Source organism: Streptomyces sp. NPDC090119, from assembly GCF_044747085.1.
GTDB lineage: Bacteria > Actinomycetota > Actinomycetes > Streptomycetales > Streptomycetaceae > Streptomyces.
This window is the reverse complement of record NZ_JBIVDK010000001.1, coordinates 227931-284654: the sequence shown is the minus strand read 5'-3', so window position 1 is coordinate 284654 and position 56724 is coordinate 227931. Positions and strand designations below refer to the sequence as shown.

General features: G+C 71.4%; 50 protein-coding genes and 4 pseudogenes (2 of these 54 running past the window's edge). 13 read left to right on the top strand and 41 right to left on the bottom strand.

All coding sequences use genetic code 11. The annotated features are described in order from the left end of the window. From ACIPPM_RS01295 to ACIPPM_RS01270, 6 genes and pseudogenes are all read left to right on the top strand, one after another. On the top strand, positions 1 to 2150 hold the 3' portion of the coding sequence (locus ACIPPM_RS01295; protein ID WP_401441853.1) for a CHAT domain-containing protein. It extends 1126 nt beyond the left edge of the window; only the last 2150 of its 3276 coding nucleotides appear in the window; the start codon falls outside the window, past its left edge; the stop codon is at positions 2148 to 2150. 1 nt (position 2151) lies between these two features. Further along, positions 2152 to 6474, top strand: coding sequence for a Clp protease N-terminal domain-containing protein (locus ACIPPM_RS01290; protein WP_401441852.1), 4323 nt, complete (start codon positions 2152 to 2154; stop codon positions 6472 to 6474). A gap of 84 nt (positions 6475 to 6558) precedes the next feature. Then, positions 6559 to 6902: pseudogene (locus ACIPPM_RS01285) on the top strand (transposase); the annotation flags it as partial. A 137-nt stretch (positions 6903 to 7039) separates the two neighbouring features. Then, a pseudogene (locus ACIPPM_RS01280) lies at positions 7040 to 7259 on the top strand (DUF6233 domain-containing protein); the annotation flags it as partial. A gap of 16 nt (positions 7260 to 7275) precedes the next feature. After that, positions 7276 to 8655 (top strand): hypothetical protein, encoded by a 1380-nt coding sequence (locus ACIPPM_RS01275; RefSeq protein ID WP_401441851.1) that lies wholly within the window; start codon positions 7276 to 7278, stop codon positions 8653 to 8655. A gap of 302 nt (positions 8656 to 8957) precedes the next feature. After that, complete coding sequence (locus ACIPPM_RS01270; RefSeq protein WP_401441850.1) at positions 8958 to 9632, top strand: BTAD domain-containing putative transcriptional regulator; 675 nt, start codon at positions 8958 to 8960, stop codon at positions 9630 to 9632. On the opposite strand, the gene ACIPPM_RS01265 is transcribed toward ACIPPM_RS01270, so the two are convergent. From ACIPPM_RS01265 to ACIPPM_RS01200, 14 genes and pseudogenes are all read right to left on the bottom strand, one after another. Continuing rightward, positions 9531 to 10220, bottom strand: a complete 690-nt coding sequence (locus ACIPPM_RS01265) for a TetR/AcrR family transcriptional regulator (protein WP_401441849.1) — start codon at positions 10218 to 10220, stop codon at positions 9531 to 9533. The genes ACIPPM_RS01270 and ACIPPM_RS01265 overlap by 102 nt on opposite strands. 53 nt (positions 10221 to 10273) lie before the next feature. Beyond that, the gene (locus ACIPPM_RS01260; protein ID WP_401444106.1) at positions 10274 to 11692 is read right to left on the bottom strand and encodes a peptide MFS transporter; all 1419 of its coding nucleotides are present in this window, start codon (positions 11690 to 11692) and stop codon (positions 10274 to 10276) included. Between the two features lie 186 nt (positions 11693 to 11878). Then, the gene (locus tag ACIPPM_RS01255; protein WP_401441848.1) at positions 11879 to 12187 is read right to left on the bottom strand and encodes an antibiotic biosynthesis monooxygenase family protein; all 309 of its coding nucleotides are present in this window, start codon (positions 12185 to 12187) and stop codon (positions 11879 to 11881) included. After that, a complete protein-coding gene (locus tag ACIPPM_RS01250) occupies positions 12184 to 12507 on the bottom strand; it encodes an antibiotic biosynthesis monooxygenase family protein (protein ID WP_401441847.1) in 324 nt (107 codons plus the stop codon). The genes ACIPPM_RS01255 and ACIPPM_RS01250 overlap by 4 nt, the downstream gene beginning before the upstream one ends. 2 nt (positions 12508 to 12509) lie before the next feature. Further along, positions 12510 to 13259: an SDR family NAD(P)-dependent oxidoreductase gene (locus tag ACIPPM_RS01245; RefSeq protein WP_401441846.1), complete on the bottom strand. Its 750-nt coding sequence runs from the start codon at positions 13257 to 13259 to the stop codon at positions 12510 to 12512. Positions 13260 to 13288: 29 nt separating this feature from the next. Continuing rightward, positions 13289 to 14005, bottom strand: a pseudogene (locus ACIPPM_RS01240) (SDR family NAD(P)-dependent oxidoreductase); the annotation flags it as partial. Between the two features lie 45 nt (positions 14006 to 14050). Next, a pseudogene (locus ACIPPM_RS01235) lies at positions 14051 to 14497 on the bottom strand (SRPBCC family protein); the annotation flags it as partial. A 29-nt stretch (positions 14498 to 14526) separates the two neighbouring features. Further along, positions 14527 to 15786 carry a ketosynthase chain-length factor gene (locus ACIPPM_RS01230; RefSeq protein WP_401441845.1) on the bottom strand — a complete coding sequence of 420 codons (1260 nt, stop codon included), beginning with the start codon at positions 15784 to 15786 and terminating at the stop codon, positions 14527 to 14529. Further along, the gene (locus ACIPPM_RS01225) at positions 15783 to 17066 is read right to left on the bottom strand and encodes a beta-ketoacyl-[acyl-carrier-protein] synthase family protein (RefSeq protein WP_401441844.1); all 1284 of its coding nucleotides are present in this window, start codon (positions 17064 to 17066) and stop codon (positions 15783 to 15785) included. The genes ACIPPM_RS01230 and ACIPPM_RS01225 overlap by 4 nt, the downstream gene beginning before the upstream one ends. Then, positions 17063 to 17494 carry a cupin domain-containing protein gene (locus ACIPPM_RS01220; protein WP_401441843.1) on the bottom strand — a complete coding sequence of 144 codons (432 nt, stop codon included), beginning with the start codon at positions 17492 to 17494 and terminating at the stop codon, positions 17063 to 17065. The genes ACIPPM_RS01225 and ACIPPM_RS01220 overlap by 4 nt, the downstream gene beginning before the upstream one ends. Further along, the gene (locus tag ACIPPM_RS01215; protein ID WP_401441842.1) at positions 17491 to 17862 is read right to left on the bottom strand and encodes a TcmI family type II polyketide cyclase; all 372 of its coding nucleotides are present in this window, start codon (positions 17860 to 17862) and stop codon (positions 17491 to 17493) included. Before ACIPPM_RS01215 ends, ACIPPM_RS01220 begins: the two co-directional genes overlap by 4 nt. An 88-nt stretch (positions 17863 to 17950) precedes the next feature. Continuing rightward, positions 17951 to 19828, bottom strand: coding sequence for an asparagine synthase (glutamine-hydrolyzing) (gene asnB / locus ACIPPM_RS01210; protein WP_401441841.1), 1878 nt, complete (start codon positions 19826 to 19828; stop codon positions 17951 to 17953). After that, entirely contained in the window at positions 19825 to 20367 is a 543-nt protein-coding gene (locus ACIPPM_RS01205; RefSeq protein WP_401441840.1) for a hypothetical protein, read from the bottom strand. The genes asnB and ACIPPM_RS01205 overlap by 4 nt, the downstream gene beginning before the upstream one ends. After that, on the bottom strand, positions 20364 to 20816 hold the full coding sequence (locus ACIPPM_RS01200) for an anthrone oxygenase family protein (protein ID WP_401441839.1): 453 nt from the start codon (positions 20814 to 20816) through the stop codon (positions 20364 to 20366). The genes ACIPPM_RS01205 and ACIPPM_RS01200 overlap by 4 nt, the downstream gene beginning before the upstream one ends. A 240-nt stretch (positions 20817 to 21056) precedes the next feature. Between ACIPPM_RS01200 and ACIPPM_RS01195 the strand changes: the two genes are divergently transcribed. Beyond that, complete coding sequence (locus ACIPPM_RS01195) at positions 21057 to 22649, top strand: FAD-dependent monooxygenase (protein ID WP_401441838.1); 1593 nt, start codon at positions 21057 to 21059, stop codon at positions 22647 to 22649. A gap of 82 nt (positions 22650 to 22731) precedes the next feature. On the opposite strand, the gene ACIPPM_RS01190 is transcribed toward ACIPPM_RS01195, so the two are convergent. The 5 genes from ACIPPM_RS01190 to ACIPPM_RS01170 all read right to left on the bottom strand — a co-directional run bounded on the left by ACIPPM_RS01190 (position 22732) and on the right by ACIPPM_RS01170 (position 30037). Beyond that, the gene (locus ACIPPM_RS01190; RefSeq protein WP_401441837.1) at positions 22732 to 24336 is read right to left on the bottom strand and encodes an FAD-dependent monooxygenase; all 1605 of its coding nucleotides are present in this window, start codon (positions 24334 to 24336) and stop codon (positions 22732 to 22734) included. Positions 24337 to 24379: 43 nt separating this feature from the next. Next, the gene (locus ACIPPM_RS01185) at positions 24380 to 25411 is read right to left on the bottom strand and encodes a methyltransferase (protein ID WP_401441836.1); all 1032 of its coding nucleotides are present in this window, start codon (positions 25409 to 25411) and stop codon (positions 24380 to 24382) included. Positions 25412 to 25604: 193 nt separating this feature from the next. Continuing rightward, on the bottom strand, positions 25605 to 27194 hold the full coding sequence (locus tag ACIPPM_RS01180; RefSeq protein WP_401441835.1) for an MDR family MFS transporter: 1590 nt from the start codon (positions 27192 to 27194) through the stop codon (positions 25605 to 25607). Between the two features lie 178 nt (positions 27195 to 27372). Further along, on the bottom strand, positions 27373 to 28350 hold the full coding sequence (locus tag ACIPPM_RS01175; protein WP_401441834.1) for a zinc-binding alcohol dehydrogenase family protein: 978 nt from the start codon (positions 28348 to 28350) through the stop codon (positions 27373 to 27375). Positions 28351 to 28501: 151 nt separating this feature from the next. After that, positions 28502 to 30037, bottom strand: a complete 1536-nt coding sequence (locus tag ACIPPM_RS01170; RefSeq protein WP_401441833.1) for an FAD-dependent monooxygenase — start codon at positions 30035 to 30037, stop codon at positions 28502 to 28504. 115 nt (positions 30038 to 30152) lie between these two features. Here ACIPPM_RS01170 and ACIPPM_RS01165 point away from each other — a divergent pair, with 115 nt between their 5' ends. Then, positions 30153 to 30671, top strand: a complete 519-nt coding sequence (locus tag ACIPPM_RS01165; protein ID WP_401441832.1) for a MarR family winged helix-turn-helix transcriptional regulator — start codon at positions 30153 to 30155, stop codon at positions 30669 to 30671. Positions 30672 to 30690: 19 nt separating this feature from the next. Here the strand turns inward: ACIPPM_RS01165 and ACIPPM_RS01160 are convergent, their stop codons facing one another. From ACIPPM_RS01160 to ACIPPM_RS01100, 13 genes are all read right to left on the bottom strand, one after another. Continuing rightward, positions 30691 to 32301, bottom strand: a complete 1611-nt coding sequence (locus ACIPPM_RS01160; protein ID WP_401441831.1) for an FAD-dependent oxidoreductase — start codon at positions 32299 to 32301, stop codon at positions 30691 to 30693. An 82-nt stretch (positions 32302 to 32383) separates the two neighbouring features. Next, positions 32384 to 33346, bottom strand: a complete 963-nt coding sequence (locus ACIPPM_RS01155; RefSeq protein WP_401441830.1) for a GNAT family N-acetyltransferase — start codon at positions 33344 to 33346, stop codon at positions 32384 to 32386. Positions 33347 to 33517: 171 nt separating this feature from the next. Then, positions 33518 to 33721 carry a ferredoxin gene (locus ACIPPM_RS01150; protein ID WP_401441829.1) on the bottom strand — a complete coding sequence of 68 codons (204 nt, stop codon included), beginning with the start codon at positions 33719 to 33721 and terminating at the stop codon, positions 33518 to 33520. A gap of 6 nt (positions 33722 to 33727) precedes the next feature. Then, positions 33728 to 34978 carry a cytochrome P450 gene (locus tag ACIPPM_RS01145; protein ID WP_401441828.1) on the bottom strand — a complete coding sequence of 417 codons (1251 nt, stop codon included), beginning with the start codon at positions 34976 to 34978 and terminating at the stop codon, positions 33728 to 33730. A gap of 70 nt (positions 34979 to 35048) precedes the next feature. Beyond that, positions 35049 to 35822: an SDR family NAD(P)-dependent oxidoreductase gene (locus ACIPPM_RS01140; RefSeq protein WP_401441827.1), complete on the bottom strand. Its 774-nt coding sequence runs from the start codon at positions 35820 to 35822 to the stop codon at positions 35049 to 35051. After that, positions 35819 to 37252 (bottom strand): FAD-binding oxidoreductase, encoded by a 1434-nt coding sequence (locus tag ACIPPM_RS01135; protein ID WP_401441826.1) that lies wholly within the window; start codon positions 37250 to 37252, stop codon positions 35819 to 35821. Before ACIPPM_RS01135 ends, ACIPPM_RS01140 begins: the two co-directional genes overlap by 4 nt. Before the next feature lie 30 nt (positions 37253 to 37282). Then, complete coding sequence (locus ACIPPM_RS01130; protein WP_401441825.1) at positions 37283 to 37651, bottom strand: hypothetical protein; 369 nt, start codon at positions 37649 to 37651, stop codon at positions 37283 to 37285. A 107-nt stretch (positions 37652 to 37758) separates the two neighbouring features. Beyond that, a complete protein-coding gene (locus ACIPPM_RS01125) occupies positions 37759 to 37977 on the bottom strand; it encodes an acyl-CoA carboxylase subunit epsilon (protein WP_401441824.1) in 219 nt (72 codons plus the stop codon). Beyond that, complete coding sequence (locus ACIPPM_RS01120; RefSeq protein ID WP_401441823.1) at positions 37974 to 39542, bottom strand: acyl-CoA carboxylase subunit beta; 1569 nt, start codon at positions 39540 to 39542, stop codon at positions 37974 to 37976. Before ACIPPM_RS01120 ends, ACIPPM_RS01125 begins: the two co-directional genes overlap by 4 nt. Further along, a complete protein-coding gene (locus ACIPPM_RS01115) occupies positions 39539 to 39766 on the bottom strand; it encodes a DUF6059 family protein (RefSeq protein WP_401441822.1) in 228 nt (75 codons plus the stop codon). The genes ACIPPM_RS01120 and ACIPPM_RS01115 overlap by 4 nt, the downstream gene beginning before the upstream one ends. 101 nt (positions 39767 to 39867) lie before the next feature. Further along, on the bottom strand, positions 39868 to 40743 hold the full coding sequence (locus ACIPPM_RS01110) for a 4'-phosphopantetheinyl transferase family protein (RefSeq protein WP_401441821.1): 876 nt from the start codon (positions 40741 to 40743) through the stop codon (positions 39868 to 39870). A 19-nt stretch (positions 40744 to 40762) separates the two neighbouring features. Continuing rightward, positions 40763 to 42547, bottom strand: a complete 1785-nt coding sequence (locus ACIPPM_RS01105; RefSeq protein ID WP_401441820.1) for an acyl-CoA dehydrogenase — start codon at positions 42545 to 42547, stop codon at positions 40763 to 40765. Then, positions 42544 to 43503 (bottom strand): SRPBCC family protein, encoded by a 960-nt coding sequence (locus tag ACIPPM_RS01100; protein ID WP_401441819.1) that lies wholly within the window; start codon positions 43501 to 43503, stop codon positions 42544 to 42546. The genes ACIPPM_RS01105 and ACIPPM_RS01100 overlap by 4 nt, the downstream gene beginning before the upstream one ends. A gap of 269 nt (positions 43504 to 43772) precedes the next feature. Here ACIPPM_RS01100 and metK point away from each other — a divergent pair, with 269 nt between their 5' ends. Both metK and ACIPPM_RS01090 read left to right on the top strand, forming a co-directional pair. Then, complete coding sequence (metK, locus tag ACIPPM_RS01095) at positions 43773 to 44993, top strand: methionine adenosyltransferase (protein WP_401441818.1); 1221 nt, start codon at positions 43773 to 43775, stop codon at positions 44991 to 44993. 146 nt (positions 44994 to 45139) lie between these two features. Then, positions 45140 to 45307, top strand: a complete 168-nt coding sequence (locus ACIPPM_RS01090; RefSeq protein WP_401441817.1) for a hypothetical protein — start codon at positions 45140 to 45142, stop codon at positions 45305 to 45307. 71 nt (positions 45308 to 45378) lie between these two features. Here the strand turns inward: ACIPPM_RS01090 and ACIPPM_RS01085 are convergent, their stop codons facing one another. From ACIPPM_RS01085 to ACIPPM_RS01050, 8 genes are all read right to left on the bottom strand, one after another. Next, positions 45379 to 45642: a phosphopantetheine-binding protein gene (locus tag ACIPPM_RS01085; protein WP_401441816.1), complete on the bottom strand. Its 264-nt coding sequence runs from the start codon at positions 45640 to 45642 to the stop codon at positions 45379 to 45381. Positions 45643 to 45767: 125 nt separating this feature from the next. Further along, positions 45768 to 46586 (bottom strand): thioesterase II family protein, encoded by an 819-nt coding sequence (locus tag ACIPPM_RS01080; RefSeq protein ID WP_401441815.1) that lies wholly within the window; start codon positions 46584 to 46586, stop codon positions 45768 to 45770. 106 nt (positions 46587 to 46692) lie between these two features. Next, positions 46693 to 47514 carry a BTAD domain-containing putative transcriptional regulator gene (locus ACIPPM_RS01075; protein ID WP_401441814.1) on the bottom strand — a complete coding sequence of 274 codons (822 nt, stop codon included), beginning with the start codon at positions 47512 to 47514 and terminating at the stop codon, positions 46693 to 46695. Between the two features lie 179 nt (positions 47515 to 47693). Continuing rightward, entirely contained in the window at positions 47694 to 48521 is an 828-nt protein-coding gene (locus ACIPPM_RS01070) for a BTAD domain-containing putative transcriptional regulator (protein ID WP_401441813.1), read from the bottom strand. A gap of 116 nt (positions 48522 to 48637) precedes the next feature. Then, a complete protein-coding gene (locus tag ACIPPM_RS01065; protein ID WP_401441812.1) occupies positions 48638 to 49294 on the bottom strand; it encodes a ScbR family autoregulator-binding transcription factor in 657 nt (218 codons plus the stop codon). A gap of 210 nt (positions 49295 to 49504) precedes the next feature. Continuing rightward, positions 49505 to 50170 carry a ScbR family autoregulator-binding transcription factor gene (locus ACIPPM_RS01060; protein WP_401441811.1) on the bottom strand — a complete coding sequence of 222 codons (666 nt, stop codon included), beginning with the start codon at positions 50168 to 50170 and terminating at the stop codon, positions 49505 to 49507. A gap of 130 nt (positions 50171 to 50300) precedes the next feature. Further along, positions 50301 to 51071 carry an SDR family NAD(P)-dependent oxidoreductase gene (locus tag ACIPPM_RS01055; protein WP_401441810.1) on the bottom strand — a complete coding sequence of 257 codons (771 nt, stop codon included), beginning with the start codon at positions 51069 to 51071 and terminating at the stop codon, positions 50301 to 50303. Further along, complete coding sequence (locus ACIPPM_RS01050; RefSeq protein ID WP_401441809.1) at positions 51064 to 51810, bottom strand: HAD family phosphatase; 747 nt, start codon at positions 51808 to 51810, stop codon at positions 51064 to 51066. Before ACIPPM_RS01050 ends, ACIPPM_RS01055 begins: the two co-directional genes overlap by 8 nt. 487 nt (positions 51811 to 52297) lie before the next feature. Between ACIPPM_RS01050 and ACIPPM_RS01045 the strand changes: the two genes are divergently transcribed. Together ACIPPM_RS01045 and ACIPPM_RS01040 are read left to right on the top strand one after the other, a co-directional pair. Further along, positions 52298 to 53206 carry a ScbA/BarX family gamma-butyrolactone biosynthesis protein gene (locus ACIPPM_RS01045; RefSeq protein ID WP_401441808.1) on the top strand — a complete coding sequence of 303 codons (909 nt, stop codon included), beginning with the start codon at positions 52298 to 52300 and terminating at the stop codon, positions 53204 to 53206. 235 nt (positions 53207 to 53441) lie between these two features. Next, positions 53442 to 55496 carry a phosphocholine-specific phospholipase C gene (locus tag ACIPPM_RS01040; RefSeq protein WP_401441807.1) on the top strand — a complete coding sequence of 685 codons (2055 nt, stop codon included), beginning with the start codon at positions 53442 to 53444 and terminating at the stop codon, positions 55494 to 55496. Between the two features lie 100 nt (positions 55497 to 55596). Here the strand turns inward: ACIPPM_RS01040 and ACIPPM_RS01035 are convergent, their stop codons facing one another. After that, positions 55597 to 56358 carry a hypothetical protein gene (locus tag ACIPPM_RS01035; RefSeq protein WP_401441806.1) on the bottom strand — a complete coding sequence of 254 codons (762 nt, stop codon included), beginning with the start codon at positions 56356 to 56358 and terminating at the stop codon, positions 55597 to 55599. 208 nt (positions 56359 to 56566) lie between these two features. Here ACIPPM_RS01035 and ACIPPM_RS01030 point away from each other — a divergent pair, with 208 nt between their 5' ends. Then, positions 56567 to 56724 carry the 5' end (the start) of a DUF5819 family protein gene (locus tag ACIPPM_RS01030; RefSeq protein ID WP_401441805.1) on the top strand. The gene runs 505 nt beyond the window's last position, so only the first 158 of its 663 coding nucleotides appear in the window; the start codon lies at positions 56567 to 56569; the stop codon falls past the right edge of the window.

Sequence of the window (56724 nt, the reverse complement as noted above, 5' to 3'; positions counted from 1 at the left end):
GGATGCGGCGCACCGCTGTGCGCTGTGGGGACGAACTGCTGATGCTCAGCACGGAACTGTGGCTCGCCCGGCTGCTGACGGAAACGGGCAACGACGAGGGCGCCCGTCATTCCCTGCGGGGCGCCCACGCCAATGACGCGCGGTCGGACTTCCTGGTACAACCCGAAGAGGCAGCCCGCATGCGGCTGATGTCTGCGTCCGCGCTGGTCGACCAGGACGAGACCCGCGATGCCGCCCGACGGGACGCGTTGGCCGCCCTGGCCCAGGTCGACGCACGAACCAGGCCGCTCGCCGCCGCGGCCGCGAGACAGGTACTCGCCCGCGCGGACGAAGGGGACGGGCACGAGCGGGCAGCGCTGGCCCAGGCGGTACAGGCGCTGCTTGCCGTGCACGACACCCGCTACCGCGTGGGTACGGCTGAGGGACGCAAGCTATGGGAACAGATGCAGCTCAGCGCCTACGCCACCGCCCTGCGACTGTCCTCGGGGCAGGGCAGCACGGCGAGCCCCGTGGTCGCGGAGATCATCGAGACGGCGCGGGGTGAGGTGCTCCCCCGGCGCATGGACGATACCGAGCTGGCCCGGCACAGCGCGTTGCGGGAAACCGTGCGCGCCGCGCAGCTGAGGGGCACCGGAGGAAGGGGCACGATCGCAACCGAGGATGGCGGGAGGCCGGCCGCCGAGCGGCCCACGAGCGACGACGGCGCCGACCGGCCGGGGGCGGCGGCGCTGGCGGAGATCGGACTGAGCCCGGTGCGCAGGCCGCCGTCGATGGTCGTGGCGGGGTCACGGCGGCTGCCACCCAGGGCCGGAACGGGCGAAGAGCCCCCCGGAGCCGGCACGGAGGAAGCAGACTTCGACCTGGACCGGGCCCTGATCGCGATCGCGGGTCGCTGCTGGTACTGGAGTGCGGTGACCGTACAGGACCGTTACTACTGGACCGTGCGCTCACCATCGGGCGAATGGTCGCACGGCTGGCGACAGTTGGGCCCGGGCACCGAGTCCGCGCTCGCCGACGCAGCGTTGCGCGAGGCGTTGCCGTTGCCACGGGCCGGCGAGGGTCCCGGGGAGTTGCGGCAGCGGGTCACGGGTGGCGCGCTGTCGGCACTGGCGGGCGACGGCTCCGAACTCGCCCTGCTGGGACGCGTGGCCGCGGCCTTCCTGCCCGAGCCCCTGGCGCAGGGTCTGGCCTCCCACACCGGGAGTACGGCCTCCGTCGTCGTGGCGCTCCCGGCCGTACTGGGCCATCTGCCGGTGGCAGCACTGCCGTTGGTGCCCGGTCGTGATCTGCGCGTGGTCGATGTGGCGCGGGTGATCCATGTACCCGCCTGGGCGGTGATCAGCCAGTGCCTGGCCCGTCCCGCGGGTCGGCTCAGGGCGCCCTGCGATCTTCAGCTGGCCGTGCTCAGGCCCGACGCCGCTGGAGAGGAGACGACCGGGGTCACGGCGGCCGACGGCACCGGCGGGGCAGGCGTGGACGGCGGACCGTCGGGGCGGAACAAGTTCGCCCTGCGCCTTCCGGCACCCGCCCGACGGGTGTTGCGCGGACCGGTCACCAAGGAACAGCTCACCCGCGCACTGCGACAGCTGCACGACCTGGACGAGCGTGAGGGGCTGTTGTACCTCTTCGGCCATGTCGGAGTCCGGCCAGGCAATCCGTACCTGAGCGGACTGCGTGTCGCCCCGACCCCCGGGGATGGCACCGAACCGGGCGGCACGGCGATGCTGTCGATGGCCGACATGCTGAGCAGCCGCGACGGCGGTTCCGGCTCGGCGGACGAGGCCGGTGTCGCCTGCCCCGTCCCCCGCAAGGTGCTGGCCGTCGGCTGCGCGAGCCTCGGGCTGGAGCTTCCCTCCTCGCGGAACGGAGCGGACACGGCCCATACCCCGGTCAGCGAGTGGCTGGGTCTCGGCTCCGCGCTTCTGCTGGCCGGCGCCGACCACGTCATCTGCACGCTCTACCCGGTCCTGCACCCCTCGGACCAGTTGGAGGCCGCCGCGCGCCTGCTGACGCGGCGGCTCTGCGCCGGGGTCTCCCCACCGGACGCCCTGCGCGAGATGCAGCTCGCCCACCTTGACCGGTGGCGCAAGGGCAACGGCGGCAGGCCCTTCGTCTGGCAGGCCTTCGCCTACACCGGAACAGGAGTCTGAGGTGCGCTACGTGTGGCTGACCGGCCGCTGGGGCCCGATGGCGGCCGTCCTGGGGTGGTTCGAGGTGCGCCACGGGGAGCCTTGGTACGTCACGGCCTGCCTGGCGGTTGCCGCACTGGCGCGACCAAGGACCTTCTACCTCGGTCTGCCGGCGGCGTGCGCCGCCGCTTACCTGGGGGCCCCGCTCTGGCTGGCGCTCGTCGCCGCGTTCTACCGGCTGCTCTACGAGGTGCCTCTGGAGGGGCTGACCAGCCGCTTCGTGACACCGCCGGTGCGCCCGTTGGCCCTGACGCCGCGCCTGAGGTGCGGCCATGTCCGCAAGGGGGCGACGAAGCGGGCCGACACCGCCATGCGCGAGGGCCGGCCGGCCTCCGCGCTCGACTGCTACCTGCGACTCCTGGCCGATCACCCGACCCCCTACACCGATCCGTGCGTGCGCGTCCTGCTGGCCAGGGCCGCCGAGGCAGCCCTGCGGTGCGGGTGTCCGCAGATCGCCGATGAACTGGCCGTCGGAGCGCTGCATGGCCTTGCGGCGCAGCCAGAGGGAAGTCTCGCGGTCGTCGCCGCACGAGCTGGTGCCCTGCGGGCACAGGCCCTGGGCGAGCTGGGCTGCTGGAAAGAGGCGGCTCTCACATTGCGGCGGGCACAGCGGGTCCCGCACCGGGACGGTCCGGCCGGCGAGCTGGTGCGGACCGCCGCGCTCGGGGTCCACTTCCACGACACCAGACCGGGTGCCACGTGTGACGAGGAGCAGAACACCGCTGCCGGGCTGCTGAACGAACAGCAGCTCAGCCCCGGCAACAGAAGAGTCCTGATCGCCGTGCACATGATCATCGGTGGGCGCCTGCTGAGAGCGGGGCATCCCGCCGAGGCGGTGAAGGCGTTCCTGCAGGCCGAAATCAGGACCGGCGTCGATGAACGGACCTGTGGCGATGACTCGGCTTTCTTGCGGTGGCGCCATCGGATCGGACCACGTTGGCGGGGCGCCGTACGGCTGTGGCTGTCGGCGATCTGTGAGCAGATGCGGGGCCAGATCGCGAACGGGCAGCAGGTCGTCGGCGCCCTCCACGAGGAGTACGAGCACTGCGTGGCCCTCGCTCCGAACTTCGAGGACCCGCTGCTGACCGCGAGACTCACCGCCTACCACCTCGCCCTGGATCCGGACAGCACCGGCGACGAGAGGGCGGCGATCCGTCACCTGATGGAGTACCGGCCGTTCGTCTTCGCCGACCGAGCAGCCCAGGGAAGCTGGGCCGCGCTGCACACGGAGGGAGGCACCGCCGACGACCTGGCCTGGTGGACGCGGACCGGTGACCGGGCCCGACTGCTGGAAGCGGTACGGGACGCGGACGCCTTCTTCACGCGTCTGAACGCGGTGTCTCCGGACGTGTTCGGCGCGATGCACGTCAGGGCCGTCAGGACGACCGACACCTTGTCCGGCCTGCTGGGCGAGCCGGTGCGACGGCGGATGCCTGAGGAACCCTCCGTCACGGCTTCCCCGCGCGTGCCTGTACCCGCCCCGTCGTCCACCGCGGAGAGGATCGAGGCAGCTCTGGCCAGGTCGGCCTGGCGCACGCAGCGGGATCCGCCGAGCACTCTCCTCGCCGACCCCGCCGAATCCACCGCGGCCCCCGCGCGATCCGACCGCCCCGCCCCGTTCTCCAGCCCGCATCCGCCCCTCACACCTACGCCGGCCCCGCTCCCTCAGGGCCGGTTCGGGGCACCGGACTGGCTGCCTGCCGCGGAGACTCTCATGGGCGGACGATCCTGGATGCTGTTGACGGCGGTGGCCGAAGCGCATCTGCTGGGACACAGCCGTGTCGGCGCCGAGCACCTGCTGCTGGCGGTCCTCGACGACCCGCTGTGCGCCGCACTGCTGGAGCCGTTCGGCGTCGATCGGACCTCGCTCCGGAAGGCGGTGGCCGCCGTGCTGGCCACGAACCCGCGCACCCCCACCGTCGCGACGCTGGCCGGGCCCGCCCGCACGGCGCTGCTGGATGCGACAGCGGGAGCCAGGCGGCACAGTGCAGCCGGGCACCATGGAGAGCGAATGGCTCGCCCGCTGCACCTGCTTGTAGCTCTGCTGCGGCAGGAGACCGGAATACCCGTGTCGCTGCTCACCTCCATGGGCGTGGAGCCGCGAGAAATCCTGGCCAGGGCAAGCCTCTGGCTGTACGCGGATCACACGACGGCTGTCGGCCCGCCCGAGCGGTGGGCCCTGGGACTGCCCGACCCGCGTCCGTTCACGGACCGAGCGCGCGCCGTGCTGATCGAGGCAGCGCGTGCGGCCTGTTCCTCCGGCCCCGCTGCACTGCTGGGACTCCGCGAACTCTCGGCCGCCGTCACCACGGAAGGAGTCGCCCCGTACCCGTTCGACATGCCCGACAGGCCGGTGGTTCGGGTGACACGCAGCGGCTGGCACGCGTTGGACCTGGCGGAGTCCCGAGCGCGCGGGCTCGGGCATCCGGGAGTCGATCTCGACGACCTGGCGTGGGCGGTGGAAAGGGTGACGTCCGACCCAGGTCCGGCCACGGCAAGGGGCGACGGCGCCGCTCTCCCCCGCTGGGGCGGTGCGGTGGAGGGGGCGCTGGGCTCGGCTTCGGCGGCCGCCGAAGCCGATGGTTACCCGTACGTAGCCCCCGAGCACCTGGTGGCCGCTCTGGAGGCAGAGCCCCGCCCCTGTCCGATGGTGCCCTTGCCGCTGACGCCCCTGAGTATGCGCGCGCTCGCGGCGGCGCGGGCTCGGGCGGCAGCTCTGAAGCGGCCGGAGTGCGATCTGGACGACCTGCGGCATGGCCTGAGGGCGGCCGGGCTCCGGCCGACGGCTGACGCCGAACCCGCCCCCGCCGACACGCCTCCGCTTCTCACACCCGGCTTCGAGCGCTCCATGCGGTGGGCCCTGGAGCAGCGGGAGAGGGAGAGCAGGGAGGCCGCGACCCGCGCCGACGTGGCGGCACTGCGACGAGCGCTGCGGCGGCGCACCGAGTTGCTGCGCTTCCTCGCCCTGGCCGACCCCCGAACGTTCGAGCCTCAGCTGGTCGAGGCGCTGGCAGCGACCGCGCACCAGCTGGGTGTGGGCCCGGCCCTCGATGCGACGTTACGCCAAGCCGCCGCCCGGGTCCGTGGCGTCCGCGCCCGCACACCCGGCCCCGCAAGTCTGCTCTCGTATGCGCGAGCCTTGGTGGAGATGGGCACCTGCCTCAGTCGGCTGGACAGGGCGGGGGCGGCGGCCCCTTACTTCGCGGAAGCCGCCCAGGCACTGCGGGCGGGCGAGGACGAGGCATCGGACAGCCTGTTGGGCGTAGCCCTGCTCCAGCACGCCAGGTGTGCCGTCGCCGCGACACCCGCGGCTGCCGTGGCGCCCCTGATGGAGGTGGCAGGCCACTATTTGACAGCAGCGGCCGACGGTGAAGGATCCCACGGAGCGGCCCTGCCCGAAGCGGCACTCTTCGTCATAGGAGCGCTCTCCGACCTGAACGAACCCGAGCAGGCGCTGACGGTCGCCACCCGCACCCTGCAGGTCCCCGGCCTCCCCCAGCGAGCCCTGATGGAGGTCCATCTGCGGCGGGCGAATCTGCTCCGGGTGCTGTACGCGGCGGACCTGGGCGTCACCGACGCGACAGCCGCCGTCCTCCTGGCCCCCGACGATCCGTACCCGTTGGTGCGTCGGGGTGAGCTGCTCATGGAACTCCGGCGCTGGGACGAGGCGCTCGCGGACTTCGACCGGGCGGCGGACCTGGCTCCGCTGTATCCCGCCCCGAGGCGTCTCCGGGGGCAAGTACTGCTTCGTAGAGGCGACTTCACCGAAGCGCTCCAGGTCCTGGACGACGCGACGACGAACTTTCCCTACCCCGAGCCCAGCGGCGACGTTCTTTGGGCCCTCGCGGCGGCGCTACGCGCCACGGGCCAGGTGCCGGAGTCCCTGCGCGTCGCACGCGCCGCGTACGCCCAGGCGCCCGAATTCCCCTGGTTCAAGTACCAGTACGCTCTCGCGCTGTACCTGGCGGGGTCGGTCCGGGACAGCGGACTGCATCTGGGCGGAGCGATCAGGAAGGAGACGGAACGGCTGCGGGGGGCTGCTCGCTCCAGCGTCGAGGCAGGCCGACTGGCGGGCAATCTGACGGTCTACTTCGCCGCCCTGGGAGCGGCGCGCCAGTCCCAGAAGTGGCTGCGGACCGCGCTGGCGAGCATCCATCATTCCTGGGCAATAGCCGAGCTGCGAGCCGACCTGAACGAATTGGCCGGCACGATCCCCTCCGCGGCCACCCTGTGTGCGGAACTCATGCGCGCGCTGGACGCCGACGAAGCCGAGCAAGCAACGTGATGAGGGGTGGATGGGATCGGTTCCGCTTCCGGCAACTCAACGACCCCAAGTACCGCGACGAGGTGCCCGCACTGCGGACCAGGGAGCGCCCGCATCCTGATCGAGGTCGGCGACGGCAGCAACTTCCCGACCGCCGGCCACCTCGCCGCCTATGCCGGACTCGCCCCCGCGACCCGGAGCTCGGGCTCATCGATCCGCGGCGAACAGCCGTCCAGACGCGGAAACAACAGCTCAAAGGGGCCTTCTTCCGCTCCGCGTTCGCCGCCCCGGGCGACCCGGCATCGCGGACCCACCACGACAAGAAAATCGCCCAGGGCAAGCACCACACCCAGGCCCTGCTCTGCCTCGCCAGACGCCGGGCCGACGTCCTCTTCGCGATGCTTCGCGACGGCACCTTCTACGAGTCCCGGCCGGCCGCAGCTGCCTGATCCTCGGCAGCCTCGCCGCACACGGGGCAGCCACGCTCGTCAACCGACTCCCGGACAGCTACGTCATCACTCATGACAGCCACACTGCCACCCGAGTAGCTCACCGCCCGCCCGTGGGCCCGACGCCAGAGGCGCGCGGGCTGGAGCGCGGCCGCGGCGTCATCCATGCCGTCGACTGCGAGGAAGCACCCGCCGGGGCGCCCGGTGCCGGCCCTGGGCAACGTGCTGAACGCGGCCGAGCACCCCGGAACTCGGCTGTGTTCTCTGTGTGGTGCGGCGGCCGAACTCGATCCCGTGCTCAGGGGGTTCGAAGATGGCTTCGGCGGTGCGGAAAACGGCAGCAGGGCACCGTCATGATCGTCACACTGGTGGGATGAGCTTGTTCGACGCCGACGCCTACCATCCCGACGACATGATGGTGCACCCTCGCCATCAGGCGATGCAGCCGGTCCTGACTCAGCTCATTCAGCAGCTCCGCGACTGCGAGACGGTGGAGGCCGGGGTCGAGTTCCAACGGGACCTGCTCGAGCGCCTGCTGGAGGTGGAGAAGGACCGTGCCGGGTTCAAACGTGCCGCCAAACGGATGCGCAGCGGGAAGGGGCCGCACCCGGAGGCGCCGGAGCCCCAGTCGGGCCGCGACCTCGCCGAGGTGGCGACCTGGCGGTTCGAGCAGGACGTGTGCGACCGACTGGCCCGCCAGCTGCGCTCGGTGGGTGATGCGCTGGCCTGGCGGGTCTTCGGCTTCCACCGCCCGTTCATCCTCGCTCTGTGCCGCAACCAGTCGCCCGGTCTGATGCACGGCAAGGCTGGGCTGCAAGCGGAACGCGAACATGTCGAAAGGGCCTTCAAGGAGGACGGTGCTTTCGCGCTCCTGCACGACCTGACCAACTGCCTACGCATCGGCGACATCACGGTCTGGGACGGAAAGCACCCGCCCCGCACGGAAGAGATCAAGACCAACTCGAACAACACCAAGAGCGCTCAGCTACGGCGGATCAACCAGGCCCGCCAGGCGGTGCTGGATGGCGGCCCGCTGCCGGGGGACAACGCCTCAGAGCTCCTCTACGACCTGAACCTGCCCCTTCGCACGCACCTGGACGTGCTGCGCGAGGCCCTGGAGCGGGCCGCAACTGAGGGCGTCCACGCCACCGAGGTGCCCGGCAGCCGGGCCCTGTTCGTCATCGACCAGTACGGATGTGCCCAGCAAGGACTGTCCTCCGAGCAGTTCAACGAGCACCTTCAGCAGAACGTCGACAATGCCTTGCAACGCGCAGGGATCGCGGCTGGCCGCGAGGAACACAACATCCACGCCACCAGCCTCGACAGCACGGCTCGCGACCCGCTGCGGGTGCCCTGGGCGAACTACCCGCTGCATCCCGTGGCCTGCGCCCGGCTGATCGGCGACTACACGGTGGCCACCGTGGAGACCTCCGGCCCTCTACTGGCCCGCCTGCTGCAGGTGGCCGGCCTGGACGCACGCTGGGTACGCCCGCCGGGGAAGGCGGACCTGCAGCAGGGCGAGGTCATCATGGAGATCCACCAGCAGGAGCAGCTGCGGGCCGTGGCACTACCGGGGGGCCTGACGATGACGCCGGGCTGGACGCTGCAGATGCGTCGCTCCGAGCTGGACCGCTATCTGATCGAGCTGGTGCGGCCGGGCTCGTGGGTTGCGGGCATCAAGCACGTCCTCGCCGCACGGCAGGCCGGGCGCCCGTGGCCGCACTACCGCAACGAACACGAGATCTGGGTCTAGTTGTTGCTGGCGATGAGGGTGGTGGCACCGCTCGTCGGTGTTGACCTTCGCGTTGGTCGAAGCTCAATGATGGCGAGGTGCCAAATCCGACGGAGATCGGCAGACCGGACCGCTCGGTGTCCTGTTCGACCTGTCGAAGAACACGGATTTCCACGCCGAGTGCTGGGGCTGACCAGCCGGGAGCACGCCTGGTGGGCGTACGGGAAGGTCGGCTCCGAACCACGCACCGGCCGCCCGGCGCCGCGGTGCGTTCAGGACATCGGTACACATGCGGACGCCCCCCGGCCGGGGGGGGGAGTGCGATGAGGCGCTCACCACTCGTCGGACAGATCCTGGTGAGCGTGGCCAGGCCCCTGGCCCGAGCCCGCCGCAACCCCGCCGCGGTGACCGATCTCGGTGCGGCACTCGTAGCCTGGCGCGGACCCGCCTACGCCGATGTGACCGGCTCCGCATGGGCGCAGCGTGAGCGGACCCGGCTGGAGGAACTGAGGTTGGAGGGGGTGGAACTGCGCGCCCACATCCTCCTCGACTCCGGGGAGGACCGGTCTCGTCGCCGAACTGGGTGCAGGAGGCTGCCGCCGCACCCCGTGACAGCGAGGCGGGGTGTGGTGGCGGCTTCAGGGCTTCTCCGGGGCTTCGGGCCGCGACGGGCCACGCTCCACAGGCTCGCGGCGGCCGCAGCTGGGCGGTCGCTTCGGCAGCGGTGCGGTGGGCGTATGTCCGGGGCGCGTCCCGGGGTCGGAGCCGGCGCCGTCGGTGCAGCCCCTCCCCTTGCGCCTCCCCTTGCCTCCATCGGCCCTGCCTTCATGGGCGGGCGGTCCCGCCTTCCAGGGCGGGCGTTCGATGTGGAGGGGGTGTCCGCCGGTCGGCTGTCGCTATCCGTTGCCCCTCGATGTGGCGTGGATGGCGTCGAGGTGCAGTGCCAACTGGAGGTCGTGGTAGTCCTCGCGGGCGGCCACCACGACCAGGACCGGTAGTCCGGCCAGGCGTGGCTCGTCGCGGGCGATACGGGTGCACAGCGCCGCGAGTGCGCGGTCGTCGCGGCGCCGGGTGTCCGGGTCCAGCGACTCCCGCATGGCCTCGGCGGTGAGCGTCCCCATCACCATGTCCCGCAGGAGGACGAAGTGACGGTGGGCCTGCTCCGGGGTCAGCCCGGCTTCGAGGAGCAGCCGCAGGGCGATCAGTGCCACCGCCCGGCCACCGGGTCCGCCGGTGTCGCGATGGCCGAGCCACGCGACCGTGTAGGCATGACGCCTGGCGGTGTCCCGCGTGAGCGCCACCAGTTGCCGAAGATCGGACTCCCAGTCACCGCCGGCGTGGAACTGCCCGGCCACCTCGGTGAGAACCTGGTCCGCCAGGGCGAGCATGAGGTCGTTCTTGTCGGCGAAATGCCGGTAGAGCGCGCTGGCCACCACACCGACGCGGCTGCCCAGGGCGCGGAAGGTGACGGCGCCCGGCCCCTCCTCGGTACTGATCTCCACGGCGGCCTGGATGATCTGCTCACGTGTGAGCGCGCCCTTTCGGCGGCGCCGCCTCCTGATCTGTCCGACCGGGTCCGCACGCACTCCTCGGCCTCTTTCTCCTCGCAGGGATGTCGCGGTCCGCCCACGCGCCCCGGTCAGTCGGGCAGATGGGGACTCAGCCGCTTGGCGGTGCCCGCCACGGCCGCGCAGGCGGCCAGGGCGACGCCCCCCAGCATCAGGAAGTACGCGGGCTGGGGCACGACGGCCGTCAGACGGTAGAACTGCCCCCCGAGGACCACGCCGACCGCGGCGAACATGCCGTTCAGCGCCAGGAACCGGTTGGTGTAGCCGGGTGGGGCGACGGCGGCGGCCAACGCCAGGCCGACCGGGGCGAGCACGATCTCGCCCAGGGAGAGCAACAGGTAGACGGCGACCAGCCAGGCCATCGAGACGTCGCCGGTCGTGGCGAGCAGGGCGGCCAGTGCCATGACGCAGACGCTCGCACCGGCCGCGGCCAGCGCACCGGCGAACTTGGTGGTCGTCGCCGCGCGGAGACGGCCGACGAAGGGCGCCAACAGCAGGATGAACAACGGGTGCACGGACTGCAGCCAGCTCGCCGGGACCGTGAAGCCGAGCACGTCCCGGTCCGTGTGGTGCGCGGCGAAGAGCGACAGGACGGAGCCGCTCTGGGCGAAGATCATCCAGAAAGCCGCCGAGGCGGCCATGAGCCCGGTGAAGGCGGTCAGCCGACGGTGTTCGACCGCGCTGTGACGGCCCAGAGCACGCAGATAGAGAAACGGCAGGCACACCGTGGCCACACCCAGGAGCGCCAGCACCGCGAGCAGCGGAACGACTCCGAGGACGACGACGGTCACGGCGACGGCGCCCAGAACGACCACCGCGCCGACGCGCCGCGCGGCGGTGCGGGCCTCCGCCGGGGTCAGGGGGCGGCTGGGGGCGCTGCCGATGCCGTCGAGCACACGCAGGCCGATCCGGAACTGGGCGAGGCCCGCTGCCATTCCGAACGCGGCCGCGGCGAAGCCCAGGTGCCAGGTGACCTTCTCCGCGAGGGCCCCGGTGACGACCGGGGCGAGCAGCGCCGAGACCTGGATGCACATGTAGAAGCGGGAGAACGCCTGCTCCCGCTTGGCCGTGCCACTGCTCGCGGCGACCATGGCGGCCAGGGACGGCTTGACCAGGCCCGTGCCGACGACGACCAGTGCCAGACCGGTGTACAGCGCGGGGGCGGCCGTGATCGCGAGTACGGCGTGACCGCAGGCGATGAGGCAGCCGCCCGCCAGCACGGCCCGGCGTGCTCCCAGGACCCTGTCCGCGAGCCAGGCCCCGGGCAGGCCGGCCAGGAAGTTCAGGGACATGTAGGTGGCGAAGAGCGCGGTGGCCGTCTGCTGGGACATGCCCAGTCCGCCGTCGGCCGGAGCGGCGGTGAGGTACAGGACGAGGATCGCCGCCATGCCGAAGAAGCTGAAGCGCTCCCACAGGTCCACTCCGAGGAGCGTGAGAAGACCTCTGCGGCCACCGGATGGCGGAGCGGTGTCGCTGGGCGCGGGTGGCACGAAAAGCCCGCTGCCGGTACGGCTCGGGGTCTTCACGGCTGTCTCTCCGTCCTGCCCCGGGTGGTTCGGCCGGAGGCGATGCGGCCCGGGGGCGGGCTTGGGGCCGCGAGGAGCGCGGGGGGCGCGCGGAACGCCCCCCGCCCCGGCGGCGGTGGTGACCTCTCGGGACCGGCGCGGGCGCCGGCCTCAGTAACTGGCGAGGACCTTGTAGACCTCGAACGGGCGGGTCCGTCCGGTGTCGCGGAATGCGCGCAGGGGGGCGGTCTGGTCCTTGTGGGCAGCACCGCCTTCCCAGGTCTCGAAGGCCGTCCAGGTCTCCCAGTGGCTGACCACGACGAAGCTGTCCGGACGGCCGAGTTCGGTCATGAGCTGGTTGCCCAGCAGACCCGGCGTGCCCGCCATGCGGCGGCTGGCCTCGTGGTAGGCCGCGAGGACGTCCTCGTGCTGGTCGGACAGGTGGTAGAGCACCACCTCGACGGCGGGGGCGGTGGTCATGCCGCCGCTCCCGAGAGGCTCGCGACGATCTCCATCGTGGCCATCGAGCCGCCGCTGCGGAACGGGTGCAGCCTGGTGCGGTGGTGCAGGTGCGTGTCACTGGTCTCGAAGGCGCGGAACTGCGGCTCGTCCACCCAGTCGCTGACGATGTAGTAGATGCCGTCCTCGTTCTCGGTGGTGCTCCTGGAGAGCCACTGACCGCGGTTGGCCGGGTGGTCGGTGACCGAGCTGCCGACCTCCTTCCAGACCCGCTCGAAGTCGGCTTCCATGCCGGGCTTGATGTGCATCTTGAGCATCACCCGGAAGGTGGCGTCGGCCATGGTCAGATACCTCCGTCGACGTTGAGGGTCTCGCCGGTGACGTAGGCCGACAGGTCGCTGAGCAGGAACAGCACCGGGGCGGCCAGCTCGTCGACGCGGCCGAGCCGGGCGAGAGCCGTCTTCTGGGAGTACATGGCGCGCAGGCCCTCGGCGCGTTCGGCGGGCATCGAGTCGAAGGCCTCGGTCTCGATGACTCCGGGCGCGACCACGTTGACGCGGATGCCCTTGCCGCCGAGTTCCTTGGCCAGGGAGCGGGTGAGGCCGATCATCGCGGCCTTGGCCGCGGTGTAGTGGGCCCGCAGGGGGATGCCCGCGGCCGCGCCGCGCGAGCCGATGTTGACGACCGAGGCGCCCTCGCCGAGCATCGGCAGCGCCTGCTGGATGACGCGGTAGGTGGCCGTCAGGTTGGTGTCGAGGACACGCGACCACTCCGTCGGGGCCAGCTCCGCGAAGGGGATGTGGCTGATGACACCGGCGTTGTTGACGATGCCGTCGAGCCTGCCGTACTTCTCCTTCGCCGTCTCGACCAGCGCGTCGATCTGCGCGAGGTCGCCGACGTCGGCGCGTACGACGTGGTGGTCCCCGCCGGTCTCCTTGAGCGCTCGGCGCAGGCTCTCGACGTGCTCGCTCTCCTGCACGTAGCAGGTGACGACGTCGGCGCCGGCGCGGGCCGCGGCGAGGACGACGGCCCGGCCGATGCCCCGGGAGCCGCCGGTGACCAGGAACTTCTTGCCCTGCAGTCCGAGTTCCATCTGAAGTCCTTTCGGGGTGTGGGAACGGTTCACACGCAGCCGTCGACGTGGATGTCCTGGCCGGTGATGTAGGAGGCCTGGTCGCTGATGAGGAACAGCACGACCCGGGCGATCTCCTGGGGTGTGCCGAGCCGTCCGAGGGCGGCGAACTTCGAGAAGACGGCGCGCTGTTGAGCGGCTGCCTCGGGCGGCAGCTCGTCCAGGGCCTCGGTGTCGATGCGACCGGGAGAGACGGTGTTCACGCGAATCCCTCGTGGGCCGAGTTCGCGTGCCAGGGACCGGGTCAGGCCGACCAGGCCCTGCTTGACGGCCGTGTAGTGGGCACCCCCGGCCATGCCGATGCGGGCCACGGTGGAGCCCAGGTTGACGATCGAGGCGCCCCTCGCGAGCAGGGGCAGCGCGGCCTGGGTGACCTGGTGGGTGCCGGTGAGGTTGGACTGCACGGCCGCGGCCCACGCGGTGTCGGTGAGGTCGGCGTAGGGGGCGGGGGTGAAGTCGCCGACGTTGTTGACGACCGCGTCCAGACCCCCGAGGAAGTCCCGGGCCCGTTCTGCCAGGAGGCGGGCACCGGCCGGGTCACCGGCGTCGGCCTGCACCAGGTGACCGGCGCCGGGCAGCCCGGCCAGCTCCTTGCCGAGCGTGGTGACGTGGTCGTTGTTCCGCCGGTAGCAGGTGATGACGTCGGCGCCCGCCGCCGCGGCCGCGAGGACGATTCCGCGGCCGATGCCCCGGGAGCCGCCGGTGACCAGGACCCGCTTGCCCGCGAGGTCGGCGAACGGAGCAGACAGGGCGCGGGCCTCGGTCTCGATCTTCCGTTTGATGAGGCTCATCTGGACGAGCGTGTTGCGGTTGATGCGCTCGGTCATGCCCGCGTCGTCGAGCGGGGCTCCTTCCTTCATGTGGAAGTCCTGGGTCCACCGCATCCGGACGCCGTCGTCCGTCTGCGTGTACTGCCAGTGGATGTTCATGTACTCGAACGGGCCGGTCTCCACGCGCTGGGCGCGGACGGTGCGGTTCTCGGCGTCGGTGGTGCGCCGCGACACCCAGCTCCACACCTTGCCGTTCTCGTCGGGGTGCAGGGCGAGCCGGAAGGTGACGGTGGGGCCGTCCTGCTCGATGATCTCGGCGACGGAGTACTCGCTGAACAGTTCGGTCCACGACGCCACGTCGTTGGTGCGCTCCCAGACGAAGTCCATGGGGGCGTCGATGACGATGGAGTTGGTGGTGTTTCCCGCCATCGCTCTCCTACCTTTCGGGTTCGGGGATGTCACGTGAGGGGGCCGGTGCGGTCCCCCGCGCCGAGGACGAGCGCGGAGGTGAAGCCGCCGTGCCCGCGGGCGAGCACCAGGGCGGTGCGCAGTGTGGCGCGCCGGGGGCGCTCGACGACCAGGTCGATGCCCAGGTGGTCGCCGCTTCCGGACCCCGCGGTGTGCGGGATGGTGCCTGCGGTGAGGCTGAGCAGGGCGGTGGCGACGTCCAGCGCCGCACCACCCGCGTACAGCCGGCCGGTGAGGGTCTTGGGGGCGGTCACCGGCACCCGGCCGCGCCCGAACACCGTGTTGATGGCGTCGGCTTCGGCCCGGTCGGCCTCGGGCACACCGGCGGCGTCGGCGAAGACGACGTCGATGTCCTCGGCGGTGACGTCGGCATCGGCGAGGGCCCGGCGAACGACCGAGGTGAGGGCGGGCCGTCGGCCTGAGCCGGGCGCGGGGTCGAAACCGGAGGCGTAGCCGAGGATTCGGCCGTAGTGGCCGATGCCTCGTTCGCGGGCGCCGTCCTCGGTCTCGACGACCAGCATGGCGCCGCCTTCGCCGGGGACGTAGCCGTCGGCCGATTCGTCGAAGGGGAGGTAGGCGCGGGTGGGGTCGTCCACGGTGGACAGGGCGCGGGTGGAGAGCTGGGCGGTCAGTCCGTACGGGCACAGGGAGGCGTCGGTGCCGCCCGACAGCACCAGCCGGGAACCGGTGTCGAGCAGTCTGCGGGACTGGCCGAGGGCGTCCAGGCCGCCGGCCTGCTCGGCGCAGATGACCCCGCAGGGGCCGCGCATGCCCTGCCGGATGGAGACCTGGCCGGTGGTGGCGGCGTAGAACCAGGCGATGGACTGGAAGGCGCCGACCCAGGCGGGTCCGTTCTGGTAGAGCCGCTCCATCTCGCCCTGGCCGAACTCGGTGCCGCCGGAGGAGCTGGCGGTGACCACGGCCATCTCGTACTCGGGCATCCGGGCGGGGTCGGCCTGCGCGTCGGCGAGCGCCGCCTCGGCCGCGGCCAGCGCGAAGTGGGTGAACCGGTCGGTGCGGGAGACGAGGATGCCGGGTATGTGCTCGTCGGCTTCGAATCCCGGCACCTCGCCGGCCACCTTGACCGGGTACGACGTCGGATCGAAGCGGGTGATGCGGCCCAGACCGCTCTTGCCCGCCAGTACCGCGTCCCAGTGCCTGCGCACGTCGAGACCGGTGGGAGCGATGACGCCGAGGCCGGTGACGACCGAGGGGCGGCGCCGCCCCTCGGGTATGCCGAGCGCGCTCATGCCGCTTCCCTTCCGCTGCCGACGGCGGGGCGGCTGAGGATCATGGCGCTCTGGAAGCCGCCGAATCCGCTGCCGACGCTCAGCACGTGGTTCATGCGGTGCTCTCGAGCTGTCACCGGCACGTAGTCGAGGTCGCATTTCGGGTCGGGGACCGACAGGTTGGCCGTCGGGGGCACCACCTGGTGGCGCAGAGCCAGTGCGCAGGCGACGATTTCCAGGGAGCCGATGGCGCCCAGCGAGTGCCCGATCATCGACTTGATGGAACTGACCGGGACGTCGTACGCCCGCGGGCCGAGGCTGCGCTTGAACGCGGCCGTCTCGTGGCGGTCGTTCTGCTTGGTGCCCGAGCCGTGCGCGTTGATGTAGTCGATGTCGCCCGCGTCCAGCCGGGCCCGGTCCAGGGCGACGCGGATGGCCTCGGCCATCTCCCGTCCGTCGGCCTTGAGACCGGTCATGTGGTAGGCGTTGGAGCGGCTGGCGAAACCGGCGACCTCGGCATAGACCTGGGCGCCGCGCCGACGGGCCGCCCCGGCCTCCTCGATCACCATGACGGCGGCGCCCTCGCCGAGGACGAATCCGTCCCGGCGGCCGTCGAAGGGCCGCGACGCGGTGGGGGCGTCGTCCTCGTTGTTGGGAGTGGTGGCCTTGATGGCGTCGAAACAGGCCGAGGTGATGGGCGACAACGGCGCGTCGGTCGCCCCGGCGATGACGATGTCCGCGGTGCCCTCCTCGATCAGCTGGACACCGTGGGCGACCGCGTCGAGCCCGGAGGTGCAGCCGGTGGAGATCAGCGCGACCGGTCCCTCGGCGGACGCCTGCCACGCCACCTCGGCGGCCAGCGTGCTGGGCACCATGTAGCCGTACAGGTGGGGTACTCCGTAGGAGTGGTCGACGAGCCAGTTCCTGCCGCTGTCGGACAGGACGACGTACTCGTCCTCTAGGCCGGTGGTGCAGCCGACGGCGCTGCCGATACTGACTCCGGTGCGGGCGGGATCGCCGGCCGTGAGGTCGATGCCGCTGTCCTCGATCGCCTCGCGGGCGGCGACGACCGCGAACTGGGCGGCCCGGTCCATACGGCGGATCTCCTGCGCGCCGAGGCCGGCGGCGGCCGGGTCGAAGTCGCACTCGGCGGCGACCCGGGACCGGAAGTTCGCCGCGTCGAACAGGGTGATCTCGCGGGTGGCCGTCCGCCCGTTGGACAGCAGGTCCCAGTACGCCTCGCGGCCGACGCCGCCGGGGGCGACGGCGCCGATGCCGGTGATGACGGCGCGGCGGCTCATCGCGGGCCTCCGACATCGGGGTTGGCGCCGCCGTCGTGCAGGGGTGCCTCGGTGTCGACGTGGCCGAGTTCCGGCCGCGGTGCCAGCGGGGAGAGGTGGAAGACCACCTGTGCCGTCTCCTGGCCGGTGTTGACCAGCCGGTGGCGCACGCCGATGGGCACGAGCACGGAGTCGCCCGGCCGCAGGGCCACGGCCTCGTCGTCCAGGGTGATGCTCAGCTCGCCCGCGACGACGTGCAGGAACTCCTCCGAGTACGGGTGCAGGTGTTCGGTGACGTACTCGCCCGCCGCGAGCCGCAGCGTTCCGCCGAAGCCGGAGGCACAGCCGACGGTACGGGGGCTGAGGGTGATGCGGATGTCGCCGCCGCGTTTGCGGTTGGAGGCGACTTCCTCCACGTTCACCTTGGTGGTGGGGGCCGTTGTCGTCATCGGGTACCGCCGAGGGTCGGGCCGGACGGCTTGGTGACGACCGGGCCGTCCTCGGGGGTGTAGGTGTAGAACGGCACGGCCATCGCGTCGCGCGGCTCCCGCCAGTTCGGGTCGTAGGGCGAGATGTACTGCTGCAGGCGGGTGTTGATGTCGTCGTAGAGCGGGTGACTGCGCGCCTTGTACAGGTTCGGGCCGATGTCCTGCTCGGCCTCCACCAGGTGGAAGTACAGGTCGTGGAAGGCGAACAGGGTCCGCCTGGAGACACCCACCATCTGCGGCAGGTCTGTGCTGTCGGAGTCCGCGAAGACCTTGGCGACGCCCTCGGCGTCGGCGAGATTCATCCGCGCCACGATCAAAGTGCGGTGCACGTTGCCCTCCTGGCTGCTTCGGTCGTTCCCACCCTCGCGGGCGGTTCTCGAAGCTGTCTCGAAACGGTCTGGACCGGTGGAGCGGGGGTCAGAGCTTGAGGTCGATGCGGTATTCGGTCAGCCAGGTCTCGAGCTGCAGCACCATTTCCATGCCGGCTCGTTCGACCCAGGCGAAGGCGCCCTTGGGCGAGTTGGCGGAGCCGGCCGCCTGGGCGACCGCGGCGGTGTCCAGCAGGCTCGCCACGGCGGCGCCGCGGTCGGTGGCCAGCTCGGTGAACCGCCGGCGGACGAAGTCGCCGTAGGCGGCTTCCTGCGTGGTCGGGTAGGCGCTCTTCCTGCGGTGCAGCACCGCCTCGGGGAGCAGGTCCGCGACCGCGGAGCGCAGCAGGCTCTTCTCCACGTCGTCCACGCGCTTGAGCGCGGCCGGCACGTTGTAGACGTACTCCACCAGGGCCCGGTCGCAGAACGGCGGCCGAAGCTGCACGCCGTGGGCCATGCTCATGCGGTCGGCGCGGTCGAGGTGGGTGGGGGCCCAGCGCGTGAGCGCGAGGTAGGTGACCTCGCGGGCCCGGCGCTCGGCGGGGAGTTCTCCGTCGACGTGCGGGACCTCGGTGAGGGCGTCGCGGTAGTGCTGGTCGGCGTAGCCGATGAAGTCGAGGTCCTTGCGCAGCTGCCGGTCGATCATGGACGTGCCCAGTCCCCCGGCGGCCGCGTCGTGGCCGCGTTCGAAGGAGACCCATGGGAACGTGTGGGAGTTGCTGTGCCGGGGGTCGTAGGCCCAGAAGTAGCCGTTGAAGACCTCGTCGGCGGTCTCCCCGGAGAGCACGGCGGTGACTCCGGCCTCGCGCAGCCGGGCGAAGAACCGGATGAGGGAGACGTCCATGTCCCCGAGTGGCGAGGGGGCGTCCTGGCTGCGCAGGGACGAGGCGTGCACAGCCGGGTCGGTCAGTGCCCCCGTGTCCAGCAGGATCTCGCTGTGCCGGGAGCCGATGTGTTCGGAGGCCAGCGCCGCGTAGGGGGCGTCGGGGGTGGAACGCATCGTGGGGTGCGGCTCGAAGTTCTCGGTGTAGCCGGTGAAGTTCACCGAGAAGCTGCGCAGCGGGCCGGTGCCCGCGCCGGTGAGCGCGCGGTGTGCCAGGGCGGTCAGGGCGCTGGAGTCGATGCCGCCGGACAGCATGGCGCCCACGGGCACGTCGGCTCGCAGGTGGCTGTCGACGGCGGCGGCGAGCAGGCCGCGGACGGTGGTGATGGTGGTTTCGAGGCTGTCGGTGTGCTGCCTGGCCGGGAGCGACCAGTAGCGCTGCTCGTGGCTGCCGGAAGGCCGCACGATCAGTACGTGGCCGGGGACGACCTCGCGGGTGCCGCGGAAGACGCCGGTGCCGGGCTTGCGGCTGTGCGCGAACAGTTCACGCAGTCCGTCCGCGTCGACGACGGGGGCCACGTCCGGGTGGGCCAGCAGTGCCTTGGGCTCGGAGCCGAAGAGCACGCCGTCGGGTGTCGGGTAGTAGCTGAGCGGCTTGACCCCGAGGCGGTCGCGGGCCAGCAGCAGCTGCTGCTCGCGCACGTCCCACAGGGAGATCGCGAACATGCCCTCCAGGTGGGTGAGGAAGTCGGTGCCCCACTCCAGGTAGGCGTGGAGAGCCGTCTCCGCGTCTCCACGGCCGGTGAACCGGTGTCCCTTCGAGGCCAGTTCGGCGCGCAGCTCCACGTCGTTGGTGATGGCGCCGTCCAGGGCGAGGACGGCCACCGGGCTTCCGCTCTCGGTGCGGTGCACCACGGGCTGGTGGCCGGTCTCGGTCATGTCGAGCAGGGCGAGGCGGCGGTGGGCGAGCACGGCGTGTCCTTCGGCCCACAGGCCCCGGCCGTCGGGGCCGCGGTGCGCGAGGGTGGCCGCCATCGACTCCACGATGCCGGCGTGCGGGGACAGATCCCGCTGGAAGTCGACCCAGCCGGCGATTGCGCTCATCGGGAAGTCCTCTCATTCACGGCGAGTTCAGCGGTGTCGCCCGGCTTGACCGTCACGGCGACAAGGGTGAGCGGAAGGGTGGCGACGGCGGCTCGGAAGTCGTCCATGGTGGGCTCCGGCCCGTCGGTCACGGCGATCCCCAGACGGCGCTGGGCGACTTCTCGGCCGTAGCGCCGGTAGAGGTCCAGGTAGGCCCGGGTGGTCAGCTCGGCGTCCCGGACGAGCGTGAAGCTCGCCGGGGTGCGGCGGCCCTGCCAGGTCAGCTCGCCGTCGGCGCCGGTGGCGAAGTTGTGGCGCCACGAGCTGGAGGTGGCGAGGTACAGGGCGCCGTCGTGGCGGTGCACGCCCGCGGGCACGGTGAACGGTCTGCCACTGCGTCGCCCGGTGAAGTGGACCAGGGCCAGGTGGGTGGCGACCGGTCCGGCGTCGGGCCGGGACAGCAGGGCGATCATCCGGGCGTTGGCGTTCGCCTGTTCCTCGTCGTCGCGTGCGGCGCGGCTGATCCGGGCCGTGCCGACCGGGTGCTCGGCCGCGGTCATGACAGCACCACCGCCGCGGCCGTCAGGGTGCAGCCGCCGATCGCGAAGCAGGTGCGCAGCAGGTGCCAGTCGCGCCACTGGAAGCGCGGGTCCTCCCAGCCGGGGCCGAGGTCCTGGGGCCGGGTCTTCTTGACCCGGTTGTTGATCGGGACGTTCCGCGTCTGGGACACGACCGCGACACCGGCCATGGCGAGCGCGGCGGCGATGAACAGCACGCGGGACGAGGTGTGGTCGGCGCGTACCGCCAGGGCCGCGTCGACGAGGACGGAGCCGCTCACGATGAACGGCATGATCCGGTCGTAACGCTTGCCGAGCAGCTTGTGGGTGTCGACGTAGCGGTCGGGCGTCATCGCGATCAGGGCGGGCATGACACTGATCGCCACGGCGAACAGCACTCCCGCCACCAGGCCGGTGCCCAGTAGCACCAGCACACTCAGTGTCTCCACCACGGCCTGTGGCCTCCCGTTCCGGGTCCTGTGTCGGGCGTCGTCAGCGGTTCGAAGATGTCAGCGGCTCCTCGCGCGCAACTCGAACAGTTCTGGACGGCCCAGGCCGAGGGCTCGGCCGGACCGGCGTGCCGGTGCGGTACGAGCAGCCCTCTAGGGCAGCGGTGTTGGCTGGCCGGACTGTCCGGAACCGGGTCCCACCAGCAGCCCGGGCAGGTCGGCATCGAGACAAGGAGCTATCCGGTGGCTGAGCGAACCGACGTACTGATCGTGGGCGGCAGCATGGTGGGCCTGGCCCAGGCACTGTTCCTCGCCCAGCAGGGCATCCGCCCGCTTCTCGTCGAGCGGCATTCCGAGGTCTCGGCCCACCCGCGTGCGCAGGCGGCGAGCCCCCGCACGATGGAGCTGATGCGGGCACTCGGCCTGGAGCGGAAGGTGCGCGCGCGGGAGAACCCGCATGCGCAGTACGGCGACATCCTTCAGGTGGAGTCCCTGGCAGGGGCGGAACTCGGGCGTTTCGACGGGCCGTTCCGCCACGACCCCAATGAGGTGGGCACGACCGGGTGGACTCTGATCGGGCAGGACCGCTTCGAGCCGGTACTGCTCGAGAAGGCCGGGGAGCTGGGCGCGGACATCCGCTTCGGCACCGAGCTGATCGGCTACGAGCAGGACGCCGACGGGGTCACCGCGGTACTGCGCGATGTGCGGGACGGAGGCGAGACCACCGTTCGCGCGTCCTATCTGGTCGCCGCGGACGGCGTGCGCAGCCCGGTCCGGGACGGGCTGGGCATCGGCACGCACGGGCAGGGGGTGTTCGGCCGCCAGATGAACATCATCTTCCGCGCCTCGCTGGACGAGTACGTCGACGGCCGGCGGTTCTTCCTCTGCTTCGTCAGCAACGACCGGGTCAAGGGCGTACTGGGCCGCCTGGACGGGGGTGACCGCTGGGTGCTGGCACCGAGCCTGCCGCCGGAGGAGACGCACGCCGAGTTCTCCGCGGAGGACTGCGTGGACATGGTGCGCGCCGCGGTCGGGGTGCCGGATCTCGATGTCGCGGTGGAGACCGTCAGCAGCTGGGAGATCGCCGCGCGGGTCGCCGACCGGTTCCGCTCCGGCCGGGTGTTCCTGGCCGGTGACTCGGCTCATGTCATGCCGCCCACCGGCGGGTTCGGCGGCAACATGGGGGTGCAGGACGCGCACAACCTCGCCTGGAAGCTCGCCCTGGTGCTGCGGGGCCGGGCGGGCGCCGGACTGCTGGACAGTTACGAGGAGGAGCGGTTCCCGGTCGCCGAGTTCACGGTGGAGCAGGGTGTGATCCGCTACCTGCAGCGCAGCGGGCTCGACGCGGAGGTCGCGGCCCGGCACCGCTCGGAGACGACCGTGCTGTTCGGTCACGTGTACCGTTCCGGCGCGGTGCTCGCCGAGCCCGGCGCGGACGACGACGGCGCCACGGTGGAGGACCCCGCCCAGCCCTCGGGCCGGCCGGGCACCAGGGCGCCGCACTTCACGTTGCGGTCCGGCGGTACGGACCGGCCGCTGCACGATGTGCTGACGGGTGGCTGGCTGCTGCTGACCGGACCGGAGGCGGGCCTGTGGGAGCGGGCGGCGGGGGGCGCGTCCCGGCTGACCGGCGTCGACATCGCCTGCCACCGGGTGGGCGCCGAGGAACCCGCTGAGGTGGCCGAGGACTTCCTGAAGAAGTACGGCATCACGGCCTCCGGTGCCGCTCTGGTGCGCCCCGACGGCTTCCTGGCGTGGCGCTCGGCCGACCAGCCCGCGGACCCGGCGGTGGAGTTGTCCGCGGTCGTGCACCGGCTGCTGTCCCGCGACCTCTGAGGGTCCTGCCGCGCCGACGGCGACGGGCGCGCCTTCCGGTTCCCCGGAAGGCGCGCCCGCTTCATGAGCCCTGCGGGACCGGTCAGTCCAGGCAGAGGATCTGGCGCAGTACCCCGGTGAGGGTGTCTGCCGCGTTCCCGTCGGGAGCGCCGGTCGAGCGCCAGGCCACGAACCCGTCGGGGCGGACCAGTACGGCTCCGCCGCGGGCGATGCCGTAGCGCTCCGTGAAGGTGTCCTCGACGTCGGCGTAGTCGCCGTCGGCGCCGATGCCGCGTGCCCTCAGTAGCAGGCCGAGGTCCCGGGCCGCCCCCTCGGCGGCGGTCCACGGGCCGGCCGCTCCGGCGGTCAGCAGGGTGAAGCCGACGGGGAAGAGGTCGACGGTGGAGAACCTGCCGTGCTCACCCTCGACGACCACGTGGGGGGCGCGGGTGCCGGGACGGCCGCTGGGCTTGTCGGGGTTCTCGGTCACGGTCCACCGTGTCCGGTCCTCACCGACGAACGCCCCCTCGGGGTAGGCGTAGCCGAAGGTCATCGTCGTCTCGTCGACCAGGTCCTTGGCCACCTCCTCGAACTGCTTGCCCTCGCGGACGGCGAAGCGCAGCATGGCCTGGCGCACCGTCTCCTCGGCCACCGGGCGACGCTCGGCGTCGTAGCCGTCCAGCAGCCGGGCGCCTGCCTTGCCGTTCAGCACCAGGGCGAGCTTCCAGGCCAGGTTGTAGGCGTCCTGGATGCCGGTGCTGGCGCCGAAGGCACCCGTGGGCGGCATCACGTGCGCAGCGTCGCCGGCTATGAGGAAGCGGCCCTTGGCGAAGGTGTCGGCGACCCGCGCGGAGATGTCCCAGGCGGGCATGTCGACCGACTCGATGGTCAGCGGCAGGTCTTCGACACCGACCGCCGCGCGGACCAGTTCGGCGCAGCGCTCCTCGGTGAAGTCCTCGGGGCTCTGGCCCGCTTCCGGGGAGAAGGAGACGTTGATGACCCACTTGCGGTCGTTGTCGATCGGGATGATCGTGCCGCGGACGGCGGGGTTGTTGACGTAGGCAGCGATGATCTTGCGTCCGCGCAGCGGCTCGGTCAGGTCGGCGTCGAAGAAGAAGCTGACGAGGTTGGTGATCGTGCCGCGGCCGTGGGCATCGATTCCCAGCAGACTGCGCAGCGGGCTGCGGCTGCCGTCGGCGCCGATCACGTAGGACGCGCGCAGCTCCTCGCTCTCGCCGGTGCCGAGGTCGGTGAGCGTGGCGGTCACCCCGTCGGCGTCCTCCACGACCGCGTCCAGCCGGGTGTGGAAGCGCAGGGTGACACCGGCCTCCTCGGCCCGCTTGCGCAGGATCGGCTCCAGCTGGTTCTGGTCGATCAGGGTCCACTGGGTGGGGCTGATCCGGCTGATGTCCTCGATGGAGGCGTTGGGCATCCGGACCCGCTCGTCACCGGCGAGGGTCTCCACGTGCACCAGGTCGGTGTTGCCGGAGATCGGCGAACGGCCGGCCCTGACCCGCTCCTCCATGCCGACCGCGCGGTACAGCTCCATGGTGCGCGGGTTGATGGCACGGGCCTTGGGGTGGACGGAAGTGCCGGGGTGGCGTTCGACCAGCGTGGCCCTGACGCCGTGATGGGCGAGGAAGACGGCGGCGGACAGTCCGGCGAGGCCGCCGCCGACGATGAGGACGGGCACCTTCTCCTGGCTCATGTTTTTCCTTGGGTGGTCGGGGCGGCAGCGCCGTCCGGGGCGGTCATCGGGTCGCGGTCACCAGCGTGTGGGTGCCGAGCAGCGGGTCCGCCGTGACGTCGGCGAATCCGGCCTCGCGCAGCCAGTCGTGCAGATCCCCGACGCGGTACTCGGAGCCGTCCTGGCTGACAAGGCGCATGTGCAGGCTGGAGAGCAGTCGTTCGGCACTGGATCGCTCGTTGTCGATCATCCGGTCGTAGACGAGGATCTGCCCGCCGGGGTTGACGGCCGCGTGGACCCGGCGCAGCAGTTCCTTGCGCCGGTCGGTGTCGAAGCCGTGCAGGATGTGGCCGAGCACGATGACGTCGGCCGGGGGGATGTCGTCGGTGAAGAAGTCGCCGCCGGTGAACTCGACGCGGTCGGTGAAGCCGAGGCGGCCGACGTGCTCGGTGAACAGCGGCCGGGTGCGTTCCAGGTCGAAGACGCCCGCCTTCAGGTGCGGGTGCTCCCGCACCAGGACGGCGGCCAGGTTGCCGCGCGCGCCGCCGAGGTCGACGAAGGAGGAGTGCCGGGACCAGTCGACGCGACCCGCGAGCTCGACGCCCATCCGGTCGCTGTAGGCGTCCAGACCCGCGAAGAAGCGCTTCATCTTCTGAGGGTCCTTGTGCTTGTCCCCGACGAACCCGCCCTTGTCGGGGTCCAGATGCTGCGGGGCGCCGGTGGTCAGCGCCTCGGTCAGCCGCCCCCAGGTGCCGTAGAGCGTCTCGTTGGTGAGCTCCACGAAACCGCCGAGGTAGGTCGGGGTGCCGGGCACCAGGTACGCCTGGGCCAGCGGGGTGTTGGCGTACCGGTCACCGGTGCGCTCCAGCAGGCCGAGGCCGGCCAGTGCGTCGAGGAAGTCGGCGGCCATGCGGGAGTGCAGACCGGTCTCGGCGGCGATGTGGTCCGCGTCGGCGGGCCCCTCGGCGACCGCACCGAACACGCCGAGCGCCACGGCACTGTGCAGCACCTTGGCCGCGCAGTCGGCGATGGTCAGCTTGATCAGCGGTCCGGGGTCTACCGCCGCGGCCGTCGTCGGGTCATCGGTCAGTGTCACGCGAGCCTCCTGGCAGACGGTGGGGACCACTGCGGTCCTCGCCCGACAATGGCGTGTTCGCGTGGAGTCCGGCTCGAAGCGGCCTGCAGTGCCTCGGTCGCGGGGGGGGCGGGCATACGCCAAGGGCCGCCCTCGCGCCGGTGGCGTGGAGGGCGGCCCTTGGGCCTGGATCATGCGCGGGGGATTCGCATCATCAGGCCGTCTCGGGAGAGGGGCCGGCGGGCGCCGTGTCCGTGGCGGAGGCGGGCTCGCGTTCACCGCCGTGGTGTCGCGAGCGCAGGGTGAGGTTCTTCAGGCACAGCGTGATCAGGAGTCCGGCCGCGAGGATGGGTACCGCGGTGACGAACACCGGGTGCAGGGCCGCGGCGTAGGCCTCCTCGACGGCCTGGCGCACGGGGGCGGCCAGCGAGTCGAGAACGGACTGGGACGACAGCGAGTCGTGGTCGACGCCTCGCAGGGCGCCTGCCGGGACGTGCGCGGTGATCTCGTCGTTGAGGCGGCCGTAGAAGACGGAGGCGAACAGCGAGATACCGATCGAGGTGCCGAAGGAGCGGCCGAAGGTCGCGACCCCGGAGACCGCGCCGAGGTCCTCGGGCGGCGCGGTGTTCTGCGCGGCCTGGGTGAAGACCTGTGCGGACATACCGGAGGCGAAACCGAACACCACCATGTAGAGGACGGCGACGACGCGGGGGGTCGAGGCGTCCATGGTGGACAGCAGCAGCGCCCCCACGATGCCGAGGGCCATGCTCAGCACGGGGAAGATCTTGTAGGTGCCGGTCTTCCGGATGATCCTGGCGGAGCCGACGGAGGACAGCACCAGGCCGAGCATCATCGGCAGCAGCACGAAGCCCGAGGTGGTGGGGCTGGCGCCGGTGACGACCTGGACGTACAGGGCGAGGAAGTTGACGGACCCGACGAAGACGATGCCGCAGACGATGGTGCCGAGCAGCGAGAGGGTGAACGTCGAGTCCTTGAACAGCCGCAGCGGCACGATCGGTTCCTCGGCATGGGACTCGGCCGCGATGAACAGGGCGACGCAGAGGACCGCGGTCACGCCGAGGCCGATGATGCGCGGGGAGGTCCAGGAGTACTGGACACCGGCCCAGGAGGTCAGCAGCGTGGAGCTGACGATGGCGCCGGAGAGGGTGACGATCCCGGCGTAGTCCAGGGAGGACTGGCGCACCCAGCGCGGCAGGTGCAGGTACCTGGCGAGCAGGAAGACGACGGTGGCGCCGAGGGGCAGGTTGACCAGGAAGACCCAGTGCCAGCTCAGCGTGTCGGTGAGCACGCCGCCGACGGCGGGCCCGGCGAGCGAGGCACCGGCGAAGATCATGCCGAACATGCCGTAGTACTTGGAGCCCTCACGGGGCGTGAACAGGTCGCCGATGATGGACAGGACGGAGACGAAGATGCCGCCCGCGCCCATGCCCTGCACAACGCGGAAGGTGATGAGCTGTTCCATCGAGCCGGAGACGCCCGAGAGCGCGGAGCCGAGCATGAACAGGGTCATCGCGGACAGGAAGGTCACCTTGCGGCCGAAGAGGTCGCCGAGTTTGCCGTAGATGGGCGTGGTCACGCTGCTGGCGATGACGTAGGCGATGGTCACCCACGCGAAGAGGTCGATGCCGTGGAGGTCACCGACGATGCGGGGCAGGGCGGTGGCCACGATCTGGGTGTCGAGGATCGCGAGGAACGCGGCGAGCATGCAACCGACCATGGTCGGAGTGATGCGCGTGCCGGAAGGGTGAACCCCTCCCGCAGCCTGCGCAGTGGGAGCCGACATGACGATCCGCCTTTCGATTCGGTGTGTTCGTTCCCCCTCACACCGACCGCGGATGGCGGCGGCGTTTCTTGTCAGCGGGCCCATGCGGGGCTTAGGGGATGTCACTGGGTGGTCTTGTGCGGTGGCCGGAGTACGGCCGGGCCCGGCGGGGGGCCGGGCCGGCCGTACTCCGGTGGAATCACGGAACCAGCACGACCTTGCCGAGCTGGGCCCGGGCCTCCATCAACTCGTGGGCCTTGGCGGCCTCTTCGAGCGGCAGGCGCTGGTGGACCACGGGCTTGACCTGGCCGGAGGCGATGAGTTCGAGCAGATGACGCTGACCGGCGGCCACCACGTCCGGCTTGTTGTAGAGCATCGCGTAGATGCTGAAGCCCGCCACGTTCTTCATCCGGGACAGGGCCAGGGTCGGGATCGGCGGGATGTCGCCGGAGGCGGAGCCGTAGAAGACGAGGGTGCCGAACTGGGCGGTGATGCCCAGGGACTTCAGCAGGATGTCGCCGCCCACGGTCTCCAGCACCACGTCGGCGCCGCGACCGTCCGTGGCGGCGAGGACCTGGTCGGTCCAGTCCTCGTCGCTGTAGTCCACGGCGACGTCGGCGCCGAGCTCGCGCACGAAGTCGAGCTTGGCCTTGGAGCCGACGGTGGCGATGACCTTGCCCGCGCCGAGGGCCTTGGCGATCTGGACGGCCAGGTGGCCCACACCGCCGGAGGCGGCGTCGATCACGATCGTCTGGCCGGGCTGCAGACGGCCGGCCTCGCGGATCGCGTGGTAGGCGGTCTGGGCGGGGCTCGGCAGGAGCGTCGCCTCCGCGGCGTCGAGGTCCTGCGGGATCTTGATGAGGAAGTCGGCCCCGGCGAGGACGTGTTCGGCGTAGGCGCCGTGGTCGACGTCGCCGACGACCCGGTCGCCGACGGTGACCGTGGTGACGCCCTCTCCGACGGCTTCGACGACACCGGCGACGTCGCCGCCGGGCGCGCCGGGCAGTTCGGCGTGGCCGCCGATCGGAATGCCCTGGCGGCGCTGGACCTCGGCGAAGGTGACGCCGATGGCCTCGGCGCGGATCAGGACCTGACCCGGACCGGGCTGGGGCTTCTCCGCCTCCTCGAGGCTGAGGACGGACGGCGCACCGTGCTGGTAGTGGCGGACGATTCTCATGTGCTGTCTCCCATGGGAGTGGATATGGGTCGAGCCGCGTCGCGGGTGCGCCGCCGTGGCTCCGTCCGGCGATCCCGGCTACATGTGCATGTTGTCATGCATTTGGATGCGTGTCCACACCGTATTGCGGAGCATCCGAGATCTTCGCCCGTCACTTGAAGACCGGCCTGCTGGGACCCTCGGTCCCGGCCCACGTGGCCAGGGCCGCGCGCAGGCCGTCGGCGGTCTCCGCGGGCGAGGCGTCCTTGTCCGCGGCCCAGGCGACATATCCGTCGGGGCGGACGAGCAGGCCGGCCAGAGCGGGCTCCTGCTCGCACGCGCCGACGACGTGCCGCACGCGGCCGGGCCACGCGATCGGCTCCGCCCACTCCTGGTACACCTCGGAGATCTCCGGGCGTCCGGACAGGTCGAGCAGGGCGAACGTGCCGCGCCGCAGCAGCTTGGGGAGGGTCACGGGACCCTCGTCGGTGGCGACGACGAGGTCGCGCGCGAAGTCCCCGAGCAGGCGGTGCTCGGGACCCGGCATGTCGTAACGGACCCCGACGCCGCTGAGCATCTCGGCGACGTGCCGGTTGACGTCGCTCTTGCGCATCAGGTCCTCGAAGAGTTCGCGCAGCGGAGTGACGTAGGGGTCGGGGTTCATCAGCGCGATCTGCGCACGGGTGTTGGCCAGCACCTTGCGGGCCGGGGCCTGGCGCTCGCGGTCGTAGGTGTCGAGCAGCCCCTCGTGGGCCCAGCCGTTGATGTCGGCGGCGAGCTTCCAGCCGAGGTTGAGCACGTCCTGCAGACCGAGGTTGACCCCCTGGCCACCTACGGGGAAGTGGGTGTGGGCGGAGTCCCCGGCCAGGAAGATCCGCCCCGCGCGGTACTGCTCGGCCTGACGGGCGGAGTCGGTGAACCAGGACATCCAGCGCGGCTCGCTCGCGCCGAGGTCGTCACCCCAGATCTCGCGGAGGCTCTCGGTGAACTCCTCCAGCGTCAGCTCCCCGTCCGTCTCCCGCTCCTTGGCGAAGTCGAAGGTGGCGACGCGGTGGTAGGTCTCGTCCAGCGGTACGCAGAAGAGCAGACCGCGATCGGTGCGCTCCATGCCCATCGGGGCCTTGTCCCGGTCGGCGAGCACGACGTCGGCCAGCCGTGCGGTGACCTTGCCGCCGGTGCCCGGGAAGGCGATCCCGGCCTCCCTGCGGACCAGACTGCGACCGCCGTCGGCGCCGACGAGGTAGCGGCCGCGCAGGGTGTAGGACCCGTCGGGGCCGGTGACGTCGACCTCGACCCCCTGATCGTCCTGGCGCACGGCGGTCACCTCGTGGCCGCGGCGGATCTCGACGCCGAACTCCCGCGCGCGTTCCTCCAGGAGGCGCTCCGTGCGGGTCTGCTCGGACAGCAGGGCGTAGTTCTGGGTGCTGTCCAGCAGCGAGAAGTCGACCCAGACGTCCAGGCCGGCGAAGTGGCCGTTGTTCCAGGAGCGGGCTCCGTCGCGGAAGCGCTCCAGCAGACCGCGTCGGTCCAGCGATTCCAGTGAACGGGCGTGCAGACCGAAGGCCTTGGAGTGCGGGGTGCGCTCGGCCAGTCGCTCCAGCACGACGGGCTCGGCCCGGGAGATGCGGAGTTCGGAGGCGAGCAGCATGCCCACCGGGCCCCCGCCGACGATGAGGACATCGAAGTCGAAGTCCTGGGTGTCCGGCATGGAAGTCCTTCCAGAGGAGGGGATGTTGATTTGAAACTGTGTGCATGAAATTATGCACACGATTGCTAACATACACATGCTCGCTTGCTGTTATCACCGGACCTAGGATGGGGACATGGAGACTTCGACCAGGCAGACGAGCGCCCCGCTCCCGTCCGGGCACGGACCGCTCGCCGCCGCCGACCCGCTGGACGCGGTGGGTCCCGCCTTCTCGCGACTGCGCCGCGCCTCCGCGCTCAACGCCGAGACGACGGTGTCCCGCAAGGACATGACCCGGACCCTGGTCCTCAACATCGTCGAAGAGGGACCCGAGGAGGACGGTCAGGAGATCACCGTCGGAGTCGTCGCGGAGCGGCTGGCCGTGGACCCCTCGGTCGCCAGCCGCATGGTCACGGACTGCATCTCCGCGGGGTACCTGATCCGCGCCGCCTCCCAGCAGGACGGGCGCCGCACCATTCTTCAGATGACCGCCGAGGGCGTGGCCATGCTGGCCGCCTTCCGCCGTCACCAGCGGGCGGCGTTCGAGTTCATCACCCGGGGCTGGCCCGAGGACGAACGCCTGCAGTTCGCCCGCCTGCTGATCAAGTACGTGGACTCCGTCGCCGAGGCCCGGCACAGCTCGCCGGAGAGCTGACCGGCGGGCCCCGCGCCGCTCAGCGCGCCAGGACGCGGCGCAGTGCCGACGTCAGCGCGGAGACCTGGGCGTCGGCGGGAACAGCGCCGCGGCTGCGCCAGGCGACGATCCCGTCCGGACGCACCAGCACGGCACCGCCTGCCGACGTGCCGTAGGCGTCGGCCCACCGGCCCCCGGGGTCCGTGAGGCCGTCCTTCCCGTCCGCGGTGATGCGGTGGACGTCGAGCGGGACGCCGAGCTCGGTCCGGGCCGCCTGTGCCGCCTCCGTCCAGGACTCTCCGTCCGCCCCGGTCAGCAGGACGAAACCGGAGCCGAACAGGTCCAGCGTCGTCAGCGGCGCGCCGTCCCGCTCCAGCGCCACGTACGGGGCGCGGGTGCCCGGCTGGGCGGACAGGGCGCGCGGATCGCTGGTCAGAGGCAGCGCGCCAGCCTCCTCCTCGGCGACGAAGGCGCCGGCCGGGTACGCCTGCCCCATGGTCACGGTCATCGCGTCGTCGGTCGCCGCCCGCTGCTCCTCGGTGGCCGTGCCGGAACGCATCGCCAACTGGAGCGAGCCCTGCCGCGCGGTGTACAGCCCGACCGGGTGGCGCTCCTGCTCGTAGGTGTCGACCAGCCCCCTCCCGGCGGTGCCGTCGAGGACCAGGGCCAGTTTCCACGCCAGGTTGAAGGCATCGGCGATCCCCGTATTGGCGCCGTAGCCGCCGGTGGGCGGGATCTGGTGGGCGGCGTCCCCGGCGAGCAGCACCCGGCCCGAGACGAAGTGCTCGGCCACGAGCTCGGCCATGTCCCAGGGGAAGCGGGAGCGCACGGTGACCTCGACCGTGTCCGAGCCGATGGCCGCGCGCACCAGCTCGGCGCAGCGGGCGTCGGTGAAGTCGTCCAGGCTCTCGCCCCGGTCCGGGTCGTAGCCCACGATCAGCGTGCCCTCGGTGAGGGTGTCGTCGTGCACCATGATGCCGGTGACGGTGTCGTTCTTGACGTGCACGACGCTGTAGCGGCGCTCGCCGAGGACCGCCGCGAAGTCCGCGCCGAAGGCGATGCTGACGTGGTGCGAGAGCACCCCGCGGCCTTCGCGCCGGACGCCGAGGGCCTCGCGCACGGTGCTGCGCGGGCCGTCCGCCGCCACGAGGTAGTCGGCGCGCACGACGCTGTCGACGCCGTCCGGTCCGCGCGTGACGGCCGCGACGCCGTCGTCGTCCTGGGTGAAGGAGAGCAGCTCGGTCCCGAACCGGAGGTCGGCACCGAGCTGTTCCGCCCGCGCGCGCAGGAGGGGTTCCAGCCGGTCCTGCGGCAGCAGCAGCAGTTTGGAGGGGGTCAGGTCGGCGAGTTCGTCACCGCCCTCGAGCTCCTCCTTGCTGAAGAGCACCTCACCGGCCAGCGAGACCACCCCGGCGCGGGTCCGGTGCTTCTCGAAACCGGCCGCCGCGGTCTTCGCCGCTTCTTCGACGCCCGCCGCGCGCAGCAGCTCGGCGGTACGCGGGTAGTAGCCGACGGCGCGTGGGTGGATGGAGGTCCCCGGGTGGCGCTCGACCAGGACGCAGGGCACGTTGTGGTGCGCGAGGAACATCGCCGTCGAGAGGCCGACGAGGCTCCCGCCGGCGATCAGTACACGTGTGCTGCTGGTACTCACAAGTAACCTCTCTCGCAGTTGCCGGTCCGTGCCGGATCGTGGCAGTGGCCCCTCCAGTCCGGCTCGAACGCGGGTCGAGCCGTCAGCAGGGAAGGGCGTACGTGGACCAGGAGCTGTCGGCGCGGAAGCCGAGACGCCGGTTGAGGGCGACGATCGGGGTGTTGCGCACGTCGTTCCAGGCCTGCACCAGCGCCAGGTGCTCGTTCTCGGCGGCGGCCCGGGACAGCACGTCGGCCTTGAGCCAGGTGCCGAGGCCGCGACGGCGCCGGTCGGCGAGGACGAGCGTCTCGCCCGTGTCCGCCATCGGGCTGTCGCGCACCAGGAGGGTGGCGTACCCGCAGATCTCGTCGCGGTCCTCGGCGAGGGCGGCGCTCACGTACTGCCGGTGCCCGGCCCTTCCGGCTTCCGCCTCGCGGGAACGCACGTCGTCGACGGTGGGTCGGCGTACGGCGGCCTGGCCGTTGACGGACGCGTCCAGGGTGCCCCAGGCGCGGGCATAGGACGAGACGAGCTCGGCGGGGCAGTGGTCCCGCCAGTGCACCAGGCGGTGTCCGCCGATCGCCCGACCGGCCAGTTCGGTGAGTCCGCTCCGGACGGGACCGCGCATCACCAGGCGGTTGCGCAGGTTGGTGCCGCACAGCCGCGCCCGGTGCAGGGCGGCGAACGCCTCGGCGGCCGGTGTGTGCGGAGCGTCGATCATCAGGCGACCGCGGCCACGGCGGCTCAGCTCCGCGCGGGCCGCCGACACCAGGGCCGTACCGGCGCCCCGGCGCCGGTGGGAGGGGAAGACCCACAGGGAGCCGTGGCCCGGGCCGTCGGGTGCGCCCTCGTCCAGGCCGAGTTTGACGCAGCCGAGCGGCCGGTCGGCCTCGAAGGCCGCCAGGACGATCCGGTCGGCGCCGTGCCGGCGTTGCAGCAGCCGGGCCAGCAGGGTGGACGAGACCGGTGGGTCGCCGGGCAGTTCCAGGCTCATCGTCTCCTGGAACCCGGGCAGGAGCAGCGAGATCGTCGCCGGATCGTCGCCGTCGAGGCTACGGATTTCCATGACTTCCTTCGTCGGGGCGGGGCGGATACGGGCGGGAACGGCCGGAGTGGGCCGGAGCGGGCCGGAAGAAGGGGCGCCGGTGGCCGGGTACGGGCGCCGCACCGCCCGTACCCGGCCACCGGTGGGGAGGGGCCGGGGTCGTCGCCGACCCCGGCCCGGACGTCGTGGGGATCAGGTGTCGTCCGTGTGCGTGAGGGCGATGGCCTGGACGGGACAGGCGCGCGCGGCCTCGCGGACCATGGGCTGCCCGGCACCGTCCTCGCGTCCCGCGATCACGGTGGACAGTCCGTCCTCGTCCTGTTCGAAGACGGCGGGCACGGCCACCACGCACTGGGCGGAGCCGATGCACCGGTCGCTGTCGATGGAGATACGCATGATCGCCTACCAGGTGACGGGCAGCTCGGTGACGCCCTGCAGGACGAACGGCGCGTTCACACCGACCTCTTCCTCGGGCACGGCCAGCCGCAGCGTCGGGACACGTCGCAGCAGGGTGGTCAGGGCGATCTCCATCTCGGCCCGCGCGAGGTTCTGGCCGATGCACTGGTGGATGCCGTAGCCGAAGCCGACATGGCGGCCGGACCGACGGTGGATGTCGAGTTCGTCGGGGTGCTCGAACTGGTCGGCGTCGCGGTTCATCAGCATCGTCGAAAGGACCACCCCGTCACCGGCCTTGATGAGGTGTCCCTCGATCTCGATGTCCTCCTTGGCCACGCGCATCAGCATGTCGCCGATGGAGGTGTAGCGCATGAACTCGTCCACGGCGCGCGGCATCAGCGACTCGTCGGCGCGCAGCGCCTGGAGCTGCTCGGGGTGGGCGAGGAGCGCCATGGTGGACAGCGCGATCATGTTCGACGTGGTCTCGTGCCCGGAGACCAGCAGGACGGTGGCGAGCATGGCCAGTTCGTGCCGGTCGACCTTGCCCTCCTCCAGCTGACGGCTGATCAGTTCGTCCAGCAGGGTGTCACCCGGCTCGGTCTGCTTGCGGCCGATCAGGTCGTCGAGGTAGGCGAGGATCTCGCTGAACGCCTGCTGCGCCTGAACCGCCTGCTCCGATCCGGCGGAGGACAGCACGTGCCGCGACCGCTCGTCGAAGTAGTGGTGGTCCTCGTAGGGGACGCCGAGCAGCGTGCAGATCACGGCGGACGGCATGGGCAGGGCGTATTCGGTGAGCAGGTCGACGGTGGTGCCCGGCCCCTTGGCCAGCATCTTGTCGAGAAGCTCGTCGGCGTACTTCTGCATCACCGGGCGCAGTGCGTTGACCTGCCGGACGCCGAAGCTGGGCAGCACCATGCGGCGCTGCCGGGCGTGCGCCGGGTCGTCGACGCCGACCAGCGGCGGCGCGGCGGCCTGCTGCCGCTGGGCCTCGATACGCGGTGCGAGCAGCGGGAACCGGGGATCGAGGACGTCCGAGGACAGCCGCGGGTCCGGGAAGAGCCGACGGCCGAGATCGTTGCCGGTCACCAGCCAGGCGACGCGCCCGTTCCACAGGGTGACCCGGGAGATCGGGCCCTTCTCCCGCAGATCCTCGTATCCCGGGGGCATCTGGTAGGGGCATCCGCGCTTGATGGGGTAGGCGGGAGCGTCGTCGGCGCCGTCCGCCAGCGTGTTCGGCGTGTCGATGGTGTCGGGCATGGGTTCTCCAGGGTGTGCGGCCGTCAGCGGGGGTGACGGCCCGGTCGGTGGATGCTGGGCGGGCAGGCGTTCACAGACCGCCGGTGACGCGCAGGGCTTCGCCGTGGACGTTGCCGTTGGCGGCGGAGCCGAGGAAGACGATGGTGCGCGCGACGTCCTCCGGGGTGTTCATCCGGCCGGACGGCAGGCTCTTCGCCTTGTTCTCCAGGAACTGGGGTGAGGCATGGGCCAGCACGTTCTCGGTCAGGGTCTGGCCGGGGACGACCAGGTTCACCAGGACCCCGGCCGGTCCGGTTTCCCAGGCGAGGCTGCGTACCAGGCCGTACAGGCCGGACTTGGCCGCCCCGTAGGCGCCGGCGCCGACCATGCCCGTGTCCGCGAGACCGGCGCCGAGCAGGACGATGCGGCCCCAGTCCCGGTTCCGCATCCGGGGCAGCACGGCCTGGACGGTGTGGACGACCGCGTCCAGGGACGTGTGCAGTACCCGTTGCCACTGGGCGGGCGGGACGTCCTCGAACGCGGGCATCTCCCGGCCGGGGCGCGGGATGGCGTCGCCCCACTCCATGGCACAGGCCACCAGCACGTCGATGCCGCCCCAGTGCTCGGCGACGGTGGAGACCGCGGCGTGGATCGAGTCCGGGTCGGCGAGGTCGTAGCGGACCACGAGGGCGGTGCCGCCCGCGGCGGCGACCTGTTCGGCCGTCTCCTTCGCGCCCGCCTCGTCGGAGTGGTAGGTGATCGCGACACGTGCGCCTTCGACGGCGTAGGCGAGGGCCGTGGCGCGGCCGATGCCTCGGGAGGCACCGGTGACGAGCACCACCTTGTCCGTCAGATCCGTCTTCATCGTCCTGTCTCCGTGGTTCGGCGGGGCTCGGGGCGGATGCTCTGTGCGTGCCGGAAGAAGTCGTCGGGGTCGTAGTGCCGCTTGACCTCGCGCAGTCGGGGGACGTTCTCGCCGAAGTAGTCGGCCTCCCAGCCCGGGCCGACCCGGGAGGAGGGGAAGTTGATGTAGGAGCCGGTGGCCAGCGGGGCGAGTGCGGCATCGCACCGGTCGGCCCATTCCTGCAGCTCCGCGGGTCCGCGTGCGGCCGCTTCCTGGTCGCGGGTGGCGATCTGGTAGCCCATCAGGAACTGGGCGTCGCGGTGGACGTAGGCCGTCTCGGTGCGTGGCACCCGGTTGGCGGCTCCGCCCAGGGCGATGCACAACAGGTAGCGTTCGGCGTCCAGTTCCGGGTCCCACGCGTCGAGCAGGGTCTGCGCCTCTCGCCGGGTGACGGGCGAACCGGTGAGACGGTACGCCTGCCTGGTGTAGGGGTGACGGTGGCCGACGGCCTCGGGGTGGGTGCCGGTGCGGTGGCACTGTCGCACCGTCTTGGAGCCGCACAACGCCTCGTGCATGACGTCCGCGTAGGCGGCGGGGACTCCGGTCTCCTGGTGCATGGGCTTGGTGCCGGTGCGCTCGGTGAGTTCGCCGAGGGCCCGCTCGAGCGCCGCGGGTGCTCCGAGGTGCACACCCCAGGTCTTCACCACGGGTCGGCCGCCGGGGCCGAACATGCCGGGCAGGACGACCAGGGAGGTACCCAGATCGTCACTCCCGGCCGCCGCCCACGCCTGCCAGGCCGACAGGACGTCGGCGGCGTCCTCGTACGCCCAGAGAGTCTCGAACGAGGTGAGCCGGGGCGCTTCGACGGGCAGCAGCTCCAGCTCGGTGACGATGCCGAACGTGCCGCCACCGCCGCCGCGCAGCGCCCAGAACAGGTCGGGGTGCTCCTCGGCGGAGGCACGCACCACGCGGCCGTCCGCCAGGACGACCCGGGCCGAGCGGAGCCGGTCGCTCGCCACGCCGAACCGGCGGGTCTGCCACCCGAGTCCGCCGCCGGTCAGGAAGCCGCCCTGACCGACGGTCGGGAACGTGCCGGTGATGATCTGGCGGCCCAGCGGCTTCAGCCGGTCCAGCGCGTCCAGGGACTGGATGCCTGCACCGAGGCGCACCGTGCCGTCCTCGGCCGTGGCGTGGTTCATCCGCGACAGGTCGACCACCAGGCCCTCGCCGGTGGACCAGCCGTTGAAGCTGTGGCCGCCGCCGCGGACATGGACGCGGGAGCCGGTGTCCCGGGCGTGCCGGACGCAGGCGAGCACGTCCTCGGCCGAACGGCAGTACGCGATGCCGCGTGGGGCCGCCGTGTCGTACTCGGTGTTCTGCAGTTGTCGGGCGAGGTCGTACCCCGGGTCCGACGGCAGAACGAGCTCACCTTCGAGGCTGTCGCGCAGCATGGTGGTCCTTCCTCCGTGACGTACCGGCTCCTACTTGTCGATGCCGAACTTGCGGGCGACGACCCTCGATCCCTCGTGTCCGCGCAGCAGTTCGCCGGTGGGCGAGTAGAAGTTGGCGCCGCCGGTGCCCTCCCACTGGTCGTCGGAGACGAACTCGCCCTCGACGAAGACGTGCGCCTCGCCGACGTGCTTGCCCTCGGGGCTGACGGCGAGGATGTGGAAGTTGTAGTGGAAGGAGTCCTTGCCGGTGGACTCCCAGTTGCCGAGTCCAATGTTCTTGGCGTTCACCTGGTAGCAGGTGACGACGCCGTCACCGGTGAAGGACGCCAGTCCGAACACCGACTTGCCGTCGTCCTCGAGTTCCGTCGTCCAGGTTCCGACCAGCCGAGCATCGGTCATGTCGCGTCTCCTGACTGGGTTCTTGTGGGTGTGGGTGCCGTCGCTACCGTGCCGCTTCCGGCTGGAGCGGCACTCGAACGGCTCTGCAACGGGCGGTGCCCCGGGGCTCAGCCGGTCTGCCAGGTCCCGGCGCTCGCGTGCGGGTTGTGGTGCGGGCGGTGCCAGACCGTGGCCGGCGGCCCGTCGAACGCGCCCGCCTCGGCGGGGGTCGCGGTGCCCTCGGCCGCCAAGGCGGTGAGCACCGCCGTGACGGCGGCGAGCTCCTCCGCCGTGGGGGTGCCGCCCGTGATCTTCCAGCAGTCCATCGCGGCCTCCTCGGTGATCACACCGGCGGGTTCCCGTGTTTACGGGAGGGCAGGTCGGTGTGTTTCGAGCGCAGCATCGCGAGCGCGCCGATCAGCGCCGAGCGCGTGTCCGCGGGGTCGATGACGTCGTCCACCAGGCCGCGTTCGGCGGCGTAGTAGGGGTTCATCAGCTCGGAGCGGTACTCCTTGATCTTCTGCGCGCGGACGGCCTCGGGGTCGTCGGCGGCGGCGATCTCACGGCGGAAGATGACGTTGGCGGCGCCCTCGGCACCCATGACGGCGATCTCGTTGCCGGGCCAGGCCAGCGAGATGTCCGCGCCGATGGACCGCGAGTCCATGACGATGTAGGCGCCGCCGTACGCCTTGCGGAGGATGAGCTGGACCCGCGGAACGGACGCGTTGCAGTACGCGTAGAGCAGCTTGGCCCCGTGCCGGATGATGCCGCCGTGTTCCTGGTCGACGCCCGGCAGGAAGCCGGGAACGTCCACGAGGGTCACGAGGGGGATGGAGAAGGCGTCGCAGAACTGCACGAACCGTGCGGCCTTCTCGCTGGCGTGGATGTCGAGGGCGCCCGCGAAGGCCGAAGGCTGATTGGCGACGACACCGGTGACATGCCCATCGAGCCGGACCAGTGCGCAGACGACGTTGGCCGCCCAGGCCGGCTGTATCTCGAAGTACTCGCCGTCGTCGGCCGTCTCCTCGATGACGGCCCGTATGTCGTATGCCTGGTTGGCGTTGGCGGGGACGATCTCCCGCAGGGCCGGGGTCGGCCGGTCGGCCGGGTCCTGGGAGGGCTGCCGGGGCGCCGTCTGACGGTTGTTGGACGGCAGCAGGGACAGCAGGAAGCGCACGTCCTCCAGGCAGGACGCCTCGTCGTCGTAGGCGAGGGCCGCGACACCGGAGACGGTGGCGTGGACATCGGCCCCGCCGAGCCCGTTCTGGCTGACTTCCTCGCCGGTGACGGCTCTGACGACGTCGGGTCCGGTGATGAACATCTGCGAGGTCTCGCGCACCATGAACACGAAGTCCGTGAGGGCCGGTGAGTAGGCGGCTCCCCCGGCGCAGGGGCCGAGCATCACCGAGATCTGCGGTATGACCCCCGAGGCCCTGGTGTTGCGCTGGAAGATGCCGCCGTACCCGGCGAGCGCCATCACGCCCTCCTGGATCCGGGCACCCGCGCCGTCGTTGAGGGACACCAGGGGGGCGCCGGCTGCCAGGGCCAGGTCCATCACCTTGTGGATCTTCGCCGCGTGGGCCTCGCCGAGCGCGCCGCCGAAGATGCGGAAGTCGTGGGCGTAGACGAAGACGGTGCGGCCGTGGACGGTTCCCCAGCCGCTGATCACACCGTCGGTGTAGGGCCGCTTGGCCTCCAGGCCGAACCCGCTCGCGCGGTGTCGGCGCAGGGTCTCGATCTCCTGGAACGAGCCCTCGTCCAGGAGCAGGTCGATGCGTTCGCGGGCGGTCAGTTTCCCCTTGGCGTGCTGGCGTTCGGTGGCCTTGTCGTCGGGTCCGCCGACCGCCAGCGCCTTGATCTCGGCGAGTTCCGTCAGCCGGTCCTTCGCCGGACCCTCCATAGCGATGCTCATACGACGTCCTTCGGATGCGACAGCGAGCGTGCCAGGTGCCGTTCGACCGCGCTGAGCGGCAGGTCGGGGCGGACCTGTTCGGGGTGCCCCGGTGGAGGCCCGAGCAGGTCCCTGCCTCGGACCGGTTCGTCAGGAGGGGGGAGGTAGATCCAGAAGTAGCCCGCGGCTGCCAGCGAGCGGCCCAAGCCGCGCAAGAAGGCAGAGGTCAAAGACCAGGCGTCCACGACTCCCCCGTCACCGAGGACGTGCTCGTCAGCAGCGGCATGATCGTCCTCCTCAATTCCCGGTATGCGATGTCGGACCCGCCCACGGTCACAGGAGGCGCTCAAAGGCGCTTGGAGACGTGCTCGAGGACCGTCGGCGCCAGCAAGCGGGCGACCAGGCTGATGGACGCCTCGTCGGCGACGGTGTGCTCGGGGCACCGGGGCGCCTCCCGGGGGGCCGGGTGGTAGCGCGCCGCCGTGACGCGGTAGCGCCCCAGCGCGCGGTAGGTGCCGAACGCCCAGCTGTCCCGCGCCGCCGGGCTGCCGTCGGGGGCGAGCAGGACGCCGTCGTGGCAGGCGGGCAGCTCTCCCTCGATGTCCGGGGGGAAGCCGAACTCGTTGAAGGCCAGTCGCATCCCCTGCCCGAGCGCCTTGGTGTACGCCTCCTTCAGCGTCCACAGGCGCAGCAGCGCGGCTGTGCGTGCGGGGGCGTCCAGGCGAGCGAGGACGGCTCGTTCCGCGGGGGTGCACATGCGCCTGCTCATGACGTCCAGGGCGAGGGTGCGCGAGAGCGGTTCGGTGTCGACGCCGATCCGGCCGCCGAGGCCGACGCCCACCGCGATGAGCTCGCCGGTGTGGGAGAGTCCCACGTCGACCTGGTGCAGCCCTCGCAGGTGGGGGCGGCCGTTGATCGTGTAGGCGAGGTCGAGTTCGGCGGGGTCGGTACCGAGCGCCGCCGCGGCCGTGTACTTCAGCACCAGCCGCGCGGCGGCGAACCGGTGTCGTACGAGGGGGTCGGCGGTACGCCGGTAGCGCGGCCAGTCCCGGCCGAGCAGCAGCCGCAGCCGCGGCTCGGTGACGACGGCGCTCAGCCACTCCCCCCAGGTGCCGACCACCACCGCGTTGCCTCGCCGACGCACGGCCTCGCGAACCTCGTCCCACGGTCCGGCCGGGCCGTGCACGTGCAGGGGCGGTGTGATGCGGAGTTCCCGTGTCACCCGGTCCCCTCCTCCCGGCTCACCGCTCGAGTTCGATGCCGCCGAGGTCGAGGCCGCGTCCGGTGCGCTGACGAAGCAGGAGTTCGTCGAGGACGTCCGTGACGCAGTCCTTGGGGACCTCCGGCAGGGGGAGCCCGAGCCGGTGACCGAGCCGGGACAGGGCGAGGACGGCCCAGGCGGGATCGGCGAGGAACGCGTCGTGGCCCTCCTGCCCTTCCCGGACGGCCAGGACGGCCGAGGCGGCGGCGAGCAGCCCGTAGCGGTCGGCAAGGGCGTGGGCCGCCGGACCGGACAGGGCCGAGCGGTCCGGCAGCAGGGCGCACTGGTCGCGCAGCCCCAGGAACTCGGCGAGGAACAGGTCCGCCATCCGTGCCAGCAGCGCGCTCCGGCCTCCTGCGCGGCGGGGCCGGGCGAGCCTTCCGGTGGTACCGGACAGGGCGGCGGCGAGGAAGTCGCCGCCGCCCGCGAAGGCCAGGGCCCGGTGGTCCAGTGGCGGTAGCCGTCCGTCCGGGCGGAACAGGGCTGCGGGTGGTTCCTCCTCCAGGAACCAGGAACGTTTCGCCAGGGCCCCCAACTGGTTCACGATGACCGCCTGGCAGGCGGCGGCGCCGTCACGGCCGAGACCGGCGGTCGGCAGGTCACGCACGAGTTTGCCGAGGACGGCGTGCAGGAGGGCGTCGCCGGGTCGGCTGTGCGCGGCGAGCACCGAGGACAGTTCCTCGAGCGCGTCCGTCAGCAGGGCGGGCACGGTGTAGGTGGCGGCGACCGTGGGTACGTCGGCGCGGTCGGGCAGCGCTCCGGCCGCCCGCAGGCACACGGTGGTCAGGGCGTCGCAGACGAGCAGGTCGGCGAAGACCCCGGCGAGCGGGCGGTGCCAGCGACGCGCGGGCGGCCCGGAGCGCCCTCGGGTGGCTGCCCCCACGGCGTGCCGCAGGACGGGGTCGACACCCGCGGTCATGGCACCCGCGACCAGGCTCCGGTTGACCTGGTTCATCCGCAGCGCCAGCGTGGCGCCGTCCCCGGGGCCGCCCACGAGGGCGTCGTCGGGAACGGGACAGCCGGTGAACCGCAGGCCGGAGAAGAGGGCCGCGCGCATTCCGTCGGTCTTCACGCGCGGCAGCCGCTGGACCCGCCCGGCGGGGAGCCTCGCGGGGTCCACCACGAGCACGGAGTGGGTGCGGGGGCCGGTGGCGGCGGTGCGGGCGTGGACGACGTAGACGTCGGCCCGCGCCGCGTCGATGACGAGCGACCTGCTTCCGTCGAGCAGCACGCCGGTGCCGTCGGCGTCGCGCCGGGCGGTGATCTCCTCGCGCCGGACCCCGCCGGCCGGGGCCAGGCCGGGATGGACCACGGTGGCCCGTCCGCCGCCGAGCAGCAGTCGCGCCATGACCTGCTGCTGTTCCGGGGTGCCTGCTCCCCAGACCGCCGAGGCGGCGAACAGCGAGGTGACACCCGCGTCGAAGCCGAGGGCCACGTCGCGCCGGAACACGGGCCGCAGGATGGTCATGAGGAGGTCGGCCCGGGTGAGGGTTCCGCCGTGGGCCGCGGGGACGAACGCGGCGGTCAGCCCGGCCCCGGCCAGCAGTCGTTGCGTGGCCGCGGCGGGTCGGCCGAGCCGTGCGGCGGTGGTGAACGCGGTGAATCCGTGCGGGTTGGCCGGGTCGTGGGGGTCGCCGAGCAGGCGGTCGAGGTGGGCGGCCCGCCGCAGCGCGACGGCCGGCTCGTCCGGCGACGTCGTCCCGCTGTCGGCGTCACGCCGGGTGGTGCTCGGTGGGCCGGGGCGTCTGCCCGCGCCCACGTTCACGACGTGTCCGTCACGCCGAGTCCGAGCGCGACGGCGGCGTCCTCCGCGTGCAGGCGCGCGAGTGCGAGGAGCGTGGCGTTGTCCCGGCCGATGGTTTCGCGTACGTACCGCCGGGCGTCGGCCAGGTCGGCGTTCGCGCCCAGGACCCGGGCGACGCCCCGTTCGCTCAGTACCACTTGGTGCCGGGCGCGCACCGTGACTCCCGCCGGATCGGGCTCCAGACACCATTCGCCGGTCTGGCCGGCGATCAGCGGGGGCGGATCGGTGAGTTTGTAGACGATGAGCCCGGCGCCGGGGAAGCAGAGCCGGACGGTTCCGCCGCCCTCGACGCCGTCCGCGGTCCGGGCACGGACGAGTTGGACGCCGGGTACGTCCTCGGTCAGGCGCACGCCCGTGTCTCCCCGATCGCCGCCGGACCAGGCGCCGGAGCGGTACAGGAAGCCGTAGAGGAACTCGGCGGGTGCGTCCACCCGCATCTGGTCGTCGAGGGTGACGACCAGATCGTCCAGGACGGACCACCGTTCGGTGACGTCCTTCAGGTCGGCCAGGTGCCGTCTGATGTTGGCATCGCCGATCGACGTGGCCGGAGTCCGGTGGTCGGTCGTCGAGAACTCCCGTTCGAGCGTCAACAGGGAGGAACCGCCGGGCAACTGCTCGACGGTCCAGCTGCCGCCCATGCCCGTCACGGTCTCCGGGCCCGTCTCGCGGCGGAACCCGATCCGTCGTGCGCCGGGATCGAGCGTGCGTCGGGTGACCCACGACTCGATCCTGTCACCGTTCAGGGTCCACATGCGCAGACGCTGTTCGTTGCCGTTCAGGTCCAGCGGTTCGACGTGCACGTTCGGGGCGAAGAACAGCGGCCAGCGTTCGGCGTCGGCGATGAACCCGTAGACGACACCGGCGGGGGCGGCCATCTCGATCCGGTGTGATGTGCGGTGTACGGCCGGTGCGGGCATCGGCGTTCACCTCCTTCTTCTCTGACGACGGCGAGTGTGCGGGCGACCGCTCAAGGCCCGGTGGAGCGGAAGTCGAGCGTCACCGTCGGCCCGGCCGCTCCGTACGGCGGTGCCGACCTCTCACGGTCCAGCTCCTCTCCACCCGCGCTCGGCACCGGTGCGGTCGAATCGGAAGCTGACAGGTCTCGGCGGTCCGGGGCCCCTCTCATCGACAGCATGGCCACCCACCACGCGGCCCGGTGGCCGGCTCGACACCGAAGGAGTACGCCGTGGGGCTTCTGTTCACCTCGGAGTCCGTGACCGAAGGTCACCCCGACAAGATCGCTGACCAGATCAGCGACACCATTCTCGACGCGCTGCTGCGCGAGGACCCCTCGTCCCGTGTCGCCGTCGAGACGCTGATCACCACCGGCCTGGTGCACGTGGCCGGCGAGGTCACCACCAAGGCCTACGCGCCCATCGCCCAGCTGGTGCGCGAGAAGATCCTGGAGATCGGTTACGACTCCTCCAGGAAGGGCTTCGACGGCGCCTCCTGTGGTGTCTCGGTGTCGATCGGCGCGCAGTCCCCGGACATCGCGCAGGGTGTCGACACGGCGTACGAGTCCCGGGTCGAGGGTGCCTCCCGCGGAGACGAAGGTGACGAGCTGGACAAGCAGGGCGCGGGCGATCAGGGTCTGATGTTCGGCTACGCCTCGGACGAGACGCCGACGCTGATGCCGCTGCCGATCTTCCTGGCGCACCGCCTGTCCAAGCGCCTCTCCGAGGTCCGCAAGAACGGCACCATCCCCTACCTGCGTCCCGACGGCAAGACCCAGGTCACCATCGAGTACGACGGTGACAAGGCCGTCCGTCTGGACACGGTGGTGGTGTCCTCCCAGCACGCCTCGGACATCGATCTGGAGTCGCTGCTCGCGCCGGACATCCGCGAGTTCGTGGTGGAGCCCGAGCTGAAGGCGCTGCTGGACGAGGGCATCAAGATCGACACCGAGGGCTACCGCCTGCTGGTGAACCCGACGGGCCGGTTCGAGATCGGCGGTCCGATGGGGGACGCGGGTCTGACCGGCCGCAAGATCATCATCGACACGTACGGCGGCATGGCTCGTCACGGTGGCGGTGCCTTCTCGGGCAAGGACCCGTCGAAGGTGGACCGTTCGGCCGCGTACGCGATGCGCTGGGTCGCCAAGAACGTGGTGGCGGCGGGTCTGGCCTCGCGCTGCGAGGTCCAGGTCGCCTACGCGATCGGCAAGGCCGAGCCGGTCGGTCTGTTCGTGGAGACCTTCGGCACCGCCAAGATCGAGCCGGAGAAGATCGAGAAGGCCATCGACGAGGTCTTCGACCTCCGCCCGGCCGCGATCATCCGCGACCTCGACCTGCTGCGCCCGATCTACGCCCAGACGGCGGCCTACGGCCACTTCGGCCGGGAGATCCCCGACTTCACCTGGGAGCGCACCGACCGCGTCGACGCCCTGCGCAAGGCCGCCGGGGCGTGACACGAGGGTCCGGTCGCGGGAGTGGACGCCCGCACCACCAGTCTTCCCGTCGGGCCGCCAGCGCTGCTGAGCAGCCCGGCGGGGGCCGGCCAGGCGCGGGAGCCTGACTCCGCCGGCCAGACCGCCAGTTGATGGAGGAGGACAGCGTGCACGACGTTCGACAGCGCACCCTTGAGGATGATTCCCCCCGTGTCTCCGCGTATCCGCCGGGCGTGTTCGTCGTGGGTGGGCAGATCGCGGCCCCACCGCTGCGGCTGGCCGGGGCGGACGACGACGACTTGACGGAGCCGCACATCGTCCGCGGCATCGACTGAGCACGCGTACGCGAGGGGCGGTCCGTCGGGACCGCCCCTCGTGTGTGCGGGCATCCGGGGGATGCCGGTGCTCAGACCCGGCGGGCCTCGCCTGCGAGCACCCGGTTGACCACCTCCAGGTACTGGCGCGGCGTCTCGGCCTCCTCCAGCGCCTCCTCGTCGAGCGCGACACCGTGGTCCCGCTCGATGGCGCCGGTGACCTGGAGAAGGGCGAGCGAGTCGTAGTCGAGGTCGGCGAACGGCACGTCCAGTACATCGCCGTCGAGGTCGTGGCTGCTGTCACCGGCGTTGGTGCGCAGCAGGGCGACGAGGTCCTTGATGTCGAGCGGTTCCATGGGCGGCTTTCTCATTTCTCGTGCGAAGCACGGTCGGCGGTGCATCCATTGATGACGGTCCGTCAGAAAAATCTGTCCGAGGACAGGGAAAGACGGTCCGGGGCCGGGCGGGATGCCCGGGGGTGTCACCGGGCGGTGAGAGCCTGTCCGGGGGTTGCGGGACGGACACCCTGGCAGTCGGCCGTCGCCACGGGTTCCGTGGCGGCGTGGGCGCCGAGGCGCCGGACGACACGACAGGCCCGAGCCAGGAGACGAGGCAGTGCGTCCTGCCGTACGAAGAAGTGGTTGCCGGCGACGGTCCGGGTCACCGAGGGGCCGACATGCCATCGGCGCCAGCCGTCCACCACGGAGGGCGGCGCCAGCGGGTCCCTGTCCCCGGAAATGGCGAGCAGGGGTACCGGTGCCTGACCGCCCGCCGCCGCGCCGCGGGCGCAGACGCGCAGTGCGTGGGCCAGGCGCAGGTCGTCGCGGAGCACGGGCATCATCGCCCGGTGCCAGTAGTCACCCGGTCCCACCCCGTCGGGCAGCGCTCCCATGGAGCGCAGCTCGTCCATCAGACCGGTGTCCGAGGGGTTGTGGCGATCGGACAGTCCACTGGCCCGGTCCGGCGGCGGACAGGCCCCCAGGGCCAGGAGGTCGGGAAGCGGCAGCCCCCGCTCGAAGAGTGCCTGGGTGAGGGTGTAGGCCACCATGGCGCCCAGACTGTGACCGTAGAAGGCGAACGGACGGTACGGTTCGGGCCTGACCCGCTGCAGCAGTTCGGCGACGAGTGCGGCCCGGTCCGTCAGACGCGGCTCACGTCGCCGGCTGCCCCTGCCCGGCAGCAGGACCGGTACGGTTTCCACGTCCGGTCCGGTCCGGCGCGACCAGCCCTGGAAGACCGAGGTACCGGCCCCCGCGTGCGCGAAGCAGTACAGCTGCATGGGCGCCAGTGCGTCCGCCATGTGTGCCCCCTCCTCGGCCCTGCCGTTCTGCAGGCCCTCACAGGCTTGCCGACGGCGCTAGAGCCGGGCTCGAAACGGTCCGCACGGAGGATCGGGGCGTGGCGCGTCAGGATGCGTAGAGGTCGAAGGTCGAGCCGCGGCGCGGGCCCGCGGTGACGTTGAGGGCGGGGTCCACTCCCAGCATGGCCTGGTGCAGGCGCTGCACCTGGGGCGACGGTTCGACGCCGAGTTCTTCGACGAGCCGGATGCGCAGCTGCCGGTAGACGTCGAGAGCGGCGGCCTGTCGGCCCGCGCGGTACAGCGCCACCATGGCCTGTGAGTGCAGCCCTTCGTGCTGCGGGTGACGTGCGATCAGGTCCCGCAGCTCGACGAGGAGGTCACTGTGTCGGCCCAGGCGGAGTTCGGCGTCGATCCGCCGTTCCACCGTGACGAGCCGGCTCTCCTCCAGGCGGAGTGTCTCGATGGTGAGCACCGGCCCGACGGGCACGTCGACCAGCGCGGGTCCCTGCCAGAGGTCCAGCGCCTGGCGCAGTGTGGCGGCGGCGCGGGCGTCGTCACCGGCCTCGAAGGCGGCACGGCCCGCGGTCGCCAGGCGCTCGTAGTCGTGTGCGTCCACGCTGTCGGAGGGGATCTGCAGCACGTATCCGCCGTGGCGGGTGGCGAGCACCTCTTTGACGTTGCGCGGGGAGTCCGGCCCCATGGCCACGCCGAGCCGGCGCCGCAGTTGCAGGATGTAGGTCTGCAGGGTGGTGAGTGCGCTGACCGGGGGGTGCGTGCCCCAGAGTTCCTCCATCAGGGTCGGCACCGGCATCACCCGGCTCGGGTACAGCGCGAGCAGCGCGAGGATCTGCCGGGGCTTGCCCGCTGACGGCGCGATCTGCACACCGCTGATGTCGGCGTTCAGCGGACCCAGTACCTGAATCTTCACGTGTCTCCCCTTTGACATCGTGTCCTCGTCGAACGCTCGTTCGAAGAGGTGGGTGTGCAAGTACGGTAACGACCTGATATCGAATCGCGCACGCACTCTTGAGCGCTCGTCAAGCTCCCCTCCACGCACACCGGACGGGCCCTGATGCGGCGATGAGGGGCCTTGCGAGCGGGCTTCGTTCAGCTCGCCAGCGGGGCCAGCCGCGATGCCGCGGGGCGCTGGGCCGGGGGTGCCTGGTGCGGGGTGGCCAGCCGGATGGAATGCTGCAGCCGGCTCAGCGCGGGCGACGGTTCGAGGCCCAGCTCGCGCACGAAGGTGGTCCGCAGCCTGCGGTAGACGTCGAGAGCCTCGCTGCGGCGGCCGGAGCGCTGCAGCGCCACCATGAACTGTCCGTGCAGGTTCTCGTGGGTGCGGTACTTGCTGACCAGGACGGTCAGTTCGGCGAGCAGTTCGCGGTGGCGGCCGAGCCTGAGGTCCGCCTCGATGCGCTGGTCCAGCGCGCACAGCTTGCTCTCCTGCAGGCGCCGCGCCTCGATCTCCAGCTGCGGGCCGGGCTCGAGATCCGCGAACGGGGCGCCGTTCCACAGGGCGAGTGCCTCGCGCAGTACTCGTGCCGCGCGCTCGTGGTCACCGGCGTCCATGGCGCGGTAACCGAGACCGGCCAGCCGCTCGAACTCCCAGACGTCACTGCGGCCGCCCCCGGAGTTCAGCTGATAGCCGCCCGGGTGCGTCGCGAGGACGTCCTTGGCCGTCACGGACCGCCTGTCGCCCGCCTCGAGGGCCGTGGTGATCAGCTCGCGGATCTGGAGCACGTACGTCTGCAGGGTGGTACGCGCGCTGCGCGGAGGGTTGTCCGCCCAGAGTTCCTCGATCAGCGCGGCGACGGGAACGGCCTGATCCGCTCGCAGCGCGAGCAGAGCGAGCACCCGTCGCGCCTTCGGCGCCGTCGGCGTGATGGAGACCCCGGCTTCTCGGACTCCCAGCGTGCCCAATACCTGAATGTCCACGGCATTTCCCCCTGTCGGCCGCCGTTGGCGCACTCGATTCACGCCGTGGTGGCGGGTAGAGCATGAGTAAAAAACAGTCGGTGCGGTTTGTCAATATGAAACCTCATGGTTGGTTTTTAATTGACCGTCCGATTCGACCGCCGCGGCGACGGGCAGGTTCCGGCCAGGCCGTCCGGCCCGGACTCCGGGGCGTGCCGGTTCGCCCCGACCAGCAGCAGCAGCCCCCAGATCTGGCGTACGCGCTCCACCGGGCGCCAGTCCGCGTTCCGCGCCGCCAGGGCCTGCAGCCCGACGGTGCTCGCGAGCACCGTCGCCTCGACGGCCCGCCAGGAGACGCCGTCGGCCAGCTCGCCGCGCCGCTCCGCACGGCGGAGCGTCTCCCCGACCCAGTCCTGCCAGCGACGGGACAACGCGCCCCCGCCCTTGCGCGTGATGTCGCCGTCCATCTGGAATCCCGCCCGTATCACCACGTCACTCTCCATGACGGCCACGAGGTTCCCGGCGACCACGGCCAGCAGCTGTAACCCCGGCAGGGCGGGTCCCTCCCAGGCGCTCGCGATGACCTGGTCGAGGGCTTGCGCGGCCTCTTCCTCCACGGCGCACGCCAGGTCGTCCTTGCTCTTGAAGTGGAAGTGCAGAGCCCCCCGGCTCACCCCGGCCCGGTCGCTGATCACCGGCAGGGACGCAGGCACGTAGCCCTCGCTGGCAAAGACTTCAGCGGCCGCCCGGATCAATGCGCGGCGCGTCCGCACCGCACGTTCCTGCGTGGCCATCCGACCCCTCCCCGGTCAGTTCGGAGGCCACCAGGCGGGCCTCCGACGCTCGTCGTCCGCCGCCAGACAGCATCAGACGACTCGATGTGGAGGCCCACAATAAACCAAACATGCGGTTTCTTAGGGGGTCGTGCAGCCACCGTGACGGGAAGACATCGCCGAGGATCTCACCCCGGTGCGCCCGGGTGCCGCGCTATGAGTGAGCCCTGATCAGGCGTCGGCTCCGGCACGGGCCGCCTGCTGGTGCTGCTCCACCTCGGCGATGACCCGCGCACCGCGGTCGGGGGCGGTGTCGAGTCGCACGAGAACGGCCGGAGCCGCGATCGAGGGAAGCATGTGGTCGAACAGCGCCGACATGCGTTCCTCCAGGTCCGTCCATTCCGTGGCGGCCTGGGACACGAACTGCACGCCGATCCACGCGCCGAGGAAGACCTGTGCCGTCACCTCGGGCACCACGTGCGGAAGGACCTCGTTCCGTTCCTTGGCCTCCGCCAGGAACGACGTGATCAGACCGGCCCAGGCCGGCCAGGCGCTCCCGAAGATCTCCCGGCCCTGCAGGTCGGCGGAGAGGCGGACGCCGGCCAGCAGCATGGGGTCCCGGGGCAGGCGCCTGGCCAGCGTCATGCCGGTGTCCACCCACTCCTGCAGCTTCAGCTCCTGGGACAGGTGGTAGTCCGTGCTTATCTGGGCCTGCAGGACACCCTGAGCGAGGTCGGCCTTGGAGTCGAAGTGGAAGTACAGGGCGCCTTTGGTGACCTCGGCCCTGCTGAGGATCTCGGCGAGGGTGGCCGCCGCGTAGCCGCGCTCGGCGAAGACCGACGCGGCGGCCTCGAGAACAGCGCGGCGGGTCCGGATAGCTCGGTCCTGCTGAGCCATGAGGACCCCTCATCAGAATGAACAATGAACCAATGGGCTCGAACCCTAGCGCACCTGACCGTACGGAAAACAGACCGGCGGGTCATTTTCCGCGTTCCTTCCCCCGGCTCCGCCGGAGGGCGGTCAGGTGTCACCAGGCGGTGCGTCCGCCGTCCACCGGAACGGTCGCCCCGGTGACGAAGGATGCCTGGTCGCCGCACAACCACGCCGCCGCCTGGGCGATCTCCTCCGGATCGGCCGCCCGCCCCTGGGGTGCCGAGCGGCATGCTCTCCGCTCCGCCTGCGGATCGTGCGCGAACCACGCCTCCACCATCTCAGAGCGGGCGAGGCCCGGCGCTATCGCGTTGACGCGGATGCCGTCACCCGCGTATTCGACCGCGGCCGCCCTGGTCAGCCCGATGACGGCATGCTTGGAGGCGATGTAGGGCGCGGCCGCGGAGGACGCGACGAGGCCGCCGACGCTGCTGGTGTTGACGATCGATCCACCTCCGCAGGTGAGCATGGCGGCGATCTCGTGGCGCAGGCAGTTCCACACCCCGCGCAGGTTCGTGTCCATGATCCGCTCGTAGGACTCGTCGCCGATCAGGTGCAGCGGGGTCTTCTCCATGGCGACCCCCGCGTTGTTGAAGGCGGCGTCCAGTCGGCCGTAGCGCGCCATGGCCTGCTCGACCATCGCCTGGGCGTCCTCACCTCGGGAGACGTCCCCGGCGAAGAAGCCGACGGTCGCACCCTGCCCGCGCAGGCGGCCGGTGAGTTCCCGCAGGCGTTCCTCGCGGCGCGCGCAGAGCAGCAGGCGGGCGCCCTGCCGCGCGAAGAGCCGGGCCGCGGCGGCGCCGATGCCGCTGCTGGCCCCGGTGATGATGACGACCTTCCCGCTCAGCGCGCCGCCGGGGTCAGCCACGGGGGCCGCCCTCGCGGTCGGGGGCGACGGGCACGGGCCGTACGTCGCCCCAGCAGGTGCCCGCGGCGGCTTCGGCGTCGAGGGTTCTCAGCAGTTCCTCGTCGATGTCCCGCAGGGTGGGCACCAGATGCCGGACGCCCGCCCGCTTCATCAGGGCGCGCTGATGGCCGTGCTCGAACTCGCCGGGGCGGCCGATGAAGGGGACGTCGAGCCGCCGGGCCTCCTCGGCGAACCGGGCCACGTCGTCGATGAACAGCACCTGGTCGTGGTCCAGGCCGCAGATGTCGCGGGTGATCTCGCGGATTCCGGGGCGGAACCGGTCGGTGCACACGTAGCCGGGAGGGTCGAAGAGGTGGGCGAGCGGGGCGAGATGACGTTCGAAGTGCGTCCTGTCCAGTCCGCCGTAGCACACGAGGCGTAGCCCGAGATCCCGCAGCAGGATGAGGAGGTCCTCCGCCCCCTCCTCGATCCGGACGGGGTTCTCGGCCAGATAGCGCTCACGTTCCTGGAAGTAGGCGTCCACCATCTCCTGTGGGGACAGCGGCAGTTGTGCCGCCTGGACGAATGCCTGCGCGGCCACGGTCCGGGGTTGGGAGAAGAGGGTGTGTTCGACCTCGGCGGTGTACTGACCCCCGCGGTCCAGCACCACCTGCCGGATGACAGGGCTGAAGGTGTCGTTGAGCAGGACGCCGTCGATGTTGACCGCGGCGAGCCGCAGGTGCTGCAGAGCGGTGGGCATGGGACGCGTCTCCTCGGTCGTCGGCTTCGCTCGGTGGGGCGGCGTGGCGGCGGTCGGCATCCGGTCCGTGCCGTCCGGGACGGGGTCGCGCGGCGGGCCTCCACCCCGGACACAATCCGGGACAACGGAAAACACGGTCGGTTTTTCCCTCACCAGATCTCCCCCCGAGCTCCGGGCCGGCGAAACGGAATGCGCGGCACGCACTTCCCACGCCCGCCAGCACATCTATTGCCGGTGACGTCCACAACTCGGCAATCCTAAGGCGAGGTAGGCGCATCGCCAGGGTTTCGCCGAAAAATAAGATCGAACATGCGCCTACGGGCGGCCCGTTCGGGGACCCCCAGAACCCCGCACACTTGACCGTTCTTTTACCGAGCTTCAGTTGAGAAGGAAACCGGTAGGTCCGTATCTTACATGGCCGGGAGAACCGCTTCCAGAGACTCATTGGGGGATGTAAATGTCTTTGGCTCCATCGCACACAAGCGAGTTGACACGGGATCTGCCGCGGCTGACCACCACGGTTCCCAAGGAGTACGTCCACCGCGCGAGCCTGGCCGAGGTCTTCCTGACCCGTTGCTCCCGGCTGAGCGACACCACGTTCACCGTGTCCGGCCAGTGGCCCCGGACGCACACGTTCTTCCAGGCTCCGGGCGGCGCCGGCTATGACCCGCTGCTGGTTGCGGAGACGTTTCGCCAGGCGGGCCTGTTCCTGGCCCACACCGAGCTCGGCGTCCCGCTCGGCCACCACTTCGTCATGTGGGACCTCGGCTTCAGCGCCCAGCTCGACCAGTTGCACATCGGTGCCACACCCACCGACATCGAGCTGAAGGCCGTGTGCACCGACATCACCCTCCGAGGCGGCAGGGCGACCGGCTTCCGGATGCGGCTGTCCATCACGCGTGACGGCATCGCCATCGCGGTCGGCGGCGGACACTTCACCTGCGTCTCCCCCGCCGTCTACCGGCGGTTGCGCGGCAGCCAGCCCCGCTGTGCGGCGACACGCCTCCCCGACACCCCGCACCAGGCACCACCCCCCGGAGCGGTAGGCCGCACCAAGCCGCTCGACGTCGTGCTCTCCCCCACCCGGACCCCCGGGCAATGGCTGCTGACCCCGAGCCTGGACCATCCCGTCCTCTACGACCACACCGGGGACCACCACCCCGGCATGGTCCTCCTGGAAGCCGCGCGGCAAGCGGCATGCGCGCTCGCGGGTCCCGCGATGAGCACCCCCTGCGCCGTCTCCACCACCTTCCACCGCTACGCCGAGATCGACGAGCCCTGCATCGTCGAGGCGGCACCCGCCACCCCGCCGGAGCACAGCACGATGTCGATCCAGGTGACCGGTCACCAGGCCGGACAGCGGATCTTCACCACCCTGCTCACCGCGCCGCAGTAGGCACGCCGCCTTCCCGGACACCGGGCTCCCGCCGCGCACGCGACCGGGAGTCCGGCCGTCCGGGAGGCCGGAGCGAGCGTGGCCGCTTTCCGGTCGGGGGTGACTCGACAATGACCTCGATTCACTCTCGACCATTGACATCACGCGCCGGACTGCGCTGCACTGTTCTGCTCTCGCGGAAATTCCCCACAATTCCCGGTGCGAGAACGGTATGTGAATTCAAGGAGAATACTCCGTGCCCGATGTCAGCCGTCGTAGGTTTCTGCAGATCGCCGCCGGAAGCGCGGCCGCCGCGAATCTGTCCGCCGGAATCGCGCGGGCCACGTCCATCGCGCCCGCGAAAGGCACCGGCACGCTCGCCGATGTCGAGCACATCGTCGTGCTGATGCAGGAGAACCGCTCCTTCGACCATTACTTCGGCACCCTGCGGGGTGTCCGTGGCTTCGGCGACCCTCGCCCGCTCACGCTGCCCTCGGGCAGGAGCGTGTTCCACCAGGCGGACGGGTCGGGGCGCGAGACGCTGCCGTTCCGGCCGGACGCCGACCGGCTCGGGATGCAGTTCATCCAGGATCTGGACCACAGTTGGGCGGGCACCCACGCGGCGTTCGACGGCGGACTCCACGACAAGTGGATTCCCGCCAAGTCCACGACGACGATGGCTTATCTGACCCGCGCGGACATTCCGTACCATTACGCGCTCGCGGACGCGTTCACCGTGTGCGACGCGTACCACTGCTCCATGCTCAGTTCCACCGATCCCAACCGCTACTACCTGTACACCGGCTATTCCGGGAACGACGGCAAGGGCGGCGGGCCGGTGCTCGGGAACGAGGAGGCCGGGTATTCCTGGACCACGTTCCCGGAGATCCTCCAGCAGGCGGGCGTCTCCTGGAAGGTGTACCAGGACACCGGCACCGGGCTGGACGCGGCGGGCGGCTGGGGCTGGACCGGTGACGCGTTCATCGGCAACTACGGTGACAACTCCCTGCTGTTCTTCGACCAGTACCGGAACGCCAAGCCCGGAGACCCCCTCTACGACCGGGCCCGCACCGGCACCAAGGCGGCCGACGGCGAAGGCTACTTCGACCGCCTGCGCGCCGACGTGACCGCCGGGACCCTCCCCCAGGTCTCCTGGATCGCCGCCCCCGAAGCCTTCAGCGAGCACCCCAACTGGCCCGCGAACTACGGCGCCTGGTACATCTCGCAGGTCCTGGACGCGCTCACCGCCGACCCGGACGTCTGGAGCCGCACCGCCCTGCTGCTGACCTACGACGAGAACGACGGCTTCTTCGACCACGTCGTACCGCCCTTCCCGCCCGCCTCCGCCGCGCGCGGCCTGTCCACCGCCGATGTGACGAACGAGCTGTACGGCGGCTCGTCCGGGTACGCGGCCGGGCCGTACGGGCTCGGTCCGCGCGTGCCGATGCTCGTCATCTCGCCCTGGAGCACCGGGGGTTGGGTGTGTTCGCAGACCTTCGACCACACCTCCGTCGTGCAGTTCATCGAGAAGCGGTTCGGGGTGCGCAACCCCCATGTCTCGCCGTGGCGGCGCGCGGTGTGCGGGGACCTCACCTCGGCCTTCGACTTCTCCCGTGGCGCCACCGCCGCGCCCGGCCTGCCCGACACCAGCGGCTACCGGCCCCCGAACCACTCGAACCCCGGCGACTACGTGCCCAAGCCCCCGGCCGCCGGTGCCCTGCCCAAGCAGGAACGCGGCACCCGGAGCGCGCGGGCCCTCCCGTACGACCTGGCCGTGGACACCAAGGCGGTCGGCGGGCGGATGCGGTTCACCTTCGCCGCGCTCGGCACCGCGGGGGCCGCCTTCCATGTCACCTCGGCCACCCGCACCGACGGCCCCTGGCCCTACACCGTGGAGGCCGGGAAGAGCCTCACCGACAGCTGGGCCCTGCCCGGCACCCGTCACGACTTCTCCGTGTACGGCCCGAACGGCTTCCTCCGCCGCCAGGCGGGCACCAACACCGCGGTCGGCCCCGAGGTCACCGCCCGCCACGACACCTCCGCCGGACAGGTCACCCTGACCTTCAGCAACGCGGGCAGCACGGCGGTCACCTTCACCGCCACCGACGCCTACGCACCGGCCCAGCACTACACGTACACCGTGGCGCCGGGCGCGTCCCGCGTCGTCAAGGGCTGGGGCGTCGCCGCCGGGAACCGCTGGTACGACGTCACGGTCACCACGGGCAGCGACCCCGCCTTCGTCCGGCGCTTCGCCGGTCACGTCGAGACGGGCGCGCCCAGCACGAGCGACCCGGCGACCGCCACGGCCTGACCACGGCGGGCGGCCGGTGCCGCTCCAGGCAGAGCGCGGCTGTGACTGCCGGAGACCCGTGAAGACCCGGGTCTCCGGCAGTCCGGTCCGTTCCTCGTTCTCAGCCGCCGGTCGTCGCACCGGTCGTCGTGGCTCCGGTACCGCCACCGCCGCCACCGGTCGTCGCGCCGGTCGTCGTGGCTCCGGTACCTCCGCCGCCACCACCGGTCGTCGCGCCGGTCGTCGTCGCTCCGGTACCGCCACCGCCACCACCGGTCGTCGCACCGGTCGTCGTGGCGCCCGTACCTCCGCCGCCACCGCCGGTCGTCGCACCGGTCGTCGTCGCTCCGGTACCGCCACCGCCGCCACCCGTGGTCGCACCGGTCGTCGTGGCTCCGGTACCTCCACCGCCGCCCGTGGTCGCACCCGTGGTCGTGGCTCCGGTGCCTCCGCCGCCGCCGGTCGTCGCGCCGGTCGTCGTGGCTCCCGTGCCTCCGCCGCCTGTCGTGGTCGCGCCCGTGGTGGTGGCTCCGGTGGTGCTCGTGGCTCCGGTCGTCGTGGTGGTGGCGCCCGTGGTGGTGGCCCCTGTGCTGCCGCCTCCGCCTGTGGTGGCTCCGGTCGTCGTGGCGCCGGTGCCTCCGCCGCCGCGGTTGCAGAGCCTCGGGTCCACGCGGATGCCGGTCTTCGCGTCGACCGCGATGAGCTTGCCCTTCCGCACGACGAGCTTGCAGACCACATGGGGTGCGGCCGCCGATGTCGTCGGCGTCTTCGCCGTGTCGGCTGTCGCGCCGACGGCCATGACCCCGCCTGTTCCGACGAGTGCCGCGGCCAGGTAGGCCGCGCCGACCGCCTTGGGTATGTGCCTCCACCTGCGCGCCGCCATGATGCCTCCCTCAGGGATGGGCCAGATACCTCTCCAACCTGAGGCACCGGCCATGACCGGGGCGTTGGTCCAGCGTGACGGTGCCGTGACAGTGGCGCGGCGGAGAACCGGTCACCATTCGGCCGAACAGAAAGCCCCTCCGCCGGCCCGCGTCCTTAAGCTGGTCCCACATGATCGGCAGGTCCGGAAACCCCAGGTCAGGGGGAGCATGGTGGAGCGACACGACACGAGCGACGCGCTGCCCCCCGGGCTGAACCGCTCGTGGTCCCGGCCCGCCCGGCTCTGGCTGGCCGCGGTGATCGTGGTGACGGCGATGGCGGTCACCATCCATCTGCTGCTGCTCTTCCTCTATCTGGCCCCCGCGAA

What these genes read in the sequence shown, in the direction of transcription:
- ACIPPM_RS01275 (WP_401441851.1), top strand. Translation starts at nt 7,276, where the DNA reads ATGAGCTTGTTCGACGCCGACGCCTACCATCCCGACGACATGATGGTG.
- ACIPPM_RS01270 (WP_401441850.1), top strand. Translation starts at nt 8,958, where the DNA reads ATGAGGCGCTCACCACTCGTCGGACAGATCCTGGTGAGCGTGGCCAGG.
- ACIPPM_RS01255 (WP_401441848.1), bottom strand. Translation starts at nt 12,187, where the DNA reads ATGACCACCGCCCCCGCCGTCGAGGTGGTGCTCTACCACCTGTCCGAC.
- ACIPPM_RS01250 (WP_401441847.1), bottom strand. Translation starts at nt 12,507, where the DNA reads ATGGCCGACGCCACCTTCCGGGTGATGCTCAAGATGCACATCAAGCCC.
- ACIPPM_RS01245 (WP_401441846.1), bottom strand. Translation starts at nt 13,259, where the DNA reads ATGGAACTCGGACTGCAGGGCAAGAAGTTCCTGGTCACCGGCGGCTCC.
- ACIPPM_RS01230 (WP_401441845.1), bottom strand. Translation starts at nt 15,786, where the DNA reads ATGAGCGCGCTCGGCATACCCGAGGGGCGGCGCCGCCCCTCGGTCGTC.
- ACIPPM_RS01225 (WP_401441844.1), bottom strand. Translation starts at nt 17,066, where the DNA reads ATGAGCCGCCGCGCCGTCATCACCGGCATCGGCGCCGTCGCCCCCGGC.
- ACIPPM_RS01220 (WP_401441843.1), bottom strand. Translation starts at nt 17,494, where the DNA reads ATGACGACAACGGCCCCCACCACCAAGGTGAACGTGGAGGAAGTCGCC.
- asnB (WP_401441841.1), bottom strand. Translation starts at nt 19,828, where the DNA reads ATGAGCGCAATCGCCGGCTGGGTCGACTTCCAGCGGGATCTGTCCCCG.
- ACIPPM_RS01205 (WP_401441840.1), bottom strand. Translation starts at nt 20,367, where the DNA reads ATGACCGCGGCCGAGCACCCGGTCGGCACGGCCCGGATCAGCCGCGCC.
- ACIPPM_RS01190 (WP_401441837.1), bottom strand. Translation starts at nt 24,336, where the DNA reads ATGAGCCAGGAGAAGGTGCCCGTCCTCATCGTCGGCGGCGGCCTCGCC.
- ACIPPM_RS01180 (WP_401441835.1), bottom strand. Translation starts at nt 27,194, where the DNA reads ATGTCGGCTCCCACTGCGCAGGCTGCGGGAGGGGTTCACCCTTCCGGC.
- ACIPPM_RS01175 (WP_401441834.1), bottom strand. Translation starts at nt 28,350, where the DNA reads ATGAGAATCGTCCGCCACTACCAGCACGGTGCGCCGTCCGTCCTCAGC.
- ACIPPM_RS01170 (WP_401441833.1), bottom strand. Translation starts at nt 30,037, where the DNA reads ATGCCGGACACCCAGGACTTCGACTTCGATGTCCTCATCGTCGGCGGG.
- ACIPPM_RS01165 (WP_401441832.1), top strand. Translation starts at nt 30,153, where the DNA reads ATGGAGACTTCGACCAGGCAGACGAGCGCCCCGCTCCCGTCCGGGCAC.
- ACIPPM_RS01155 (WP_401441830.1), bottom strand. Translation starts at nt 33,346, where the DNA reads ATGGAAATCCGTAGCCTCGACGGCGACGATCCGGCGACGATCTCGCTG.
- ACIPPM_RS01150 (WP_401441829.1), bottom strand. Translation starts at nt 33,721, where the DNA reads ATGCGTATCTCCATCGACAGCGACCGGTGCATCGGCTCCGCCCAGTGC.
- ACIPPM_RS01145 (WP_401441828.1), bottom strand. Translation starts at nt 34,978, where the DNA reads ATGCCCGACACCATCGACACGCCGAACACGCTGGCGGACGGCGCCGAC.
- ACIPPM_RS01140 (WP_401441827.1), bottom strand. Translation starts at nt 35,822, where the DNA reads ATGAAGACGGATCTGACGGACAAGGTGGTGCTCGTCACCGGTGCCTCC.
- ACIPPM_RS01135 (WP_401441826.1), bottom strand. Translation starts at nt 37,252, where the DNA reads ATGCTGCGCGACAGCCTCGAAGGTGAGCTCGTTCTGCCGTCGGACCCG.
- ACIPPM_RS01130 (WP_401441825.1), bottom strand. Translation starts at nt 37,651, where the DNA reads ATGACCGATGCTCGGCTGGTCGGAACCTGGACGACGGAACTCGAGGAC.
- ACIPPM_RS01120 (WP_401441823.1), bottom strand. Translation starts at nt 39,542, where the DNA reads ATGAGCATCGCTATGGAGGGTCCGGCGAAGGACCGGCTGACGGAACTC.
- ACIPPM_RS01100 (WP_401441819.1), bottom strand. Translation starts at nt 43,503, where the DNA reads ATGCCCGCACCGGCCGTACACCGCACATCACACCGGATCGAGATGGCC.
- ACIPPM_RS01085 (WP_401441816.1), bottom strand. Translation starts at nt 45,642, where the DNA reads ATGGAACCGCTCGACATCAAGGACCTCGTCGCCCTGCTGCGCACCAAC.
- ACIPPM_RS01080 (WP_401441815.1), bottom strand. Translation starts at nt 46,586, where the DNA reads ATGGCGGACGCACTGGCGCCCATGCAGCTGTACTGCTTCGCGCACGCG.
- ACIPPM_RS01065 (WP_401441812.1), bottom strand. Translation starts at nt 49,294, where the DNA reads ATGGCCACGCAGGAACGTGCGGTGCGGACGCGCCGCGCATTGATCCGG.
- ACIPPM_RS01060 (WP_401441811.1), bottom strand. Translation starts at nt 50,170, where the DNA reads ATGGCTCAGCAGGACCGAGCTATCCGGACCCGCCGCGCTGTTCTCGAG.
- ACIPPM_RS01050 (WP_401441809.1), bottom strand. Translation starts at nt 51,810, where the DNA reads ATGCCCACCGCTCTGCAGCACCTGCGGCTCGCCGCGGTCAACATCGAC.
- ACIPPM_RS01035 (WP_401441806.1), bottom strand. Translation starts at nt 56,358, where the DNA reads ATGGCGGCGCGCAGGTGGAGGCACATACCCAAGGCGGTCGGCGCGGCC.